Annotated in this window: 54 protein-coding genes and 3 tRNA genes (2 of these 57 running past the window's edge); 25 read left to right on the top strand and 32 right to left on the bottom strand. The window is 70.0% G+C overall.

The window, feature by feature from the left end; all coding sequences use genetic code 11:
• A protein-coding gene (gene pdhA, locus ABZ725_RS10395; RefSeq protein ID WP_358802289.1) for a pyruvate dehydrogenase (acetyl-transferring) E1 component subunit alpha crosses the window boundary here: on the bottom strand, positions 1-753 show its 5' portion. Its footprint begins 384 nt before the window's first position; the window shows 753 of its 1,137 coding nt (coding positions 1-753); it begins with the start codon at positions 751-753; the stop codon falls past the left edge of the window.
• Positions 754-1,069: 316 nt separating this feature from the next.
• Here pdhA and ABZ725_RS10390 point away from each other — a divergent pair, with 316 nt between their 5' ends.
• On the top strand, positions 1,070-1,549 hold the full coding sequence (locus ABZ725_RS10390) for an Lrp/AsnC family transcriptional regulator (RefSeq protein ID WP_358802746.1): 480 nt from the start codon (positions 1,070-1,072) through the stop codon (positions 1,547-1,549).
• A 23-nt stretch (positions 1,550-1,572) separates the two neighbouring features.
• Here the strand turns inward: ABZ725_RS10390 and ABZ725_RS10385 are convergent, their stop codons facing one another.
• Together ABZ725_RS10385 and ABZ725_RS10380 are read right to left on the bottom strand one after the other, a co-directional pair.
• Positions 1,573-2,175, bottom strand: a complete 603-nt coding sequence (locus ABZ725_RS10385; RefSeq protein ID WP_358802288.1) for a TetR/AcrR family transcriptional regulator — start codon at positions 2,173-2,175, stop codon at positions 1,573-1,575.
• Positions 2,172-3,686, bottom strand: a complete 1,515-nt coding sequence (locus tag ABZ725_RS10380) for a 3-hydroxyacyl-CoA dehydrogenase (RefSeq protein ID WP_358802287.1) — start codon at positions 3,684-3,686, stop codon at positions 2,172-2,174. The genes ABZ725_RS10385 and ABZ725_RS10380 overlap by 4 nt, the downstream gene beginning before the upstream one ends.
• Positions 3,687-3,845: 159 nt before the next feature.
• On the opposite strand from ABZ725_RS10380, the gene paaN reads away from it, so the two are divergent.
• The gene (paaN, locus tag ABZ725_RS10375; RefSeq protein WP_358802286.1) at positions 3,846-5,537 is read left to right on the top strand and encodes a phenylacetic acid degradation protein PaaN; all 1,692 of its coding nucleotides are present in this window, start codon (positions 3,846-3,848) and stop codon (positions 5,535-5,537) included.
• Positions 5,538-5,540: 3 nt separating this feature from the next.
• On the opposite strand, the gene ABZ725_RS10370 is transcribed toward paaN, so the two are convergent.
• The 3 genes from ABZ725_RS10370 to ABZ725_RS10360 are packed head-to-tail and all read right to left on the bottom strand — an operon-like array spanning position 5,541 to position 8,574.
• Complete coding sequence (locus ABZ725_RS10370) at positions 5,541-6,347, bottom strand: TrmH family RNA methyltransferase (protein WP_358802285.1); 807 nt, start codon at positions 6,345-6,347, stop codon at positions 5,541-5,543.
• On the bottom strand, positions 6,344-7,555 hold the full coding sequence (locus ABZ725_RS10365) for an HTTM domain-containing protein (protein ID WP_358802284.1): 1,212 nt from the start codon (positions 7,553-7,555) through the stop codon (positions 6,344-6,346). The genes ABZ725_RS10370 and ABZ725_RS10365 overlap by 4 nt, the downstream gene beginning before the upstream one ends.
• Complete coding sequence (locus ABZ725_RS10360; protein WP_358802283.1) at positions 7,552-8,574, bottom strand: DUF5819 family protein; 1,023 nt, start codon at positions 8,572-8,574, stop codon at positions 7,552-7,554. The genes ABZ725_RS10365 and ABZ725_RS10360 overlap by 4 nt, the downstream gene beginning before the upstream one ends.
• Positions 8,575-8,858: 284 nt before the next feature.
• Here ABZ725_RS10360 and paaA point away from each other — a divergent pair, with 284 nt between their 5' ends.
• The 6 genes from paaA (at position 8,859) to ABZ725_RS10330 (ending at position 13,862) form a co-directional block, all read left to right on the top strand.
• A complete protein-coding gene (paaA, locus tag ABZ725_RS10355; protein ID WP_358802282.1) occupies positions 8,859-9,872 on the top strand; it encodes a 1,2-phenylacetyl-CoA epoxidase subunit PaaA in 1,014 nt (337 codons plus the stop codon).
• Complete coding sequence (paaB, locus tag ABZ725_RS10350) at positions 9,869-10,156, top strand: 1,2-phenylacetyl-CoA epoxidase subunit PaaB (RefSeq protein ID WP_020130608.1); 288 nt, start codon at positions 9,869-9,871, stop codon at positions 10,154-10,156. The genes paaA and paaB overlap by 4 nt, the downstream gene beginning before the upstream one ends.
• Positions 10,157-10,164: 8 nt before the next feature.
• Entirely contained in the window at positions 10,165-10,908 is a 744-nt protein-coding gene (gene paaC / locus ABZ725_RS10345; RefSeq protein WP_358802281.1) for a 1,2-phenylacetyl-CoA epoxidase subunit PaaC, read from the top strand.
• Positions 10,902-11,477, top strand: a complete 576-nt coding sequence (gene paaD / locus ABZ725_RS10340; RefSeq protein ID WP_358802280.1) for a 1,2-phenylacetyl-CoA epoxidase subunit PaaD — start codon at positions 10,902-10,904, stop codon at positions 11,475-11,477. Before paaC ends, paaD begins: the two co-directional genes overlap by 7 nt.
• On the top strand, positions 11,477-12,538 hold the full coding sequence (locus ABZ725_RS10335; RefSeq protein ID WP_358802279.1) for a 2Fe-2S iron-sulfur cluster-binding protein: 1,062 nt from the start codon (positions 11,477-11,479) through the stop codon (positions 12,536-12,538). Before paaD ends, ABZ725_RS10335 begins: the two co-directional genes overlap by 1 nt.
• A gap of 166 nt (positions 12,539-12,704) precedes the next feature.
• The gene (locus ABZ725_RS10330) at positions 12,705-13,862 is read left to right on the top strand and encodes an acyl-CoA dehydrogenase family protein (protein WP_358802278.1); all 1,158 of its coding nucleotides are present in this window, start codon (positions 12,705-12,707) and stop codon (positions 13,860-13,862) included.
• 35 nt (positions 13,863-13,897) lie between these two features.
• On the opposite strand, the gene ABZ725_RS10325 is transcribed toward ABZ725_RS10330, so the two are convergent.
• The 5 genes from ABZ725_RS10325 to ABZ725_RS10305 form a co-directional block, all read right to left on the bottom strand.
• Positions 13,898-14,227: a rhodanese-like domain-containing protein gene (locus ABZ725_RS10325; protein WP_358802745.1), complete on the bottom strand. Its 330-nt coding sequence runs from the start codon at positions 14,225-14,227 to the stop codon at positions 13,898-13,900.
• Positions 14,228-14,312: 85 nt separating this feature from the next.
• The gene (locus tag ABZ725_RS10320; RefSeq protein ID WP_358802277.1) at positions 14,313-15,110 is read right to left on the bottom strand and encodes a hypothetical protein; all 798 of its coding nucleotides are present in this window, start codon (positions 15,108-15,110) and stop codon (positions 14,313-14,315) included.
• Positions 15,111-15,200: 90 nt separating this feature from the next.
• Positions 15,201-16,712, bottom strand: a complete 1,512-nt coding sequence (locus ABZ725_RS10315) for a DUF2252 domain-containing protein (protein WP_358802276.1) — start codon at positions 16,710-16,712, stop codon at positions 15,201-15,203.
• A 133-nt stretch (positions 16,713-16,845) separates the two neighbouring features.
• Positions 16,846-18,027, bottom strand: a complete 1,182-nt coding sequence (locus ABZ725_RS10310; protein ID WP_358802275.1) for a histidine kinase — start codon at positions 18,025-18,027, stop codon at positions 16,846-16,848.
• A gap of 212 nt (positions 18,028-18,239) precedes the next feature.
• A tRNA-Leu gene (locus tag ABZ725_RS10305) sits at positions 18,240-18,323 on the bottom strand.
• Between the two features lie 411 nt (positions 18,324-18,734).
• Between ABZ725_RS10305 and ABZ725_RS10300 the strand changes: the two genes are divergently transcribed.
• From ABZ725_RS10300 to pknB, 6 genes are all read left to right on the top strand, one after another.
• A complete protein-coding gene (locus ABZ725_RS10300; RefSeq protein ID WP_351905623.1) occupies positions 18,735-19,595 on the top strand; it encodes a DUF3662 and FHA domain-containing protein in 861 nt (286 codons plus the stop codon).
• Between the two features lie 10 nt (positions 19,596-19,605).
• On the top strand, positions 19,606-20,124 hold the full coding sequence (locus ABZ725_RS10295) for an FHA domain-containing protein (RefSeq protein WP_358802274.1): 519 nt from the start codon (positions 19,606-19,608) through the stop codon (positions 20,122-20,124).
• A 92-nt stretch (positions 20,125-20,216) separates the two neighbouring features.
• Entirely contained in the window at positions 20,217-21,800 is a 1,584-nt protein-coding gene (locus tag ABZ725_RS10290; protein ID WP_358802273.1) for a Stp1/IreP family PP2C-type Ser/Thr phosphatase, read from the top strand.
• Positions 21,801-21,827: 27 nt separating this feature from the next.
• Complete coding sequence (locus ABZ725_RS10285; protein WP_358802272.1) at positions 21,828-23,267, top strand: FtsW/RodA/SpoVE family cell cycle protein; 1,440 nt, start codon at positions 21,828-21,830, stop codon at positions 23,265-23,267.
• The gene (locus tag ABZ725_RS10280) at positions 23,264-24,733 is read left to right on the top strand and encodes a penicillin-binding transpeptidase domain-containing protein (RefSeq protein WP_358802271.1); all 1,470 of its coding nucleotides are present in this window, start codon (positions 23,264-23,266) and stop codon (positions 24,731-24,733) included. Before ABZ725_RS10285 ends, ABZ725_RS10280 begins: the two co-directional genes overlap by 4 nt.
• Positions 24,734-24,901: 168 nt before the next feature.
• Entirely contained in the window at positions 24,902-26,878 is a 1,977-nt protein-coding gene (pknB, locus tag ABZ725_RS10275; RefSeq protein ID WP_358802270.1) for a Stk1 family PASTA domain-containing Ser/Thr kinase, read from the top strand.
• Between the two features lie 102 nt (positions 26,879-26,980).
• On the opposite strand, the gene ABZ725_RS10270 is transcribed toward pknB, so the two are convergent.
• From ABZ725_RS10270 to ABZ725_RS10245, 6 genes are read right to left on the bottom strand one after another with little or no spacing between them, the layout of a single operon-like run.
• On the bottom strand, positions 26,981-27,742 hold the full coding sequence (locus ABZ725_RS10270; RefSeq protein WP_358802269.1) for a class E sortase: 762 nt from the start codon (positions 27,740-27,742) through the stop codon (positions 26,981-26,983).
• 30 nt (positions 27,743-27,772) lie between these two features.
• Entirely contained in the window at positions 27,773-28,831 is a 1,059-nt protein-coding gene (locus tag ABZ725_RS10265) for a class E sortase (RefSeq protein WP_358802268.1), read from the bottom strand.
• Complete coding sequence (locus ABZ725_RS10260; protein WP_358802267.1) at positions 28,828-29,466, bottom strand: aminodeoxychorismate/anthranilate synthase component II; 639 nt, start codon at positions 29,464-29,466, stop codon at positions 28,828-28,830. Before ABZ725_RS10260 ends, ABZ725_RS10265 begins: the two co-directional genes overlap by 4 nt.
• The gene (locus ABZ725_RS10255; protein WP_351907539.1) at positions 29,463-29,624 is read right to left on the bottom strand and encodes a hypothetical protein; all 162 of its coding nucleotides are present in this window, start codon (positions 29,622-29,624) and stop codon (positions 29,463-29,465) included. Before ABZ725_RS10255 ends, ABZ725_RS10260 begins: the two co-directional genes overlap by 4 nt.
• Before the next feature lie 53 nt (positions 29,625-29,677).
• Positions 29,678-30,379: a class E sortase gene (locus tag ABZ725_RS10250; protein ID WP_358802266.1), complete on the bottom strand. Its 702-nt coding sequence runs from the start codon at positions 30,377-30,379 to the stop codon at positions 29,678-29,680.
• 43 nt (positions 30,380-30,422) lie between these two features.
• Positions 30,423-31,307 carry a DUF881 domain-containing protein gene (locus ABZ725_RS10245; protein WP_351907543.1) on the bottom strand — a complete coding sequence of 295 codons (885 nt, stop codon included), beginning with the start codon at positions 31,305-31,307 and terminating at the stop codon, positions 30,423-30,425.
• A gap of 142 nt (positions 31,308-31,449) precedes the next feature.
• Here ABZ725_RS10245 and crgA point away from each other — a divergent pair, with 142 nt between their 5' ends.
• Positions 31,450-31,704: a cell division protein CrgA gene (crgA, locus tag ABZ725_RS10240; protein ID WP_054242100.1), complete on the top strand. Its 255-nt coding sequence runs from the start codon at positions 31,450-31,452 to the stop codon at positions 31,702-31,704.
• Positions 31,705-31,972: 268 nt separating this feature from the next.
• On the opposite strand, the gene ABZ725_RS10235 is transcribed toward crgA, so the two are convergent.
• Both ABZ725_RS10235 and ABZ725_RS10230 read right to left on the bottom strand, forming a co-directional pair.
• Positions 31,973-32,872 (bottom strand): rhomboid family intramembrane serine protease, encoded by a 900-nt coding sequence (locus ABZ725_RS10235; protein ID WP_358802265.1) that lies wholly within the window; start codon positions 32,870-32,872, stop codon positions 31,973-31,975.
• A gap of 158 nt (positions 32,873-33,030) precedes the next feature.
• The gene (locus ABZ725_RS10230) at positions 33,031-33,564 is read right to left on the bottom strand and encodes a peptidylprolyl isomerase (protein WP_358802264.1); all 534 of its coding nucleotides are present in this window, start codon (positions 33,562-33,564) and stop codon (positions 33,031-33,033) included.
• A 465-nt stretch (positions 33,565-34,029) separates the two neighbouring features.
• Here ABZ725_RS10230 and ABZ725_RS10225 point away from each other — a divergent pair, with 465 nt between their 5' ends.
• Positions 34,030-34,746: a DUF5324 family protein gene (locus ABZ725_RS10225; protein ID WP_358802263.1), complete on the top strand. Its 717-nt coding sequence runs from the start codon at positions 34,030-34,032 to the stop codon at positions 34,744-34,746.
• Positions 34,747-34,811: 65 nt separating this feature from the next.
• On the opposite strand, the gene ABZ725_RS10220 is transcribed toward ABZ725_RS10225, so the two are convergent.
• A tRNA-Ala gene (locus tag ABZ725_RS10220) sits at positions 34,812-34,884 on the bottom strand.
• Positions 34,885-35,065: 181 nt separating this feature from the next.
• Here ABZ725_RS10220 and ABZ725_RS10215 point away from each other — a divergent pair.
• Both ABZ725_RS10215 and ABZ725_RS10210 read left to right on the top strand, forming a co-directional pair.
• Positions 35,066-35,614: a DNA-binding protein gene (locus tag ABZ725_RS10215; protein ID WP_351907552.1), complete on the top strand. Its 549-nt coding sequence runs from the start codon at positions 35,066-35,068 to the stop codon at positions 35,612-35,614.
• A gap of 212 nt (positions 35,615-35,826) precedes the next feature.
• The gene (locus ABZ725_RS10210; protein WP_358802262.1) at positions 35,827-37,455 is read left to right on the top strand and encodes a protein kinase; all 1,629 of its coding nucleotides are present in this window, start codon (positions 35,827-35,829) and stop codon (positions 37,453-37,455) included.
• Here the strand turns inward: ABZ725_RS10210 and ABZ725_RS10205 are convergent.
• Together ABZ725_RS10205 and ABZ725_RS10200 are read right to left on the bottom strand one after the other, a co-directional pair.
• On the bottom strand, positions 37,419-38,768 hold the full coding sequence (locus ABZ725_RS10205) for a hypothetical protein (RefSeq protein WP_358802261.1): 1,350 nt from the start codon (positions 38,766-38,768) through the stop codon (positions 37,419-37,421). The genes ABZ725_RS10210 and ABZ725_RS10205 overlap by 37 nt on opposite strands.
• A 268-nt stretch (positions 38,769-39,036) precedes the next feature.
• The gene (locus ABZ725_RS10200; protein WP_003999697.1) at positions 39,037-39,165 is read right to left on the bottom strand and encodes a DLW-39 family protein; all 129 of its coding nucleotides are present in this window, start codon (positions 39,163-39,165) and stop codon (positions 39,037-39,039) included.
• Positions 39,166-39,526: 361 nt separating this feature from the next.
• On the opposite strand from ABZ725_RS10200, the gene ABZ725_RS10195 reads away from it, so the two are divergent.
• Positions 39,527-39,892, top strand: a complete 366-nt coding sequence (locus ABZ725_RS10195) for a DUF6344 domain-containing protein (RefSeq protein ID WP_358802260.1) — start codon at positions 39,527-39,529, stop codon at positions 39,890-39,892.
• Between the two features lie 118 nt (positions 39,893-40,010).
• On the opposite strand, the gene ABZ725_RS10190 is transcribed toward ABZ725_RS10195, so the two are convergent.
• The 10 genes from ABZ725_RS10190 to dnaA all read right to left on the bottom strand — a co-directional run bounded on the left by ABZ725_RS10190 (position 40,011) and on the right by dnaA (position 53,718).
• Complete coding sequence (locus ABZ725_RS10190) at positions 40,011-40,463, bottom strand: DUF6083 domain-containing protein (protein WP_358802259.1); 453 nt, start codon at positions 40,461-40,463, stop codon at positions 40,011-40,013.
• A 192-nt stretch (positions 40,464-40,655) separates the two neighbouring features.
• A tRNA-Ile gene (locus ABZ725_RS10185) sits at positions 40,656-40,732 on the bottom strand.
• A gap of 123 nt (positions 40,733-40,855) precedes the next feature.
• The gene (locus tag ABZ725_RS10180; RefSeq protein WP_358802258.1) at positions 40,856-41,692 is read right to left on the bottom strand and encodes a DUF3566 domain-containing protein; all 837 of its coding nucleotides are present in this window, start codon (positions 41,690-41,692) and stop codon (positions 40,856-40,858) included.
• Between the two features lie 19 nt (positions 41,693-41,711).
• Complete coding sequence (gene gyrA / locus ABZ725_RS10175) at positions 41,712-44,306, bottom strand: DNA gyrase subunit A (protein ID WP_351907562.1); 2,595 nt, start codon at positions 44,304-44,306, stop codon at positions 41,712-41,714.
• A 42-nt stretch (positions 44,307-44,348) separates the two neighbouring features.
• The gene (gene gyrB / locus ABZ725_RS10170) at positions 44,349-46,451 is read right to left on the bottom strand and encodes a DNA topoisomerase (ATP-hydrolyzing) subunit B (protein ID WP_351907564.1); all 2,103 of its coding nucleotides are present in this window, start codon (positions 46,449-46,451) and stop codon (positions 44,349-44,351) included.
• Positions 46,452-46,825: 374 nt separating this feature from the next.
• Entirely contained in the window at positions 46,826-47,374 is a 549-nt protein-coding gene (locus ABZ725_RS10165) for a DciA family protein (protein WP_358802257.1), read from the bottom strand.
• Entirely contained in the window at positions 47,371-48,492 is a 1,122-nt protein-coding gene (gene recF / locus ABZ725_RS10160; RefSeq protein ID WP_351907568.1) for a DNA replication/repair protein RecF, read from the bottom strand. The genes ABZ725_RS10165 and recF overlap by 4 nt, the downstream gene beginning before the upstream one ends.
• 52 nt (positions 48,493-48,544) lie before the next feature.
• Positions 48,545-49,420: a phosphogluconate dehydrogenase (NAD(+)-dependent, decarboxylating) gene (gene gnd / locus ABZ725_RS10155; protein ID WP_358802256.1), complete on the bottom strand. Its 876-nt coding sequence runs from the start codon at positions 49,418-49,420 to the stop codon at positions 48,545-48,547.
• Between the two features lie 177 nt (positions 49,421-49,597).
• Entirely contained in the window at positions 49,598-50,728 is a 1,131-nt protein-coding gene (gene dnaN / locus ABZ725_RS10150; protein ID WP_351907572.1) for a DNA polymerase III subunit beta, read from the bottom strand.
• Positions 50,729-51,723: 995 nt separating this feature from the next.
• Entirely contained in the window at positions 51,724-53,718 is a 1,995-nt protein-coding gene (gene dnaA, locus ABZ725_RS10145) for a chromosomal replication initiator protein DnaA (protein WP_358802255.1), read from the bottom strand.
• 376 nt (positions 53,719-54,094) lie between these two features.
• Here dnaA and rpmH point away from each other — a divergent pair, with 376 nt between their 5' ends.
• The 6 genes from rpmH to rsmG form a co-directional block, all read left to right on the top strand.
• Entirely contained in the window at positions 54,095-54,232 is a 138-nt protein-coding gene (gene rpmH, locus ABZ725_RS10140; protein WP_018846094.1) for a 50S ribosomal protein L34, read from the top strand.
• Positions 54,233-54,253: 21 nt separating this feature from the next.
• Positions 54,254-54,625 (top strand): ribonuclease P protein component, encoded by a 372-nt coding sequence (gene rnpA, locus ABZ725_RS10135; RefSeq protein ID WP_078615780.1) that lies wholly within the window; start codon positions 54,254-54,256, stop codon positions 54,623-54,625.
• A complete protein-coding gene (gene yidD, locus ABZ725_RS10130) occupies positions 54,622-54,975 on the top strand; it encodes a membrane protein insertion efficiency factor YidD (protein WP_351907577.1) in 354 nt (117 codons plus the stop codon). Before rnpA ends, yidD begins: the two co-directional genes overlap by 4 nt.
• Before the next feature lie 3 nt (positions 54,976-54,978).
• Positions 54,979-56,259 (top strand): membrane protein insertase YidC, encoded by a 1,281-nt coding sequence (gene yidC, locus ABZ725_RS10125; protein WP_358802254.1) that lies wholly within the window; start codon positions 54,979-54,981, stop codon positions 56,257-56,259.
• A gap of 15 nt (positions 56,260-56,274) precedes the next feature.
• A complete protein-coding gene (locus ABZ725_RS10120; protein ID WP_358802253.1) occupies positions 56,275-56,787 on the top strand; it encodes a R3H domain-containing nucleic acid-binding protein in 513 nt (170 codons plus the stop codon).
• 117 nt (positions 56,788-56,904) lie between these two features.
• Positions 56,905-57,225, top strand: partial view of a 16S rRNA (guanine(527)-N(7))-methyltransferase RsmG gene (gene rsmG, locus ABZ725_RS10115; RefSeq protein ID WP_358802252.1) — the 5' portion only. 396 nt of this gene lie beyond the right edge of the window; 321 of the gene's 717 nt are visible here — the first part of the coding sequence; its start codon is at positions 56,905-56,907; the stop codon falls past the right edge of the window.

Raw genomic sequence — 57,225 nt, 5'->3', positions numbered from 1 at the left:
GTCGGCCAGCACCTCGTGCACGGCGGCCGCGTCGTTGCCGTCGACCAGGCGGCCCGGCATGCCGTACCCGACGGCCTTGTGGGCCAGCGAGGGGGCGGCGGTCTGCTTGGCGAGCGGGACGGAGATCGCGAAGCCGTTGTTCTGCACGAAGAAGACGACCGGAGCCTGCCAGACGGCGGCGAAGTTCAGCGCCTCGTGGAAGTCGCCCTCGCTGGTGCCGCCGTCGCCGACCATGGCGAGCGCGACCACGTCGTCGCCCTTGAGGCGGGCGGCGTGCGCAAGGCCGACGGCATGCGGGAGCTGGGTGGCGAGCGGGGTGCACAGGGGCGCGACCCGGTGCTCGTAGGGGTCGTAGCCGGTGTGCCAGTCGCCGCGCAGCAGGGTGAGGGCCTCGACGGGGTCCACGCCGCGTGCGACGACGGCGAGGGTGTCGCGGTAACTGGGGAAGAGCCAGTCCCGCTCCTCCAGGGCGAGCGCGGCGGCGATCTCGCAGGCCTCCTGGCCGGTGCTGGAGGGGTAGACGGCGAGTCTGCCCTGCTTGGTGAGGGCGGTGGCCTGGACGTTGTAGCGGCGGCCGCGCACCAGCTGTGCGTAGAGCCGGCGCAGCAGCTCCGGGTCGGCCTGTGCGGCCGCGTCGGTGCCGAGGACGCGGTACGGCTCCGCGTCGGGCAGCAGCGGCGCGGGGTCGGTACGGGGCTGCCAGGCGGGCGGCGGCGTGGGGCGGTACGTGCCCCGCTGCTCCATGACCGTCATGACGGCACCTCCTCGTGGGAGCGGCTACGGGAGACGCGTCGGTTGTGACCCGTCTCACCTACCGATTGTTCGGTCGTCGGCACATTTTGGCTACAGGCCCCCTCAGGCTGTGGACAAACGGTTCTCCACAGCCTGAGATGGACGCAGTACGTCCATGACAGGAAGGTGGGGGGACATGGCACCTGAACAAATGGCCGAAGGGCCGGAGCACGGTGCCACGCTTCCCGAGACCAGCCCGCAGCCGAGCGGCCCGCAGCCGACCACGCCACAGCCGAGCGGCCCGCAGCGGCCGGGCGGTCCGGCGCAACCGGGCGGCGTGCCCCAGCCGCACAGTGCCCCGCTGTCGCCGCCGCGCCCGCTGGACGCCATCGATCAGGACATTCTGCAGATGCTCCAGGCGGACGGCCGCGCCTCGATACGGTCGGTCGCCGAACGGGTCCACGTCTCGCGCGCAAACGCTTACGCGCGGATCAACCGGCTGATCGAGGACGGCGTCATCCGCGGCTTCGGCGCCCGGGTCGACCACGAGCGCGCGGGCCAGGGCACGAGTGCCTACATCACGCTGAAGATCGTCCAGAACTCCTGGCGGACGGTGCGCGAGCAGCTCACGCAGCTGCCCGGCGCCTCCCACATCGCCCTCGTCGGGGGCGATTTCGACGTCCTGCTCCTGGTGCACACGCCCGACAACAGAGCGCTGCGCGAGGTCGTGCTGACCCGCCTCCAGGCGATCCCGGAGGTGCTCAGCACGCGCACGCTGCTGGTGTTCGAGGAGGAGGACCTGGAACCGCAGGGCTGAGCCCCGGGCTGAGCCCCCGAGCCCTAGGGGGCCGCTCGGGGAGCCGTTCGCAGCCCCTCGAAGACCAGCCGTACCACCGCGTCGGCCACCTCGATCTCGACCATGCCCCGGCCACCGGGCCGGTACCACTCGACGATCGAGTTGATCATCCCGAAGACCAGTCGCGTCGCGAGTCGCACCTCCACGTCGCCGCGTACCTCCCCGTCGGCGGCGGCCGCCTGCAGCAGCTCGGCGACCCGGTGGTCGAAGTCGCGGCGGCGCTCCAGCGCCCACCGCTCCGTGTCGGTGTTGCCGCGCACGCGCAGCAGCAGGGTGACGTAGGGCAGTTCGCCGATGAGCACCTCGACCATGCGCCGCACGACGTACTCCAGGCGCTGCGAGGCGTGCCCCACGCGCGCGTGCTCCTCGTCGAGGATCCCGAAGAGGCCGTCCAGGGCCCGGCTGACGGCCCGCCGCAGCAGTTCCTCCTTGCCGGCGACATGGTGGTAGATCGACGACTTGGAGATGCCTGCGGCCTTGGAGAGGTGCTCCATGGAGGTGCCGTCGTAGCCGCGCTCGTTGAAGACCTGCACGGCGACCGAGAGCAGGGTCTCCGGCGTGTAGGTGTCGCGCTTGGCGGTGGTCACGAGGCGCCCTCCCGCTTCTCGGTGGCATAGGAGTGCCGGTAGAGCGCGAGGGACGGCGCGTAGCGGCCGGAGGGGTCGCGGTCGTGCAGGTCGTCCAGGAGGGCGCAGGCCCAGGTGCGCCCGAGCCTGCGGCTCCACTCGAAGGGGCCCAGGGGGTAGTTCACGCCCAGGCGCATCGCGGTGTCGACGTCCTCCTCGGTGGCGACGCCCTTGGCCACGGCGTCGTGCGCGAGGTCGACGATCCGCGCGACCGTACGGGCGACGATCATGCCGGGCATGTCGCCGATGACGCTGACGTCCTTGCCGAGCGCCTGGAACAGGCCGATCGCCTCGGACATCGTCTGGGTGGAGGTGTCCTGGGAGGCGGACAGGGCGATGCGGGTGGCCTTGCGGTAGTCGAGGGCGAGGTCGAAGTAGACGACGTCCCGGAACTCCACGGAGGTCTGGCCGTCGGCCAGGGCGAGCTGCCCGCCGCCGGGCAGCACCAGGCGGGTGCCGTGGTCCTCTTCCTCCTCGCGGACCTGTACGCCCGCCTCACGGATCAGCGCGAGCAGCTCCGACGCGGGGCCCAGGTTGCCCTCGGCGACGACGTACGCGGGCGGCTGGGCCGGTTCCGCGGTGTGCGGCTCGGCCGGCTCGGCGTCCTCCCGGTAGTCGTACCAGCCCTGGCCGGACTTGCGGCCGAGGCGGCCCGACTCGACCAGGCGGCGCTGAGCGAGCGAGGGCGTGAACCGCACGTCCTGGAAGAAGGACCGCCACACGGAGTGCGTGACCGACTCGTTGACGTCCTGCCCGATCAGGTCGGTCAGCTCGAAGGCGCCCATCCGGAAGCCGCCCGACTCGCGCAGGATCGCGTCGATGGTGGCCGGGTCGGCGCCCTGTGCCTCGTAGACGGCGAACGCCTCGGCGTAGAAGGGCCGCGCGATGCGGTTGACGATGAAGCCGGGGGTGTCGGCGCAGGCGACCGGCGTCTTCCCCCAGGAGCGGGCGGTCTCGTACGCGCGCGTGGCCGAGGTGACGTCGGTGGCGTACCCGGAGACGACCTCCACCAGCGGCAGCAGTGGCGCCGGGTTGAAGAAGTGCAGGCCGACGAAGCGGCCCGGGTTGCGCAGGGCGCCCGCGACGGCGGTCACCGACAGGGACGAGGTGTTGGTGGCGAGCAGACAGTCCTCGCCGACCACGTCCTCCAGCTGCCGGAACAGCTCCTGCTTGGCCGCCAGGTCCTCGACGACGGCCTCGACGACCAGGGAGCAGTCCGCGAGGTCGGCGAGGCTCTCCGCGGCCTTCAGGCGGGCCCGGGCCTCGTCCCGGTCGGTGGCGGCGAGACGGTCCTTGTCGACGAGCCGGTCGAGCCGGGCGCCGATCGCGGCGGCCGCCTCACGGGCGCGACCGGGGACGGCGTCGTACAGCCGCACGGGGTGGCCCGCTACCAGCGCGACCTGGGCGATGCCCTGGCCCATGGTGCCGGTGCCGACGACGGCCACGGGGCTGCTGAGGTCGTTTGCTGTCATGTGCGCGATCCTCCCGCACGGGGTTTTCCACAGATGCGGCAGGCCCCCTTGTCCCGACCGATCGTTCGGTTACTCTAACTCTGACTGGTGGTGCCTGCCCAGGTTTCCACCAGGTCATGGGCTCGAAGAAGAGTTCTCACGACGAGGAGTTGGTCCCGCATGGCCGCCGAACTGTCCGTGCCCGCCCTGATCGCCCAGCACCGGCCCACCCTCGACCAGGCCCTGGAAGCGATCCGCACCCGCGCGTACTGGTCCCCGCACCCGGAACACCCCAAGGCCTACGGGGAGAACGGCAGCCTGGACGCGGCGGCGGGCAAGGCCGCCTTCGACGCCGTCCTGAACACCCGGCTCGACCTCGGCCAGCCCGGCACCGACGACTGGGTGGGCGGCGAGGTCTCGCCGTACGGCGTCGAGCTGGGCGTCACGTACCCGCACGCGGACGTGGACACCCTGCTGCCCGCGATGGCGGCCGGACAGCGCGCCTGGCGGGAGGCGGGCGCGGAGACCCGCGCGGTGGTCTGTGTGGAGATCCTCAAGCGGATCAGCGACCGGACGCACGAGTTCGCGCACGCGGTCATGCACACCTCCGGCCAGGCCTTCATGATGGCGTTCCAGGCGGGCGGCCCGCACGCGCAGGACCGCGGCCTGGAGGCGGTGACGTACGCGTACGCGGAGCAGGTCCGCACGCCCGGCACGGCGGAGTGGACCAAGCCCCAGGGCAAGCGCGACCCGCTCGCGCTGACCAAGAGCTTCACCCCGGTCCCGCGCGGCACCGCCCTGCTCATCGGCTGCAACACCTTCCCCACGTGGAACGGCTACCCGGGCCTGTTCGCCTCCCTCGCCACCGGCAACGCGGTCCTGGTCAAGCCCCACCCGCGCGCGGTGCTGCCGCTCGCGCTGACCGTGGGGGTCGCGCGCGAGGTGCTCGCCGCGGCCGGCTTCGACCCGAACCTGGTCGCGCTGGCCGCCGAGCGTCCCGGCGAGGGCATCGCCAAGACGCTGGCCACCCGCCCCGAGATCAGGATCGTCGACTACACCGGGTCGACCGCCTTCGGCGACTGGCTGGAGGCCAACGCCCGCCAGGCGCAGGTCTACACCGAGAAGGCCGGCGTCAACACGGTGATCGTGGACTCCACCGCGAACTACAAGGGCATGCTCGCCAACCTGGCGTTCTCGCTGTCCCTGTACAGCGGCCAGATGTGCACCACCCCGCAGAACCTGCTGATCCCCCGCGCGGGCATCCGCACCGACGAGGGCCTGAAGAGCTTCGACGAGGTCGTCGCCGACCTGGCCCGCTCGGTCGACGGCCTCCTCGGCGACGACACGCGCGCGAACGCGCTGCTCGGCGCGATCGTCAACCCGGACGTCAAGGCCCGTCTGGAGGCCGCGGCAGGCCTCGGCGAGGTCGCCCTCGCCTCCCGCGAGGTGAGCAACCCGGAGTTCCCGGACGCGATCGTGCGCACCCCCGTCATCGTCAAGCTGGACGGCGCCAAGCCGGACGACGAGGCCGCCTACATGAGCGAGTGCTTCGGCCCGGTCTCCTTCGCCGTCGCGGTCGACTCGGCGGCCGACGCGGTCGCCCTGCTGCGGCGCACGGTGCGCGAGAAGGGCGCGATGACGGTCGGCGCGTACACCACCGACGAGGAGGTCGAGCGGGCGATCGAGGAGGTCTGTCTGGAGGAGGCCGCCCAGCTGTCCCTCAACCTCACCGGCGGGGTCTACGTCAACCAGACGGCCGCGTTCTCCGACTTCCACGGCTCGGGCGGCAACCCGGCGGCCAACGCGGCCCTCACGGACGGCGCATTCGTCGCGAACCGCTTCCGGGTGGTGGAGGTCCGCCGGGAGGCGTAGGCGCTACGCGGGTGCGCCCCCGGTGGCGCTCCAGTGGTACAGCGTCATGGCCACACTGGTCGCGAGGTTGTAGCTGGAGACCTGGGGGCGCATCGGCAGGGCGAGAAGATGGTCGGCACGCGCGCGCAGCTCCGCGGAGAGCCCGCTGCGCTCCGAGCCGAACGCGAGGAGGGCGTCGTCCGGGAGCTTGACGCCCCGGATGTCGTCGCCCTCCGGGTCGAGGGCGAACACCGGGCCGGCCGGCAGCTCGTCGACCGTCAGCCGCTCCACGGCGGTCGCGAAGTGCAGCCCCGCCCCGCCGCGCACGACGGTCGGATGCCAGGGGTCGAGCGTGCCGGTGGTGACCACCCCGGTCGCCCCGAAACCCGCCGCCAGCCGGATCACCGCCCCCGCGTTGCCCAGGTTGCGCGGATCGTCGAGGACGACGACGGGAGTGGCGCGGGGCATGTGCCCGAGCCGCTCCAGGTTGGCCGCGCGGGAGGGCCGCACCGCCAGGGCGGCGACGCCGGTGGGATGCGGGCGCGGCACCAGGGACGCGTACGTCGCCTCCGGGACCTCCGTCAGAAGCCGGTCCAGCGACTCGCGTACGTCGGGGGCGAGTTCGTCGGCGAGGGCGAGCGTCGCCCGCCGGTCGACTGCGACCGCGACCAGGACCTCGGCCCCGAAGCGTACGGCGTGCTTGAGGGCGTGGAAGCCGTCGAGCAGGACGGCGGCGTCGGTGTACCGGCGCCACCGGCCGAGCGGATCGAGCCCGTCGAGCCCGTCGGGCGGATCGAGCCGCTCGGAACCGGCGGTCGCGCGATCGGTCATGCCGTGAACCCTACGCGGGTCGGCTCGGGCTCCTTCTGGCCCGACGGCTCCGCCGCGGCCGTACGCCCACCGCCGGAGAACAGCCGTCCACGCGCGCGCGACGCCCATCCGCCCAGCCGGTGCAGGAACGGAGTCGGCAGGAAGACGGCGTCCGTCGCGATCATGGCCAGCGAGAAGAACGGCAGTCCGAGGACCACGGCGATCACCGCGTGCTCGGCCATCATCAGGGCCAGCAGGACGTTCTTGAGCCGCCGGTTGAACAGGGTGAACGGGAAGGCGACCTGCACGATGACGGTCCCGTAGGTCGCGAGCAGCACCATCGTGCCGCTGGCGGCCAGCAGGTCGGCGAGCGCGGGCCAGGGCGAGAAGTAGTCCAGGTGCAGCGGGTAGTACACGGCGGTGCCGTCCTGCCAGCGCGAACCCTGGATCTTGTACCAGCCTGCCGTCGCGTAGATCAGACAGGCCTCGATCATGATCACGACCAGGGCGCCGTTGTGCAGGATGTTGCCGATCACCTCGAACAGGATCCGGGGCTCCGGCGACTTCCTGAGACGTCCGACGGCCCACCACAGGCCCTGCACGACCCACGCCGCCCACAGCAGCACGGGAATGGTCGCCTCGCTGTGGAAACGGCCCGCCACGGTCACCGTGACCAGCACGAACCCGGACGCGGCCCACAGCACGGGACCGACCCGGTCCGTTATCCGCTCCCCACGCGCGCGTGCCTCGCGCTCCCGCCGTGCCCGCCGCGCGTCCAGCGACCACACCTGGCCGCAGCGCATGAACACCAGGTAGATCGACATCAGGTGCAGGACGTTGTCGCCGCCGTCGCCCATGAAGACGCTGCGGTTCTGCAGCGAGAGCACGCCGACCATGAACAGCACCGACATCGTGCGGGTGCGCCAGCCGAGCAGCAGCGCCACACTGGCGAGCAGCCCGATCGCGTAGACGGCCTGGAACCAGCCCTGTCCGTCCGACCACATCAGGGCCGTGAACGCCCCGTTGGTGTCGATCAGCTGCCGGGCCAGCTCCCAGTCCCAGGGGCTGTCGGGGCCGTAGAGCTCCTGGCGGTGGGGGAACTCGCGCAGCAGGAACAGCAGCCAGGTGGCGCTGAAGCCGATCCGGACGACGGCGCTCTGGTACGGCGCGAGCGCCGACTCGGTGACACGGGCGATGGCGGTGGACACCGTCAGGGAGAACCGGTTCACCTCGCGCCTCCCTCGGTCTCGCCGGTCGGCACCGACCACCAGGACAGCTCGCGGTACACCGGGCTCATCGACACCTTCTCGGTGCTCCACTTCGGCGGGGTCACGTTGGTGGTCTGCGAGCGGATCTGGATCCGCTCGACGACACCGTCGTCGCCGGCCACGCCGCCCCGTTCCAGGCGCAGCACCACGATGTGGCGCAGATACGTCTCGGAGAGAGCGCCGCGAACGCCGACGGGGCGGTTCTCGTTGTTGTGCGTGGCGGTGAAGAAGTCCCAGGCGCGACGCAGCTCGTTCTGCTGCGTGTGGCTCGGCAGCAGGTTGCCGTCGATGGCCCGGCCGTCCTGCGCGGACAGGTCGTACCAGCCGGTGGTCCGCGACCCGCCGTCCACGGTGCGGACCTGCGCGCGGACCTGGACGGCGATGTTCTGCTGCAGCGGGTTCGGTGCGAACAGCTTCCAGTTCTGTTCGAACTCCGGGTACACCCATTCGTCGATCGCCCGGCCGTGCGCCTTCGTGACCGTGTTCTGCGGCGCGACGTGCAGGAACACCATCCCCACGTGCACACAGACGGCGACGGCGACGACGGCGAGCGCCAGCGCGGCACCGATCTGATAGCGCGGGGAGAGCGCGGCCACACCGGTCCGGGGCTCGGCGTGGTGGGGCTCGGCGTGGTGCGGCTCGGCCGCGAGGCCGGGGGCGGAGGCGGGGGTCGCGCTCGGACCGGCGGCAGGGTCCGCAGCCGAGGCAGCGGCGGCGGGCTCGGCACCGGGACCGTCGTCGTCGGCGGCCCGCGAACCGGGTTCGGAGCTCGGGAGCTCCGTGCTCGGGAGCTCCGTGCTCGGGAGCTCCGTGCTCGGGAGCTCCGTGCTCGGGAGCTCCGTCCGGGGCCGGGGAACGACGTCGCCGGGAAGGACGTCCTCCTCGGGCGGCGTCTGCGTCTCCGCCCCCGCGTCCGTCTCCGCCTCCTCAGACGTGTTGCGCCCCCGTGGAGCGCCAGAGCCTCCGTCGTACGCGTCCATTCCGCCCCGTTCCCCGATCCCGGTCGTGTTCCTGCTGCATCGCGCAATCGCGAACGGTACTCAGCCTCACCCGTTCGGCGCAGCCCTCCCCCCGCTTCGCCCGGGACGGGCCGGGGGCGGGGTGGTTGTCCACAGGGGACGCCCGCAGGTTATCCACAGCGGTTGACACCTTACGACGGCCGTCCCACCATGGAATCGGACAGACCGAACGATCGGTCGGGAGATGGCTCCGGGAGAGCCGTGGCCGAGGCATCCAGCCGAGGCCCGAGGTCAAGGGGGACCGCATGGCGACAGCAGCCGCGCACCAGACGGCCCGCACACAGGGGCACAGCGCGCAGGACAGCGCCGTCGAAGCCGACGCGGCGTACGAGCGCGCCTTCGACGCCACCGTGGCCGCCGACGAGCGCATCGAGCCACGCGACTGGATGCCCGACGCCTACCGCGCGACGCTGGTGCGCCAGATCGCCCAGCACGCCCACTCCGAGATCATCGGCATGCAGCCGGAGGCCAACTGGATCACCCGCGCGCCCTCCCTGCGCCGCAAGGCCATCCTCATGGCGAAGGTCCAGGACGAGGCGGGCCACGGGCTCTACCTCTACAGCGCGGCCGAAACCCTCGGCACCGGCCGCGACGAACTGCTCGACAAGCTCCACACCGGCCGCCAGAAGTACTCCTCGATCTTCAACTACCCCACCCTGACCTGGGCGGACGTCGGCGCGATCGGCTGGCTGGTGGACGGCGCCGCGATCACCAACCAGGTCCCCCTGTGCCGCTGCTCCTACGGCCCGTACGCGCGCGCGATGGTCCGCATCTGCAAGGAGGAGTCCTTCCACCAGCGCCAGGGGTACGAGCTCCTGCTGTCCCTCAGTCGCGGCACCCCGGAGCAGCACGCGATGGCGCAGGACGCGGTGGACCGCTGGTGGTGGCCCTCGCTCATGATGTTCGGCCCGCCCGACGACGAGTCCGCGCACTCCGCGCAGTCGATGGCCTGGAAGATCAAGCGCCACTCGAACGACGAACTGCGCCGGCGCTTCGTCGACATCTGCGTCCCCCAGGCGGAGTCCCTCGGCCTCACGCTCCCCGACCCGGAGCTGAAGTGGAACGAGGAGAGCGGGCACCACGACTTCGGCCCCATCGACTGGACCGAGTTCAAGCAGGTCCTCAAGGGCGACGGCCCCTGCAACGAAGAGCGGATCACCCAACGCAGGCGCGCACACGACGAGGGCGCGTGGGTCCGGGAGGCGGCCGCGGCCTACGCGGACAAGCGCAGCGGCGAGACAGGAGCGACACGAGCATGACGAACACCGACTGGCCCCTGTGGGAGGTCTTCGTGCGCTCGCGCCGCGGCCTCTCCCACACCCACGCCGGCAGCCTGCACGCGCCGGACGCGGAGTTCGCCCTGCGCAACGCACGCGACCTGTACACCCGCCGCGGCGAGGGCGTCTCGATCTGGGTCGTGCCGTCCTCGGCGGTCACGGCCTCCTCGCCCGACGAGAAGGACCCGTTCTTCGAACCGTCCGCCGACAAGCCGTACCGGCACCCGACGTTCTACGAGATCCCGGAGGGGGTGAAGCACCTGTGAACGCGCCTGTGCCCACGACCACCGCCACGACCGCCGTCGCGACGGCCGCCACGACGGCGGCCCTCGCCCTCGGCGACGACGCCCTGGTGCTCTCCCACCGCCTGGGGGAGTGGATGGGCCACGCGCCCGTGCTGGAGGAGGAGGTCGCCCTCGCCAACATCGCCCTCGACCTGCTGGGCCAGGCCCGGATCCTGCTGTCGATGGCCGGCGACGAGGACGAACTGGCCTACCTGCGCGAGGAACGCGCCTTCCGCAACGTCCAGTTGGTCGAACAGCCCAACGGCGACTTCGCCCACACCATCGCCCGCCAGCTGTACTTCTCCACCTACCAGCACCTCCTGTACGACCGGCTGGCGACCGCAGAGGGCCCGTTCGCGGGGCTCGCGGCGAAGGCCGTCAAGGAGGTCGCCTACCACCGCGACCACGCCGAACAGTGGACACTGCGGCTCGGCGACGGCACCGAGGTCAGCCACGAGCGGATGCAGCGGGCCTGCACCGCACTGTGGCGGTTCACCGCAGAGATGTTCCGCCCCGTGGACGGCCTCGACCTCGACCGGGCCGCCATGGAGGCGACCTGGCTGGAATCGGTGGGGCACGTACTGGGGCGGGCCGGCCTGGCCGTGCCCGAGGGGTCGCGCACCGGAGCCTGGCGGGCCGGCGCGGGCCGTGAGGGCCTGCACACCGAGTCCTTCGGCCGGATGCTCGCCGAGATGCAGCACCTGCACCGCAGCCACCCGGGGGCGTCATGGTGACCGCCACCGCCCTGGAGGCGGAGCTGCTGGAGATCGCCGGCGCGGTCCCCGACCCCGAGCTGCCGGTGCTCACCCTCCAGGAGCTGGGCGTCGTGCGCGCCGTGCGCGTGCTCGGGACACAGGCCGTGGAGGTGGAGCTGACCCCGACGTACACCGGCTGTCCGGCGGTGGAGGCGATGTCCGTGGACATCGAGCGCGCGCTGCACGCGCACGGAGTACGCGAGGTGACAGTACGCCGGGTGCTGTCCCCCGCCTGGTCGACCGACGACATCACGGACGAAGGACGCCGCAAGCTCCGGCAGTTCGGCATCGCACCGCCCCGGACGGTACGGGACACCGGCCCCGTCGCCCTGGGCCTCGGCCCGACCAGGACCCTCGGCCCGAACAGGCCTCTCGGCCCGACCCGGACCCTCGCACCGGAACCCGATCCGGACCCCGACCCGGTGCGCTGCCCGCACTGCGGCTCCGCCGACACCGAGCTGCTCAGCCGCTTCTCCTCCACCGCCTGCAAGGCGCTGCGGCGCTGCCTGGCCTGCCGTGAACCCTTCGACCACTTCAAGGAGTTGTGATGGCCCGCTTCCACCCGCTCCGGGTGGCCGCGGCGGACCGTCTCACCGACGACTCCGTCGCCCTCACCCTCACGGTCCCCGACGGACTGCGCGAGGAGTACCGGCACGCCCCCGGACAACACCTCGCCCTGCGCCGCGTGGCCGACGGGACCGAGGTCCGGCGGACGTACTCGATCTGCTCTCCCGCCCCCGACCCGGCCGGCGAGGGACCCCGCACGCTCCGGGTGGGCGTCCGACTGGTCGACGGCGGAGCCTTCTCGACCTACGCCCTGAAGGAGATCGACGTCGGCGACGAGCTGGAGGTGATGACCCCGGCGGGCCGGTTCACCCTCGACCCCGCGCCCGGCCTGTACGCGGCGATCGTCGGCGGCAGCGGCATCACCCCGGTGCTGTCGATCGTCTCCACGCTGCTGGCCCGCGAACCCGCCGCCCGGTTCTGCCTCATACGCAGCGACCGGACGGCCGCCTCGACGATGTTCCTGGAGGAGGTCGCCGACCTCAAGGACCGCCATCCCGAGCGGCTGCACCTGGTCACCGTGCTCTCCCGGGAGGAGCAGCAGGCCGGGCTGCCCTCAGGCCGGCTGGACCGGGAGCGGCTGACCGCTCTGCTGCCCTCGCTGCTCCCGGTGGAGAACGTGGCGGGATGGTTCCTGTGCGGCCCCTTCGGGCTTGTGCAGGGCGCGGAGCAGGCGCTGCGCGAGCTCGGGGTCACGCGCTCCCGGATCCACGAGGAGATCTTCCACGTGGACGACGCGCCCCCGCCGGCGCGCACGGCGGCCCCCGCCCACAGCACCGTGACCGCCCGGCTCGACGGCCGGGGCGGAAGCTGGGCCGTGCAGGACGGGGAGTCGGTCCTGGAGACGGTGCTGCGCAACCGGCCCGACGCGCCCTACGCCTGCAAGGGCGGGGTGTGCGGGACCTGCCGGGCCTTCCTGGTCTCCGGCGAGGTCCGCATGGACCGCAACTTCGCGCTGGAGCCGGAGGAGACGGACTCCGGATACGTACTGGCCTGCCAGTCGCACCCGCTGACGGAGACGGTGGAGGTGGACTTCGACAGGTGATTCGACCGGTGATTCGGCCGATGGTTCAACCGTGATTCGACGGGTGATTCGTCCGGTGAGGCATGCATCGGGCAGGCGGTGAGGAGTGACCGCCCGGTTCCCTTCTTCTAGAACCTGTTCTATCTTGACGCTCCGTCAGATCAGCTGACCGTCGGGAGGACAGGCCGTGGACTTCACCTTCACCGAGGAGCAGCAGGCCGCGGCCGAGGCGGCGCGGGGAGTGTTCGCCGGGGTAGCCCCCGACGACGTGCCGAGCCCCGCGCTCACCAGGGGCGCCGTGGCCGACGACTTCGACCGGGCGCTGTGGGCCAAGCTCGCCGCCGCGGACCTGCTGAGCCTGCTGCTCGACGAGGAGTTCGGCGGCGCCGGCCTCGACGCGGTCGGACTCTGTCTGGTGCTGCGCGAATCGGCGAAGGTGCTGGCCCGGGTGCCGTTGCTGGAGAACAGCGCGGCCGCGGCCGCCGTACAGGCCTACGGAAGCCCGGAGCTGAGGTCGGCGCTGCTCGCGCGGGCCGGGCGGGGCGAGACCGTCCTGACCGTCGCCGCCAACGGCCGCACGGGCCACGACCCGGCCGAACTCGCCGTGACCGCCCGCCAGGACGGCACGGACGCGACCGGCGCAGGCGACGGGGACTGGGTGCTGGACGGGGTACAGACCGCAGTCTCCTGGGCGTACAACGCCGACTTCGTCGTCGTCCCGGCGCGCACCGGGGACGACCGGAGCGTCCTCGCCGTCGTTCCCCGCGAGCACGAGGGAGTCGTGCTCGCCGAGCAGATCTCCACCACCGGCGAGCGGCTCGGCGAACTGCGTCTCGAATCGGCGAGGATCGCCGCCCCGAACGTCATCACCGCCGACGGCGCGTGGGAATGGCTGCGCGCCCTGCTCACCACGGGGACATGCGCGCTGGCGCTCGGTCTGGGCGAGCGCGTGCTGGGGATGACCAGCGACTACGCCGGCAAGCGGGAGCAGTTCGGACACCCGATCGCCAGTTTCCAGGCCGTGGCCGTGCAGGCCGCCGACCGCTATATCGACCTGCGTGCGATGGAGGTCACGCTGTGGCAGGCCGCGTGGCGGATCGCCTCCGGCGCCCCGGGCGCTCTGCCGGCCTCCGGTGACGTCGCCGTGGCCAAGATCTGGGCCTCCGAGGGCGTACGGCGGACGGTGCAGACCGCGCAGCATCTGCACGGAGGCTTCGGCGCCGACGTCGACTACCCGCTGCACCGATACCACGCCTGGGCCAAGCACCTCGAACTGTCGCTCGGCCCGGCCGCCGCGCACGAGGAGGCCCTGGGCGACCTACTGGCCGCCCATCACCTCGGCTGACCCGCACAGGCCCTGGACTCGGCCTCGGCTCCGCCCTACAGAACGAAGCCCGGCTTGCCCTCGGCCGTGACGACCGGGCGGCCCGCGGCGGCCCAGATCTGCATACCGCCGTCGACGTTCACGGCGTCGATGCCCTGCTGCACGAGGTACATCGTGACCTGGGCGGAACGACCGCCGGAGCGGCAGATCACATGGACCCGCCCGTCCTGCGGAGCCGCCTCGGTCAGCTCGCCGTAGCGCCCGACGAACTCGCTGATGGGGATGTGCAGGGCCCCTTCGGCATGACCCGCCTGCCACTCGTCGTCCTCACGGACGTCCAGCAGGAAGTCGCCGTCCTTGAGGTCTCCGACCTCGACCGTGGGCACACCAGCTCCGAAACTCATGCCCCGACGCTACCCGACACGGGGTGCGAGACGACGGGGCCGGCCACCGAAGCAGCCCGCTAGCCCGCTAGCCCACCAGCTCGGCCAGCTCCGCCTCGCGTGCGGCGACGTCGGCGAGAAGCTTGTCGGCGATCTCGTCCAGGAGACGGTCGGGGTCGTCCGGGGCCATCCGGAGCATCGAGCCGATCGCGCTGTCCTCCAGCTCCCGGGCGACCAGCGCGAGCATCTCCTTGCGCTCGGCGAGCCACTCGAGGCGGGCGTAGAGCTCCTCGCTGGGGCTCGGGGCGCGCTCCGCGGGCACCGGACCGGCCGCCCACTCCTCGGCCAGCTCGCGGAGCAGGCCCGCGTCGCCCCGCGCGTAGGCCGCGTTCACGCGGGTGATGAACTCCTCGCGCCGGGCCCGCTCGGCGTCCTCCTGCGCGAGGTCGGGGTGGGCCTTGCGGACCAGCTCGCGGTACAGCTTGCGAGCCTCGTCGCTGGGCCGCACCCGCTGCGGCGGCTGGACGGACTGGTCCGTGAGCATCGCGGCGGCCTCCGGGAACAGCCCCTCGCCGTCCATCCAGCCGTGGAACAGCTCCTCGACCCCGGGCATCGGCAGCGCCCGGGCCCGCGCCTCGGCGGCCTTGCGCACATCCTCGGGGTCACCGGTGCGGGCGGCCTTGGCCTCGGCGATCTGCGCGTCCAGTTCGTCGAGCCGGGCGTACATCGGACCGAGTTTCTGGTGGTGGAGCCGCGAGAAGTTCTCGACCTCGACGCGGAAGGTCTCCACCGCGATCTCGAACTCGATCAACGCCTGCTCGGCGGCCCGCACGGCCTGCTCCAGCCGCGCCTCGGGCCGGGGCTGCTCAGCTTCGGGGGTCGTCACCCGACCAGCCTAGGCCAACGATCCCCCGGCCATGTCGACCCACCGTCCGCAGGGGCCCCGGCTCCTCACGCGATACGCCTCGGATGCGCCTCACACCCCGGTCTCCGAGGCGATCCGTCCCGCTCGTACCGCGGCGACCAGGTTCGTGTGGTCCGCCTCGGTGCGGTCGGCGTAGGCGACGGCGAACGTGGCGATCGCGTCGTCGAGTTCCTCGTTCTTGCCGCAGTATCCGGCGACGAGGCGGGGGTCGGCGCTGTGGGAGTGGGCACGGGCCAGCAGGGCGCCGGTCATCCGGCCGTAGTCGTCGATCTGGTCGGCCGCGAGCGCCGCCGGGTCGACGCTGCCCTTGCGGTTGCGGAACTGCCGTACCTGGAAGGGGCGCCCGTCGACGGTCGTCCAGCCCAGCAGTATGTCGCTGACGACCTGCATGCGCTTCTGGCCGAGGACCACCCGGCGGCCCTCGTGGTCCACCTCCGGCGCCTCGAAACCGGCGGTCAGCAGGTGCGGTACGAGGGCCGAGGCGCGGGCCTCCTTCACCTGGAGGATCAGCGGCTCGCCTCGGTGGTCCAGCAGCAGCACCACATACGACCGCGCCCCGACACTGCCCGTGCCGACGATACGGAAGGCGACGTCGTGCACCGCGTGGCGGGCCAGCAGGGGGTGGCGGTCCTCGGACAGGGTGGTCAGGTACTGCTCCAGGGACGCGGCCACCACCGCGGCCTCCGCGTCCGGGACCCGGCGCAGCACCGGCGGCGCGTCGACGAAGCGGCGGCCGCCGTTCTCCGTCGGCTCGGTCGCCTTCGCCGCGAACCGTCCGCTGGTGTTGGCCCGCGCCTTCTCCGAGACCCGCTCCAGGGTGCCCAGCAGGTCGTGGGCGTCGGTGTGGGAGACCAGCTCCTCGTCGGCGATGGCGTTCCACGCGTCCAGCACCGGAAGTCTGGCCAGCAGCCGCATGGTGCGTCGGTAGGAGCCGGCCGCGCCGTGCGCCGCCTTACGGCAGGTGTCCTCGTCCGCGCCGGCCTCCCGGCCCGCGAGCACCAGGGAGGCGGCGAGGCGCTTGAGGTCCCACTCCCAGGGGCCGTCGACCGTCTCGTCGAAGTCGTTCAGGTCGATGACCAGACCGCCCCGGGCGTCGCCGTACAGGCCGAAGTTGGCCGCGTGGGCGTCGCCGCAGATCTGGGCGCGGATCCCGGTCATGGGCGTGCGGGCCAGGTCGTACGCCATGAGCCCGGCCGAGCCGCGCAGGAACGCGAACGGCGTGGCCGCCATCCGGCCGACCCTTATGGGCGTCAGCTCCGCGATGCGGCCCAGGTTGGACTCCTCGACCACCGTCACCGCGTCCGGCCGCGAGGCGTCCAGCTCGAGCTCGGCGTGCGCCGCGCGCGGCACCCGGCCCCGCAGGGCCTTGCCCGCCTCCTTGGGCGCCCCGAGCACAGACCCCGACTTGGCACCCGCGACCGCGCCCTCACCCGCGCCCTCACCCGCGACGGACCGCTCAGCAGACCGCTCGACGGGCCACTCCGCGAACCCGGGCACCCGGGGAAGCCTGCGCGCTCCACCCGTCTCGGCCCCTGTCCCTGCAACACCGGCCTCGGTCACCACGACCGCCTCCCCCGCACACGTCCGTCCGTCGGCTCGACGAGCCGATCATCAACTCGTGCCGACCGTACAGCCGACGACCGGGACCCGTCAGACCCTGTGGACGGCATGTTTCACGTGAAACACGCCACCGCCCTCACCACACGCACGGCAACTCCACAGTGATCGCGGTCGGCCCCCCGACCGGACTACTCACGCTCACCGCACCGTCCAACGCGGCGACCCGTCGCCGGATCCCCAGCAGGCCGGACCCTTCACCCTCGTCAGCGCCGCCGAGACCCTCGTCCCGCACCACCGCCCGCAGCCCGTTCCGCAGCCGCACCAGCTCGACGTCGGCCCGCGGTGAACCGCTGTGCTTGGCGACGTTGGTGAGCGCCTCCGCCACCGCGAAATAGGCAGCGGCCTCCACAGCCGCGGGCGCCCGGTGCCCACCGGTGCCCCCGTCATCGAGTCCTTCCACCCGAACCGTCACATCCACTGCGCTGCCGGCGGCCAGCGCCCGGACGGCGCCCGTGAGTCCGCGGTCGGTGAGGATCGGCGGGTGGATGCCCCGCACGACGTGCCGCAGTTCGGTCAGCGCCTGTTCGGCCTGGTCCTGCGCATCCGCCATGAGGGTGCGCGCGGCGTCCGGGTCACGGTCGAAGGCCCGCTGCGCGAGCCCGATCCGCATGGACAGGGCGACCAGCCGGGCCTGGGCGCCGTCGTGCAGGTCGCGTTCGATGCGACGCAGTTCGGCGCCGTGCGCGGCGATCGCATCGGCGCGGGTCTCGGTCAGCGCCCGGACCCGGGCGGCCAGACGCGCCTTCGGGGACGGCCTGAGCAGCGCCCCCGACCAGCGGGCCTCGAGATCGGCGAGCCGCACGACGAGCGGCAGGACGACCGCGTCCCGGCGCAGCAGCCCGCACCGCACCCCGTCGACGACCAGCGCCGTCGGCCACAGCGGCAGCGCGAGCAGTACCAGCCAGCCGTAGACGTAGTGGGCGACCATCCAACGCAGGTCGGCGAGGGTGCCGGGGTCGCGGACGGCCGTCCGGACGCGTTCGCGCAGCGATCCGGTGAGCGGCTCGTACGCCTCGGGGATCTCACGGCCCGTCCAGCCCGCGACCTGATGGCGCTTGGCCCCGGCGATCCGGCGGATCAGCAGCACCGCCTCGGGCAGCAGCCACGCGCCGACGACGGTGAGCGTGCCGATGGCCGCGATGAGCAGCACGGTGACGAACAGATACGTGCCGAAGGTCATCACCGCGGCGACGGCCAGCCGGTCCGTTGCCCGTCCCGCCTGGCGGATCATCGTCGTCGGCCGGATCGTTTGCACCATGCACCCAACGCTAGGTCGCGCCCCGTCCGAACGCGGTGTAGCCCGCTACACCACCGGTCACGGCACCGGTCACCGCACCCGCCGCCACCGGCCACGACCCTGAGATGTTCCTCACAAGCTGTGATCGCCATGGCCTGTACTCGGCGGCTGCCTGCCAGTGCGGAGAAACGCGAAAGCCCCTCAGGTCCTGGGACCTGAGGGGCTTCCAGCTGTGCGCGAGGGGGGAGTTGAACCCCCACGCCCTTGCGGGCACTGGAACCTGAATCCAGCGCGTCTGCCTATTCCGCCACCCGCGCATTGGGTGTGTCCTCCGGCTTGTTGGCCTTGCGGCCTTGCGCCTTCCGACACGCAGAACATTAGCACGCGGGTCAGGGTGCGTTCACATCCCTTGTTCGGGGGCAGGGAGCAGGTGGGAGGCCTTCGGCAACCTTCCTGGGTCTCGGCGGTGACCGGTTCACGTATCAACCTCGTACTAGAGGCGGCCGTCTCCCCAGGAGCCGGACAAGGACCACAGTCAGGTGCGGGACACTGGTCCACGGCCGCCTCTACGATCCTGGGCAGAAGCACATGCGCAAGAGGGCGTCGACATCCGTCGGCGGGGCCGACAGGGGGAACCAGCCGATTCACCGGCGCGTGGATACGATCAGTAAGCAGTACCAGGTAAGCAGCACGGCACGGGACGGCAGCCACTACGGAGGAGGTGCCCCATGGGAGTCCTGAAGAAATTCGAGCAGCGTCTCGAGGGTCTGGTCAACGGCACCTTCGCCAAGGTCTTCAAGTCCGAGGTCCAGCCCGTGGAGATCGCCGGTGCGCTCCAGCGCGAGTGCGACAACAACGCCACGATCTGGAACCGTGACCGCACGGTCGTCCCCAACGACTTCATCGTGGAGCTGAGCACGCCGGACTACGAGCGGCTCAGCCCCTACTCCGGCCAGCTCGGCGACGAGCTCGCGGGCATGGTGCGCGACTACGCCAAGCAGCAGCGCTACACCTTCATGGGACCGATCAAGGTCAACCTGGAGAAGGCGGACGACCTCGACACCGGCCTGTACCGGGTGCGCAGCCGTACGCTCGCCTCCACCGGCAGCCAGGCGCCGGAGCAGGCGCCAGCCGCCGGCGGCCGACAGCGTCCCGGCGGGGCGGCCGCGCCGCCCATGCCGGCCGCACCGCCGCCCGGCGGCGCCCCCGGCGCCCGTCCCGGCGGCTACGGCTACCCGCCCGCGGCCGGCGCCCAGCGCCCGGGCGCGGCCGGCGGCGGTCTGGCCGGGGCTCCGCAGCCCGGGTCACGCACCCGCCACTGGATCGAGATCAACGGCACCCGCCACCAGATCTCCCGCGCCACGCTCGTGCTGGGCCGCAGTACCGAGGCCGACGTGCGGATCGACGACCCCGGCGTCTCCCGCCGGCACTGCGAGATCCGAACCGGTTCGCCCTCGACGATCCAGGATCTCGGCTCCACCAACGGCATCGTGGTGGACGGGCAGCACACCACCCGCGCTACGCTCCGCGACGGCTCGCGGATCGTCGTGGGCAGCACCACCATCATTTACCGGCAAGCCGAAGGGTGAAGCGGGGGCAATGTCAGAGCTGACCCTCACGGTCATGCGGCTGGGTTTCCTGGCCGTACTGTGGCTGTTCGTGATCGTGGCCGTGCAGGTCATCCGCAGCGACCTGTTCGGTACGCGGGTCACCCAGCGCGGTTCGCGCCGGGAGGCCGGGCGCGCGCAGCAGCAGCAGGCGCAGCGCCAGGCGCCCCCGCAGCAGCGCCAGCAGCCCGCCGCCGCCGGCCGCACGCGCCGTAACGCACCTACCAAGCTGGTCGTGTCCGAGGGCACCCTCACCGGCACGACCGTCGCGCTCCAGGGCCAGACCATCACGCTGGGCCGGGCGCACGACAGCACGATCGTGCTGGACGACGACTACGCCTCCAGCCGCCATGCCAGGATCTACCCGGACCGCGACGGCCAGTGGATCGTCGAGGACCTGGGCTCCACCAACGGCACGTACCTCGACCGATCGCGGCTGACGACTCCCACACCGATCCCGCTGGGCGCGCCGATCCGTATCGGCAAGACCGTCATCGAGTTGCGGAAGTAGTGCTACATCATGACTGAGCGCGAGCGGAGCGAGCACGCGGCGGCGGCCGGCACCCAGGGCCCCCTTGTGCTCCCGACCGGAGGGTGGGCAGTGTGGCTCGACACGACCGGCTGTACCCGGGGCCGACGGGCGAGGTGCGCATGAGTCTGTCACTGCGCTTCGCCGCCGGATCGCACAAGGGCATGATCCGGGAGGGCAACGAGGACTCCGGTTACGCCGGTCCCCGCCTGCTCGCCATCGCCGACGGCATGGGCGGCGCCGCCGCCGGTGAGGTCGCCTCGTCCGAGGCCATCTCCACCATCGTCGCCCTCGACGACGACGTCCCCGGCTCCGACGTCCTCACCTCGCTCGGCACCGCCGTCCAGCGCGCCAACGACCAACTGCGCGCCCTGGTCGAGGAGGACCCCCAGCTCGAGGGCATGGGGACCACCCTGACCGCGCTGCTGTGGACCGGCCAGCGCCTCGGTCTGGTGCACGTCGGCGACTCGCGCGCCTACCTGCTGCGGGACGGCGTGCTGACCCAGATCACACAGGACCACACCTGGGTGCAGCGCCTCGTCGACGAGGGCCGCATCACCGAGGAAGAGGCCACCACCCACCCCCAGCGGTCCCTGCTGATGCGGGCGCTGGGAAGCGGCGAGCACGTCGAGCCGGACCTGTCGATCCGTGAGGTCCGGGCCGGCGACCGCTATCTGATCTGCTCCGACGGTCTGTCCGGAGTCGTCTCCCACCAGACGCTCGAGGACACCCTCGCCAGCTACCAGGGCCCCCAGGAGACCGTGCAGGAGCTGATCCAGCTCGCGCTGCGCGGCGGCGGCCCCGACAACATCACCGTGATCGTGGCCGACGTCCTCGACCTGGACACCGGCGACACCCTCGCCGGGCAGCTCTCCGACGTCCCGGTCGTGGTCGGCGCGGTCGCCGAGAACCAGCTCCAGCTGCACGACAACGGCATCATGCAGACCCCGGCCGGCCGGGCCTCGGGCCTCGGCCGCCGGCAGCAGGGGCACGGCGGGGGCGGCGAGTTCGGCCCGCCCGGCTCCGGCGGCGACATCACCGGCTTCATCCCCACCGACGGCTTCGGCGACTACACCGACGACGACTTCGTCAAGCCGCGCGGCGGCCGCAAGTGGCTGAAGAGATCCTTCTACAGCGTGCTCGCGCTCGCCGTCATCGGCGGCGGCCTGTACGGCGGCTGGCGCTGGACGCAGACGCAGTACTACGTCGGCACCAAGGGCGAGCACGTCGCGCTGTACCGGGGCATCAGCCAGGACCTGGCCTGGGTGTCGCTGTCGAAGGTGGAGAAGGACCACCCCGAGATCGAACTCAAGTACCTCCCGGAGTACCAGCAGAAGCTGGTCGAGGCGACGATCGCCGAGGGCAGCCTGTCCACTGCCCAGAAGAAGATCGACGAGCTGGCCGTCCAGGCCTCCGCCTGCAAGAAGCAGGCCGGCACCGGGACAGCGAGCACGACCGGCTCCACGACCGGCCCGAAGACCGGTGAGGGCGAGGCAGACGGCAGCACGGGAACCACGCCCGCGTCTCTCACGTCCAAGGCATCGCCGAGCCCCTCGGCATCCGCGTCCCCGTCCGTATCCGCGACCGCCACTCCCACCCCCGGCCCCAGCCTTTCGGAGGAAGAGCAGAAGGTCGTCTCGCGGTGCGGTGAGCAGTAGGCAAGCCGTGAGAGGCCCCGTCACACGATGAGCAGTACTACCAACTCGCCGACGCATCACACGTCCACGATCGGCTCGATCGGTACGCCGAGCCGGCGCAACACCGAGCTCGCGCTGCTGGTGTTCGCCGTCGCCATCCCGGTCTTCGCCTACGCCAACGTGGGCCTGGCCATCAAGGAGGAGGTGCCGTCCGGCCTCCTGAGCTACGGGCTGGGCCTCGGGCTCCTGGCCGGCGTCGCCCATCTCGTCGTCCGCAAGTTCGCGCCGTACGCGGACCCGCTGCTGCTGCCGCTGGCCACCCTGCTGAACGGGCTCGGGCTGGTCGCCATCTGGCGACTGGACCAGTCGAAGTATCTGCAGAACGCCGAGCAGGCCGGCACGGCCGCGCCACGGCAGCTGCTGTACACGGCGATGGGCATCGCCCTGTTCATCGTGGTGCTGATCTTCCTCAAGGACCACCGCGTCCTGCAGCGCTACACCTACATCTCCATGGTCGGCGCGATCTTCCTGCTGCTGCTCCCGCTCGTGCCCGGCCTCGGCCAGAACATCTACGGCGCCAAGATCTGGATCTCGGTCGCCGGCTTCTCCATCCAGCCCGGTGAGTTCGCCAAGATCGTGCTGGCGATCTTCTTCGCGGGCTATCTGATGGTGAAGCGCGACGCGCTCGCCCTGGCCAGCCGCCGTGTGCTCGGCCTGTATCTGCCGCGCGGCCGCGACCTCGGCCCGATCATCGTCGTCTGGATCATCTCGATCCTGATCCTGGTCTTCGAGACGGACCTCGGCACCTCGCTGCTGTTCTTCGGAATGTTCGTCATCATGCTGTACGTCGCCACCGAGCGGACCAGCTGGATCGTCTTCGGCATGCTGATGTCCGCGGTCGGCGCGGTCGGCGTGGCCCAGTTCGAGAGCCACGTCCAGCAGCGTGTGCAGGCCTGGCTCGACCCCATGGGCGAGTACAAGCTCTCCCAGGAGGGCGTCATCGGCCACTCCGAGCAGGCCATGCAGGCCCTGTGGGCGTTCGGCTCCGGCGGCACCCTCGGCACCGGCTGGGGCCAGGGCCACTCCGAGCTGATCAAGTTCGCCGCCAACTCCGACTTCATCCTCGCCACCTTCGGCGAGGAGCTGGGCCTGGCCGGCGTCATGGCGCTCCTGCTGCTGTACGGGCTGATCGTCGAGCGCGGTGTGCGCACCGCCCTCGCCGCCCGCGACCCGTTCGGCAAGCTCCTCGCGATCGGCCTCTCCGGCGCCTTCGCGCTGCAGGTCTTCGTGGTCGCCGGCGGTGTGATGGGCCTCATTCCGCTCACCGGTATGACGATGCCCTTCCTGGCGTACGGCGGTTCCTCCGTCATCGCCAACTGGGCCCTGATCGGCATCCTGATCAGAATCAGCGACACCGCGCGCCGCCCGGCACCCGCGCCCGCTTCCAACCCCGACGCCGAGATGACCCAGGTGGTCCGCCCGTCATGAACAAGCCCCTGCGCCGGATCGCGATCTTCTGCGGCCTCCTGGTCCTCACCCTGCTGCTGCGGGACAACTACCTGCAGTACGTCAAGGCGGACAGCCTCGCCAGCGACACCAAGAACCGCCGCGTCAACATCACGCGCTACTCGACGCCGCGCGGCAACATCATCGTCGACGGCAAGGCCATCACCGGCTCGGTGGAGACCACCGGCGACTACAAGTACAAGCGCACCTGGACCAACGGCGCGATGTGGGCGCCGGTCACCGGCTACTCCTCGCAGGCCTTCGGCGCCAACCAGCTGGAGAAGCTGGAGGACGGCATCCTCAGCGGCAACGACGACCGGCTCTTCTTCCGCAACACCCTGGACATGATCACGGGCAAGGACAAGGAGGGCGGCAGCGTCATCACCACCCTCAACGCCGCCGCGCAGAAGGCCGCTTACGAGGGCCTGGGCAGCAAGAAGGGCGCGGTCGCCGCGATCGAGCCGTCCACCGGCAAGATCCTGGCGCTGGTCTCCACGCCGTCGTACGACCCGTCGAAGTTCGCCGGATCCTCCGACGCGGACTCCGACGCGTGGAACGCGGTCCAGAAGAAGAACGACGCCGACGACCCGATGCTCAACCGCGCGCTGCGCGAGACCTACCCGCCGGGCTCCACGTTCAAGGTCGTCACCGCCGCCGCCGCGCTGGAGAACGGCGAGGTCTCCGGCATCGACGACAAGACCGACACCCCGGATCCGTTCAAGCTGCCGGAGTCCTCGAGCAAGCTCACCAACGAGCACGGCGACTGCGAGAACGCCACCCTGCGCTACGCGCTCATGGTGTCCTGCAACACCGTCTTCGCGAAGATGGCCGACAACGTCGGCAACGAGAAGATGATCGAGCAGGCGGAGAAGTTCGGCTTCAACGAGGCGGAGCTGGACACCCCGGTGCGCGCCGCGGAGAGCATCTACCCCAAGGACAACCGGCCGCAGAACGCCCAGGACGGCATCGGCCAGGCCTCCAACCGCGCCACCCCGCTGCAGATGGCCATGGTCGCCTCGGCGGTCGCCAACGACGGCAAGCTGATGAAGCCGTACATGGTCGACCAGCTGAAGGCCGCGAATCTGGACACCATCGAGACGACCGAGCCGCAGCAGCTGTCGCAGGCCGTCTCGTCCAAGACCGCGCAGGCCCTGCAGGAGATGATGGAGACGGTCGTCAACAACGACCAGGGCACCGGCGGCAAGGCGAAGATCAGCGGCGTCGTCGTCGGCGGCAAGACCGGTACCGCACAGCACGGCCTGAACAACAGCGAGAAGCCGTACGCCTGGTTCATCTCGTACGCGAAGCTGTCCGACGGCAGCGCGCCGGTGGCCGTCGCCGTCGTCGTCGAGGACGGCGCAGCCAACCGCGGCGACATCACCGGCGGCGGTCTCGCCGGCCCGATCGCAAGGGACGTGATGAAGGCAGTCATCGACAGCAAGAAGTGACCCCCATCACGTCGCCTACACATCGGTGCACGTTGCGATACCGGTCCTGTATCGGGTGACGGGCTTGGCCAGGTCACACAGCGCGGTCCGGGTACGGTAGCCCGGACGGCAGCCTCCGGCCGCACACGTGTGCCGGTCGGGACCGACGGAGAGGGCTGGTAGGTAGCTATGGAAGAGCCGCGTCGCCTCGGCGGCCGGTACGAGCTGGGCCACGTGCTCGGCCGTGGTGGCATGGCTGAGGTCTACCTCGCGCATGACACCCGCCTCGGCCGCACCGTGGCGGTGAAGACGCTGCGCGCGGACCTCGCGCGCGACCCTTCCTTCCAGGCCCGGTTCCGCCGGGAGGCCCAGTCTGCCGCCTCGCTCAACCACCCCGCGATCGTTGCGGTCTACGACACGGGCGAGGACTACATCGACGGGGTCTCGATCCCGTACATCGTCATGGAGTACGTCGACGGCTCCACGCTCCGCGAGCTGCTCCACTCCGGCCGCAAGCTGCTGCCGGAGCGGACGCTGGAGATGACCATCGGCATCCTCCAGGCCCTGGAGTACTCGCACAGAGCCGGCATCGTCCACCGCGACATCAAGCCGGCGAACGTCATGCTGACGCGCAACGGCCAGGTCAAGGTCATGGACTTCGGCATCGCCCGCGCCATGGGCGACTCCGGCATGACGATGACGCAGACGTCCGCCGTGATCGGCACCGCTCAGTACCTCTCGCCGGAACAGGCGAAGGGCGAGCAGGTCGACGCGCGCTCCGACCTGTACTCCACGGGCTGTCTGCTCTACGAACTGCTCACGGTACGACCGCCGTTCGTCGGGGACTCCCCGGTCGCGGTGGCCTACCAGCATGTCCGGGAGGAGCCGCAGCCCCCGAGCGTCTTCGACCCCGAGATCACCCCCGAGATGGACGCCATCGTCCTGAAGGCGCTGGTCAAGGACCCCAACTACCGCTACCAGTCGGCCGACGAGATGCGCCTCGACATCGAGGCCTGCCTCGACGGTCAGCCGGTCGCGGCCACGGCGGCGATGGGCTCGGTCGGCTACGCCGGCTACGGCGGTTTCGGGGACGACCAGGCGACCACGGCCATGCGCTCGGCGGACGCCGGCGCCACGTCGATGCTGCCGCCCATGAACCCGGACGACGGCGGCTTCGGCTACGACGACCGTCCCGACCGGCGGCGCCAGAAGAAGTCCAACGCCTCGACGATCCTGCTGGTCGTCGCCGCGGCGCTGGTGCTGGTGGGCGCGATCCTGATCGGCAAGTGGGTCTTCGACGGCGACGCCGCCGCGGACAAGGCTTTCCCGGTCCCGAACTTCGTGAACAAGTCGCAGGCCGAGGCCAAGACCATGGCCGCGAACGTCGACCTGAACGCGGTCTTCACCGAGAAGGCCTGCGAGAGCTCCTCCAAGGGCAACATCTGCTCGCAGGACCCGGCGTTCGGAAAGACCGTCAACAAGGGCGACACCGTCAACCTCGTGGTGTCCACGGGCGCGCCGAAGGTGGCGGTGCCGAGTGTCCTCGGCAAGACCCTGGACGAGGCCAAGACGCTGCTGGAGGGCGACCAGTACCAGTTGGTCGTCGAGACGAAGGAGGAGGTGTCCACCGAGGAGGCGGGCACCGTCCTGTCGCAGGACCCGGAGCTCGGCAAGGAGGTGGAGAAGGGCACCACCATCACCCTGACCATCGCCAAGGCCGAGGAGAAGGCCACCGTGCCCGACGTCTCCGGCAAGAGCTGTGACGACGCCAAGGCGCAGATGGCGCAGAACGACCTGACGGGCACCTGTGTCGAGGTCGACACCCAGGACCAGAACGCGGTCGGCAAGACCATCCAGACCGTCCCGTCGATCGGCTCCCAGGCCGACAAGGGCTCCACGGTCCAGATCCAGATCGGCAAGAGCAGCCAGACCCAGGTTCCGTCGAACCTCCAGGGCCTGAGCCTGAAGGACGCCAAGCAGGCACTGCAGAACGCGGGTCTGAACGTCGGCAACATCACCGGCTCCCAGGACGACGACGCCCAGGTCATCAGCTCGGACCCGGCCCCCGGCAGCACGGTCAACAAGGGCCAGACGGTCAACCTGATCGCCATCAAGAACGGCAACAACAACGGCGACGGCGACAACGACGGCAACCCCTTCAACTGACGTCGAGGAACAGCCGAAGAACAACCGAAGAGCAGGGGCCCCGCCGGTTACGACCGGCGGGGCCCCTGCTCTTCGTATGCGCCTGGAAGGAAGCCTGTCGGCTCAGCCGAGTTCCTTCGGCGGAGTCCGGTCCGCGTCGACCTTGTCCACGCGGACCAGCTCGCCCCAGACGACGTACCGGTACCGGGACGTGTACACCGGCGTGCAGGTCGTCAACGTGATGTAGTGGCCGGCCTTCTTCTTGCCGGACTCCTTCGGGATCCGGCCGAGGACCTCGACGTTGTACTTCGAGGTCTCGGGAAGGACCGCGTACACCTTGTAGACGTACCAGTTGTCCCTCGTCTCGAAGACGATCGGGTCGCCCTTCTCCAGCTTGTCGATGTTGTGGAACTTCGCGCCGTGGCCGTCGCGGTGGGCGGCGAGCGTGAAGTTGCCCTCCTTGCCGCTCGTCGGGAGGGCGGCCTTGACGGGGTCGGTGTAGTAGCCGGCGACGCCCTCGTTGAGGACCTTCGACGACGTGCCCTTCTCGACCAGCACCTCGCCGTTCTTCATCGCGGGCACATGGAGGAAGCCGATGCCGTCCTTGGTGTCGAGCGCGCCGGGACCGGTGTCCTGCTGGGCCCAGTTGTCGCGCACCTTGTCGCCCTGCCGGTCCGCGTGCCGGTCGGCGACGACGTTCGTCCACCAGAGCGAGTAGACGACGAACAGGCCGAGCACCAGGCCCGCGGTGATGAGGAGTTCGCCGAAGACGCTGACGGCGAAGGCGATCCGCCCGCCCGCGCGGCGCGGCGGCGGGGTTTCCGGCGCGTCCACGCGCGCGTGCTCTTCGTGCTCGGTGTCGCCGGTGGTCGCTGCCACGTTCATCTGCCTTTACTCGACTACTCGACTGCACGCCTACTCGACGAGCGCGTCCGGCTTGCCCTTGCTGCGCGGCCGTTCCTCGACCATCTTGCCCCAGACGATCAAGCGGTACTTGCTGGTGAACTCCGGCGTGCAGGTGGTGAGGGTGATGTACCTGCCCGGCCCGGTGAACCCGGAACCCGGCGGGACGGGGTCCAGGACGCTCGTGTTGCTGGGCGCGGTCGACGGCAGCGTGGACGTCATCTTGTAGACGAAGTACTCGTTCTGCGTCTCGACGACGATGTCGTCGCCCGCCTGGAGCCGGTTGATGTACCGGAACGGTTCGCCGTGCGTGTTGCGGTGGCCCGCGAGCCCGAAGTTGCCGGTCTTCGCGTCGGGCATCGCCGTCTGCAGCGGGCTCTCCCCGTAGTGACCGACCATGCCCTTGTCGAGCACCTTCTTGTTGCTGATGCCCTCCGCGATCGGCACGACCACATCCAGCTTGGGGATGTGCAGAAGGGCGAAACCCTGCCCCGGCGAGAAGACGCCGGGGGCGCCCTTTCCCTTCGCCCAGTCGTCCTGGAGGCTGTTCGCCTCCTTGTCCGCCTGCGCGTGGGCTCGCACGTTCGTCCACCACAGTTGGTAGGTGACGAACAGCAGCATCAGCACGCCCGTGGTGATGAACACCTCGCCGACCGCCCGGCTGGCGACGACGGCCGCGCTCGGCTTGCGGGCCCGCTCCCGTCGGCGGGCCTCGACGCGCGACAGGCGCCGCTCGCCCTGGGACGGCGCGTCGGCCCCGTTGTACGACTCGGAGTCGTCGCCCAGGCCGCCATGACGCCCACGACGGCCCTTGGCGGCCTTTCTGCGGGCCGCACGTCCACCGGCCGGTGTTCCAGGGAGCGGAGAGGCAGTTGAGGCCCCAGAGGCCGACATGGGCTCACCGCCGAACGGGGAGGCCGGCGGCGGAATCCGCAGCGCCACCGTCTCCTCGTCGATCGGCGGCTGGTACGACTCCCCCGCGTAAGGGGCGGCGCCGTACGCGTCACCGCCGAAGGACTCGTACGGCGCCGTGCCGTACGAGTCCTCGCGCTCGGGGCGCAGCGCGGTCACGCCGTGGCCCTGCCCACCACCGGGGCGAGCCCCGCCGACCTCGCCACCGCGCCCTGGTCGCCGCACTCCACCAGCCAGTTGGCCAGCATCAGGTGCCCGTGCTCGGTCAACACCGACTCCGGGTGGAACTGCACGCCCTCGACGGGCAGTTCACGGTGGCGCAGGCCCATGATGATCCCGTCGTGGGTGCGGGCGGTCACCTCGAGTTCGGCCGGGACCGTCGCCGGCTCGGCCGCCAGCGAGTGGTAGCGGGTCGCGGTGAACGGGGTCGGCAGGCCCGCGAAGACGCCCCGGCCCTCGTGCTCCACCAGCGAGGTCTTGCCGTGCAGCAGCTCCGGCGCCCGGTCGACGACACCGCCGTACGCCACCTGCATGGACTGCATGCCCAGGCAGACGCCGAAGACGGGGACACCGGTGGCCGCGCAGTGCCGGACCATCTCGATGCAGACGCCGGCCTCCTCGGGCGTACCGGGGCCGGGGGACAGCAGAACGCCGTCGAAGCCGTCCTGGGCGTGGGCCGTGGAGACCTCGTCGTTGCGCAGGACCTCGCACTCGGCGCCCAGCTGGTAGAGGTACTGAACCAGGTTGAAGACGAAGCTGTCGTAGTTGTCGACGACGAGAATGCGCGCGCTCACTGGTTGTCCACCGTCACATCGTTGAAGGGAAGCAGCGGTTCGGCCCACGGGAAGACGTACTGGAACAGCGCGTACACCACGGCCACGACCAGCATGATCGAGATCAGCGCCCTCACCCACGCGTTTCCCGGCAGATGCCGCCAGATCCAGCCGTACATGCCGTCCCTTCCGTTCGCACCACGGCACCTGACTCACGCCGTACGTCACCAGACTAACGGCGCAGAGCCTTCGGTTCGCCTGCCTCCACGGGCTGTGTGGAGTCCAGGTGCGCCCAGACGATCAGCCGATGACTGTGCCCCCATTCCGGATCGCACGTGGTCAACGTCAGGTACCGGCCCAAACGCGTGTACCCCGACTTACGTGGCACAGCGTCGATCACCTCGACATCCGAGGGCACGGTTTTGTAAGGGCCTTTGTCGATCCGATACGTGAACCAGGTCGTCCCGTCCGTCAGCACCACCGCGTCCCCGCGCCTGAGCTTCGGGAAGTCCTTGAAGGGGTCGCCGTAGGTACGGCGGTGACCTGCGACGGAGAAGTTCCCGGTCTGCCCGAGCCGGGCCGTCCCGGCGTAGTGCCCCAGCCCCTTCTTCAGGGTGCCGGTCGCCGTGCCCTCGAGGACCGGCTTGTTCCACGTGAAACCAAGACGCGGGATGTACATGACCGCGAACGGCTTACCGCTCCGATACGGCGCCGGCTGCGCGGTGGCGCTCGGGCTCGGGCTCGTGTTCGTACCGGGGCTCGGGGCGGGCCCTGCGGTCGGCTGAGCCCACTGGTCGTGGAGGGCGTCGATCTGGTCGTCCATGACACGGTCGGCCTGGACACCGGTCCAGAACAGTACGTAGACGACAAACAGGACGATGACGGCGCCTACGGTGATGCACAGCTCGCTGAACGTCCTGACGATCACCCGCACCGGCGGCTCCGATAAGGACTCGCTCGACGGCCCGCTTGAGGCCTTACTCCACAGGCTTGGCGTAGTGCAGATCCACTGTGCCCGAGTAACCCGGCAGAGTCACCGCCCCGTCCTCGGTGACTTTCCAGCCGAGGCCGTAGACATTCACGTAGACCATGTAGTTCTGGATCGCCGGGGCGTCCGCGAGCGCCTGCTGCAGCTTCTCCGGGTCGCCGACCGCCTGGATCTTGTACGGCGGTGAGTAGACGCGGCCCTGGAGGATCAGGGTGTTGCCGACGCAGCGGACGGCGCTGGTGGAGATCAGCCGCTGGTCCATGACCTTGATGCCCTGGGCGCCGCCCTGCCAGAGCGCGTTCACCACGGCCTGGAGGTCCTGCTGGTGGATGACCAGGTAGTCGGGCTGCGGTTCCGGGTAGCCGGGGAGCTTGGCGGTGGCGTTCGGCGGGGCGTCGTTGAGCGTGACGGTGATCGCCTTGCCCTTGAGCTGCTGGGTGCCCGCGCCCTTCTCCAGTCCCGCGAGCTTGTCGTCCTGGGCCTGGGTGCTGCCGTCGTCGGCCTCGGCCAGCGACTCCACGTCGTCGCGCAGGGTCCCGTTCGCCCCCTCCAGTTCGCCGTTCTTCTGGCTGCGTTCCTGGATGAGGTCGGACAGCTTCAGCAAGGAGGCGTCCGTGCGGATGTTGGTGCCCTTGGCGGTGTTGAAGCTGGTGAAGAAGAGGAGGCCGGCGAGGGCGAAGACGCCCACGGTGAGTACCCGCACCGGACGGAATCCGCCCCGGCGATCGGCGGAGGAAGCCGCGGAAGAAGCAGGGGAGGAAGCAGTGGGGGAAGCCGCGGAGGGGACGGGTGAGGGAACGGAAGGGGAAACGGGGGTGGGATCGGGGGGTGAACCCGTTGAACCCGTGCGGGGAGAGTCGGCAGAATTGCTCAACGTACCCTTATCTCCTTCGGCGCCGTAGAAGCACTACGCTAACGGACGCCCGGAGGAGCCCCTCAGTCCCCTGGCACGCAGCCCCCGAGCCCGACCCCAGCACTCTGCGCGGCCACGCAGCGCATCGACAGGAGAGACCCTCGTGCCGAAGTCACGTATCCGCAAGAAGGCCGACTACACGCCGCCGCCGGCGAAGCAGGCGACCGCCATCAAGCTGAACAGCCGTGCCTGGGTCGCGCCCGTGATGCTGGCCATGTTCCTCATCGGGCTGGCCTGGATCGTGGTCTTCTACGTGACCGACGGCTCGCTGCCCATCGACAAGCTGGACAACTGGAACATCGTCGTCGGCTTCGGGTTCATCGCGGCGGGCTTCGGCGTCTCCACGCAGTGGAAGTAACTCGTGGCATCAGCTCGTGGAAGTAGCTCTGCCCACGGCTGTTCCGTGAGTTATCCACAGCGGTTTTCCACATGGGGAAAAGAAAGACGATCTGTGGATAACTCATCGAGGGTTGACGCCGGTGTGACGTAACTACCGGCTGTCACCTTCACTCGAAAAACTGTTCGCCCCCTGTCCGACCTGCGCAAACGCGGGTCGATGACAGGGGGCACAGTTGTTCCCGCACGTTGTGCACAAGATTCGACACAGACTGTGGACAACAGCGCGCTCAGGTGAGCTGAGCGGTCCTCAGGAACGTCACGACCAGGACGGCGGCCAGCATCACGGCGCACGTCCCGAACTGCACGAGCGCCCGGCGCTCACGAGGCGCGTGGAGCATCCCGAAGCCGATGACGACGCCGGCGACCAGGCCGCCGATATGCGCCTGCCAGGCGATCCCGGCCCATCCGAACGTGATGACCAGGTTGATCACCAGCAGGGCGATCACCGGCCGCATGTCCAGGCGCTGTCGGCGCACCAGCACGACGAGCGCCCCGAAGAGCCCGAAGATCGCCCCGGAGGCGCCGAGCGAGGCCGCATTGGGCGCGGCGATCAGATACGTGAGCGCGCTGCCGGCGAGACCGGAGACCAGGTACAGCGCGAGGTAGCGAACCCGGCCGAGGGCCGCTTCGAGCGGGCCGCCGATCCACCACAGGCTGAGCATGTTGGACAGGATGTGGATGACGCTGCCGTGCAGGAACATCGAGGTCAGCAGCCGGTACCACTGCCCTTCGGCCACACCCTGGAGTTCGCCGTACCCCAGAGCCGGCATGATCGCCCGGCCGATCAGGTCGAACCGGTCGGTGAAACTGTCGCCGAGGACCTGCTGGAGCACGAACATCGCGACGTTGATCCCGAGAAGGATCTTGGTGACCAGATGGGGATCGGCCGCGATCGCGCCCCCCGCGATGGTGCGGGGCTGCGAGGCGCCGGGCGCGTGGCCCGTGCCGGAACCCTCGCGGACGCAGTTGGGGCACTGGAAACCGACGGAGGCGTTGACCATGCACTCGGGGCAGATCGGGCGCTCGCAGCGCGTGCAGCGAATGCCGGTCTCCCGGTCGGGGTGCCGGTAGCACACGGGCAGACCGCTCTGCGCGTCGTCCTGCCGGCTGCCAGGCGCCTGGTCCATGGGCTCCCCCAGTCAATACGTGCGAATCGCGTGAGCCGCCGTGTGCGAAGTGGACCGGAAGGATGGGACAGGAAGGGATCCGGTCGGAACGGATCGTAAAGGAACCGCCCTGCTCATCCTTACGGACGAGCAGGGCGCATGGTTCCCGAAGGCGCCGTTCAGCCCTTGCGGCTCTCCACGACGACCGACTCGATGACGACGTCCTTCAGCGGACGGTCGGTGCGCGGGTTGGTCTGGGCGGTCGCGATGGCGTCCACGACCTTCTGGCTGGCCGGGTCGGTGACCTCGCCGAAGATGGTGTGCTTGCGGGTCAGCCAGGCGGTCGGGGAGACGGTGACGAAGAACTGCGAGCCGTTGGTGGCCGGGCCGGCGTTGGCCATGGCCAGCAGGTAGGGCCTGTCGAACCGCAGGTCCGGGTGGAACTCGTCCTCGAACTGGTAGCCGGGACCGCCGGTGCCGTTGCCCAGCGGGTCGCCGCCCTGGATCATGAATCCGCTGATCACGCGGTGGAAGACCGTGCCGTCGTAGAGCCTGTCCGTGGACTTCACGCCGGTTTCCGGGTTGACCCACTCACGCTCACCGGTGGCGAGCTCGACGAAGTTCCTGACCGTCTTCGGGGCATGGTCCGGGAAGAGCCGGATCTCGATGTCGCCGTGGTTGGTCTTCAGGGTGGCGTACAGCTGCTCGGCCACGATCTGCCTTCCGTTGTCTTCCTGTGACCCCCCGATCCTCGCACGGTCCGCGGCCCGCGTGGTCGGACGGCCCGCCCCCGATCGGAACCGACGGTTCCGGCACGGAATCGCGCCCGAGTCGGCCTGGACGGGAGCGGGCGCGGCCGATCCGTGGCATCGTCGGCTTTGTCGCCCTGTCGACGCTCTGTTGCCAATGCCCCGACTGTTTGCATTGATCAGAATCTGCACCGATCCACACCGAAGATCCGAATCCATCGATCCATCGGTCCATCAGCCCATCGGTCGATCAGCCCATCAGCCCATCCAGCGATCCATCCATCCGCTGTCGCACATGATCAGCGTGCGATCAGCGCGCGACCGGCACCCGTATGCCCGTCCGCACATGCCGGGACGGCCGTCGGCAGGCATGATCCGTAAAAGGGTGGACAGTCGAAATACCGTACCGCCACCGAGGAGGAGGAACCCGTGACCCGCATCGACAGCGTGCGCGCCGCGACCGGCTCGGCGAAGGACAGCGTGCTGCACGCCGCGGAAGTGGTGGCGCCCTACGCCGACACGGCCAAGGAGCGGGCCGCGCTCTACGCGCAGGAAGCCCGTGTACGGCTCGCGCCCAAGGTGTCGCAGGCCGCCGACCAAGCCCGAGTCCAGGCCCGCGTCCAGTACGACGCCCATGTCGCCCCGCGCGTGGAACAGGCCAAGACACATGTCCCGCCGAAGGTCGACCTGGCCGCACAGGAGGCGGCCGCCCGTGCCCGACTGGCCGCACGGCAGGCCGCCGACTACTCCCGGCCGAGGATCGAACAGGCCGTGGCCGCGGCCGGGCCCGTGCGGGACGAGGCCACCGCCCGTGGCGTCGCCGCGCTGGCGGCCCTGCGCGGCCAGGTGACGCCGAAGGAGATCGAGAAGCTGGTGCGCAAGCACCGGCGCCGGGCCAAGGCGGGCAAGCTCGCCAAGGCGCTCGTGGTGCTGGGCGTCGTCGCCGGCGGCGCCTTCGCGGCCTGGAAGTGGTGGGACAAGCAGGCCAACCCGGACTGGCTGGTCGAGCCGCCGGCGGCCACGGAGGTGCCGGCCGCAGGCGGCCTGACCTCGGTGGACGGCAGCGGCGACACCACGGCCCTGGACCCCGAGGTACAGGCCAAGGAGGCCGAGGAGGAAGCCGCGAAGCGCGAGGACCGCGGCTGAGCGACCACCCACCAAAAAAAGACCCCTCCGACCTGCTTTCCCGCAGGTCGGAGGGGTCTTGTGCGTGGAGCCTAGGGGAGTCGAACCCCTGACATCTGCCATGCAAAGACAGCGCTCTACCAACTGAGCTAAGGCCCCGCAAGAGACGACCGGCCGGAGAAACCTCTTACCGGCGGGCGCCGCAGACCAGAGTACCGGGTCACCCGGGGTATCTCGCAAAAAGATTGGGGGTCCCCGCGGATGACCACTCTCCGTAAGATGCTCGGACGTGGTTCGCTACAGCGAACCGCGGTTTCTGGGGAAGCGATGGGGAGACGCAATGGACGCCGCACAGCAGGAAGCGACCGCGAGAGCGCGGGAACTGCAGCGGAACTGGTACGGGGAGCCGCTGGGGGCGCTCTTCCGTAAGCTCATCGACGATCTTGGCCTCAACCAGGCTCGTCTCGCGGGGGTACTGGGACTGTCGGCACCGATGCTGTCGCAGCTGATGAGCGGTCAGCGGGCGAAGATCGGCAACCCGGCCGTGGTGCAGCGGGTGCAGCTGCTCCAGGAGTTGGCGGCGCAGGTCGCGGACGGCAGCGTCAGCGCCGCCGAGGCGACCGAGCGCATGGACGAGATCAAGCGGTCGCAGGGGGGCTCGGTGCTCAGCAACACCACACAGACGACGAGCAGTTCAGGGGCGCCGACGGTCAAGCGGGTCGTCCGCGAGATCCAGTCCCTGCTGCGCTCGGTGGCCGCCGCCGGCGACATCATCGAGGCCGCCGACACTCTCGCCCCGACCCACCCGGAACTGGCAGAGTTCCTCCGGGTGTACGGCGCCGGCCGTACCTCCGACGCGGTCACGCACTACCAGTCCCACCAGAGCTGAGCCCTCCGCCCGGTCGCCGAAGGGGGTTCGGCAGCCGGGCGGTCGGCGGCTTCGGGGGGGGCAGGCCCCTTAGGGGGCGGTTCGGGGGCATACAGGGGTCGTATCGCTCATCGCGAGGGTGGCAACGGGGGAGAACCGAGAGAGACGAGACAGACGAGAGGGCGAGAGAGACAAAGGGAGAAGGGGACAAGGGGGAGGAGCTAAGCACCGCCATGGGTGAGGTCTTCGCCGCACGGTACGAACTGGCCGACCCGATCGGCCGCGGAGGGGTCGGTGCGGTCTGGCGCGCCTGGGACCACCGTCGCCGCCGCTATGTCGCCGCCAAGGTCCTCCAGCAGAGCGACGCGCACGCGCTGCTGCGGTTCGTCCGCGAGCAGGCGCTGCGGATCGACCATCCCCATGTCCTCGCGCCCGCCAGCTGGGCCGCCGACGACGACAAGGTCCTGTTCACCATGGACCTGGTCGCCGGCGGCTCCCTGGTCCACCTCGTCGGCGACTACGGCCCGCTGCCCCCGTTGTTCGTGTGCACACTGCTCGACCAGTTGCTCTCCGGGCTGACCGCGGTCCACGCGGAGGGCGTCGTGCACCGCGACATCAAACCCGCCAACATCCTGCTGGAGGCCACCGGAACGGGCCGGCCCCGGCTCCGGCTCTCCGACTTCGGCATCGCGATGCGGCTCGGCGAGCCCCGGCTGACCGACACCAACCTCGTGGTGGGGACGCCGGGTTACCTCGCACCCGAGCAGATGCTGGGCGCCGACCCGGACTTCCCGGCCGACCTGTTCGCCGTCGGCCTGGTCGCGCTGTATCTGCTGGAGGGCGCCAAGCCGGACGCCAAGGCGCTCGTCGAGTACTTCGCCGAACACGGAACTCCGAGCGCGCCCAAGAGCGTTCCGGAGCAGCTGTGGCAGGTCGTGGCCACCCTCCTGCAACCGGACCCGCAGGCCCGTTTCCGTACCGCCACGGGCGCGCGCAAGGCGCTCGCGGCAGCGGTCGAGCTGTTGCCCGAGCCCGGCCCGGACGACGAGACGATCGAGATCTTCGACCAACTGGGCGCACTGCCCAAGGGGTTCGGCCCCGAAGGCCCGACGACACCGACACCGCTCCGGGGCAGGGGTGCGGGTGCGGGTACGGGTTCAGACGCCGGTACGGGCACAGGCAGCGACGGGGGTGCGGCTACGGGTACCGGCGCGGGCGCGGGCTTCCTGCCGCCCCGCCCTCACACCGCTCCGGATCCGGCCCACCCGGGCACCGGCTCCCTGCCCGCCCGCCCGGAAAGGGCCCCTGATCCCGCCCCGCCGGGCAGCGGATCGTTTCCTTCCGGCCCAGGAGCGGCCGCCCATCCTGCCCACCCGGGCACCGACGCCCTGCCCTCCCGGGCCTACAACGGCGCCGGTGCCGGCACCGGCCAGTCGTGGCCCGGCACCGACTCCATACCGACCGACCCGCGCCGCCCCACGCATTCGGCGCCCGAGCCGGTCACCCCCACTGCTGCTCCCGCCCCGCTCGCCGTCCCCTCCATGTCGGACACCGGAAGCTTCCACCTGCCGCCTCCGCAACCGACGTCCACCTCCTTCTCCACCCCCACGCCCACCCCCACTCCACGTCCCCCCGCCTACGCGCCGACGCCCGTCTCCCCCGCGCCCTCGTACGGGCAACCGCGCGCCGATGCCTCCACCGCCACGTACACCGCGCAGGCGACCGCGCCGCAGAGCGGCCGGCGGGGGCATCGCGCCGTGCGCCGGGGGCGTCCCGGCCCGCCGGCCAAGGTCGCGGTGCCGTTGCTGCTCCTCGCGCTGGCCTGCTACGCCGTGGGGTTCTGGGCGTTGGCGCGGATCTGAGCCGCCGCCCTGCGCCGGGCGGTCAGCGTCCAGATCCCGAGCACGGTCAGCAGCAGGCTTCCGGTGCCGATGCCGCCCACCGCGACCGCCCGCATCGCGGGGTCGCCGTCCGACGCACCGCCGCCCGAGGCGGTGTCGCCGCCGGTCCCGCCCCCGCCCGCCGACGGCTCCGGATCTGGTGCGCCGACGTCGAAGAACCCGCGCGGCACCGACCGCTGCGCGTATCCCGGTCCGTCCTGGGTGCTTCCGCGGAGGCCGACGCGCAGGGTCAGCCCGTAGGGGCCGTCCCCGAAACGCTCGTCCACCTGCGCGGCAAGGTGCACCACGAGGTAGTACGAGCCGGCGAACCGCAAAGAGTTCGTCGGATCGGTGGGCGCGTACCGGTTGACGTATCTGACCGGCGGGACAGGAGGCAGAGCGGCCGACTTCTGGCTGCCGCCGTACCCGACGCTCGCGTTCGTCACCTCGGCCCGCACCGGGTTGTAGAGGGTCATGTCCAGGGCGTCGACCACATACCCGGAGTTCTTGTCGGCGCTGCCGAGGTCGACGGCGGCGGACATCTGGCGGCCCCAGTCGACGGGCACCTTGTAGAAGAGGGTCTGCCCGGGGACGATCTCGTCGCTCCAGACGCCCTGCTCCACAACCGTCGCTTTGGCAAATCCGGCCCCTCCCCGGACGGTCACCGGCTCGGCGACGGGCGGCGTGGGCGTCGCGGAGTCCCAGGCCTCGGGCACGCTCGTGGCGGCCGCCTTCTGCAGCGACGGCTCCGAGACGGCCGCGAGCTCCAGCTCCCAGGGCTCCGCGGCGGCGAGATCCGTCCTGTCGTCGTCGGAGTCCTCCGAGGAAGCCGCGCTGGTGCCGGTGCGCTCGACGACGACGTAGTACGTCCCGGCCTCCTGGCACAGCCCCTTGCCCGGCAGGAACTCGCGCGCACCCCAGGCCGTGATCGGCTGCGGGCTCTTGGACGCCCCGACGATCACCGAGTCCCGGGAGCAGGTGGCGCTGTCGGAGTCCTCCACGGAGACGCTGATCCCCTCGCCGACGGACAGCTCGGCGTCCGCGCGCGGGACGGCCGTCACGGCGACGTACGCGTTCGACGTGCCGTCGAGTTCGAGACGGTAGTAGGCCTTCTTCTTCCCCTCCAGGGAGCTCCGGTAGGTCGCGCCGGGCTCCAGGCGTACCGTGCCGCTCGTGCCCGTCGCCGCCGCGGCGGTGCGGACGTCGTCGGCGAAGGCGTACGACGGGACGTCCGGCGCGGCCACGGCGACCGGACCGGGCAGCACCGCGGAGGACGCGCAGAGCGCCGCTGTCACGACGGTGATCCGCGCGAGGGTCTGCCACCCGGCCGCCCCACGCCTTTCACGCCCCGTCCGCCCCGCACGCCGGCCCATCGAACCCGCCCCCTCGCCTTCGACCGAACGTGGGCCATCCTGCCCCGTCCGTGCGCGCGCCACCCGTGCATTCCGTACGAGCGTCCGAAAAGCCCGCCTCTAACCGCAGGCCCGGGGATCCGCAACACAAAACCCCGACCGCAAGCGGCGGCCGGGGTCTGCTCGGACTTCTCAGTCTTCGTATCGGTGCTCAAGAACCCGTGGGCACGGAGTCAGTCGCCTCCGTCCACAGATCCTGCTCGGCGCGATCCGCCTGGATCTGGCGGTACACAAGGAGCCCGCCGATGGCGGCCAGTGCGACCAGGAGAAGCTTCTTCACCGCGCGACCTCGTCTTTCCTTGACGTAGGGGACCTCTGGCGCCCGACTATACACACCGACCGATACCGATCGGTGACCTGCGTCCGGCCCTCAACTCCCGCCCCCGGCAGCGCAGTAGCAGGGGTTCACACCATGGATCACACCGCTCCGATCGGAGGGTGATCACATCTCCACGGAGGGTGATTTTCATCCCCTCTCACCCCGTCTGATCCATTCTCCTCCTGTTTTATGACGCCTTGCGCCCATTCGGGTGGTGTTCATCGGAACAACGCCACGCCGCGAGCGTCGGTCCACCACTTCGCGCCCTCCATACACATCATGAGGAAAGTACGCAAATCGCCCAACCCGAAAGTGAGGGGCCATGACCGAGAACCGGGTCATGAAGCTGTGGACCGCCATCGTCACCGCCTTCCTTGCGCTGTGCACGGCGCTCGGACTCATCACCACGACCGCCACGACGGCGGCGGCCCGGACCGAGCCGACGCGCACCAGCGAGAGTGTGCCCACCACGCACACTGTGGCCTGGCCGACGACCTCCTCCCCCTGGCTCTGGTCCCAGACCCGCTCCCTGCCCCCCACGATGAAACAGCGCATCCGCGCCGAGGCACACGGAAAGTCGCCCAGCTGCCGCCACCGCGGACTCCCGGACACGGAACCGGCCGAGAACGCCACGGCCTCCTGCGACCTCGCGGAACCGGCCGCGCCGGCCATCCCCCTGCAGCGCTGAGCGGCCCTTCCGACCCTCACGTGACGGCGAACTTGCGTACAGCCCGCACGAGCAGGCCCGGCAGCTCCTCAGGAGCCACCGGGCCTTCGCCGTGCGCGCACCCATGTCCGCCCGGACGTCAGCCGTCGCCGTCCGGCTCCTTCTCCGCCTCTTCCGCCTGCTCCGACTCTTCCGCCTGCTCCACGGCGCAGAGCATCCGATGGGCCGGTATCACCAGCTCACCGGGAAGCGGAGCGATGGCCCGCACCCGGACCGCCAGGACATCGACGATCACGGGCGTGTGGCGGCCGGGGAGCCTGGTGAGGCGCCAGCGGAACCGCGGGGGAACGTCCTTGGCCGGCAGTTCCGCGGTGGACAGGCTCACCCAGCGGTCGTAGACCGTCGGAAAGATCCGGATGCCACGACCGCACCGGACACAGGTCGGCGGCTCCAGGAAAGTGACGTCGTCGCCGTCGGGCTCGGGCCACGGCCGCGATGTGGCGCCGTCGGCCGACGCCATCTGGTCGGCGACCCGATTCCAGCAGCCGTCGCAGAACTCGGCCATGAGATCGATGCGCCCCCGACTGCGCACGGTGGGACCGGACTTCCCACAGCACTGGCACCAGCGACCGCCCCGATCAGCTGTCGTCCCCATACGTTCGAGTGTGGGCGGGATCGCGCAAATGACAGTAGGTCGCGATTTGGCCGTAATAGCAGGGCCCGAACCACCGTCCCCCATACATGCCGAAGACCCCCGGTCCAAGTGGACCGGGGGTCTTCCAGCTGGTGGGGCTAACAGGATTTGAACCTGTGGCCTCATCCTTATCAGGGATGCGCTCTAACCAACTGAGCTATAGCCCCGCCGCGCTCTGCGGTGTGTGTCCCGCGCGCTGACTCCTGAAGATTAGCGCACGACGCGGGCAGTCCCAAAATCGATAGTCGCGGGACCCTCGGCGAGGTTTGAAACCGCTATGACGACAAAGGTCACTCGTCCTCGGCCAGCGTCAGCTCGACGCCTCCGACGAAGCCCGCGGAGAGGTTGTAGATGAACGCGCCGAGGGTGGCCAGCGCCGTCGCGAGGACCACGTCGATGACCGCGATGATCGACGTGAACATCAGGACGTGGGGGAGCGACAGGAACGACTGGAGGTCGAAGCCGTTCGACTCGTTCGAGCCGGTCGCCTCCGAGATCGTGCCGCCGACCGTCGAGAAGACGCCCATCGCGTCCATGACCATCCACAGCACGGCCGCCGCGACGATCGTGCAGATGCCCAGCGCGATGGAGAGCAGGAAGCTGACCTTCATCACCGACCACGGGTCGGCCTTCGCCACCCGCAGCCGCGCCTTGCGGACGCGGGGCGTGGTGCGCGCGCCCGTCCGCGGCCGCCGAACCGCGCCGGCCTGGGCCGAGACGGCGGGCCCGGCCGCCGGCGCGCCCGCGCCCGCGGACGCGACCGCGGGCGCCTGCGTCGGGTATGCCTGCGGCGGGTGGTAGGGCCCCGCGGGCTGCTGCGGCTGACGCTCGCCGGGCAGCGGCGACGCCTCCTGCTCGGCCCGTGGGCCTCGGGTGTCCGTCACGGTTCCCCCCTGGGATCCCTTGGCACCTTGGGTGTCGGTCGAGGGTGCCGACGAGGGGGAGTCGGCCACGGGGGCCTTGATCGCCTTCAGCTGGGTCGTGTGCGTGTCCGCCGCACGTCCCTCGCCGCCCCCCGCGCCCCGCGCGTCGGTCGTACGCGCGTCCCCCGTCGACGCGGCGGAGCCACGGCCGCCGCCGTTCTTGTCCGTACCGGCAGACGTACCGGCGCCCGTGGCTCCACTCACGATGACTCACTCCTCGGTGCTACTCAGCCGAGGGCGACTCACCCTCGTCCGTGCCGGTGGTCGTGGCCTGCTCGGCGGTCTCGTCCACGGCGTCCTCACCGTCGACCTCCTCCGCCTCGCGCCCCGCCTCGGCGTTACGTGCGATGCCGACGACGGCATCGCGCTTGCCCAGGTTGATCAGTTGGACGCCCATGGTGTCACGGCCCGTCTCCCTGACCTCGTTGACTCGCGTACGAATCACACCGCCCGACAGCGAGATGGCGAGGATCTCGTCGGTCTCCTCGACCACCAACGCGCCGACGAGCGAGCCGCGGTCCTCCACGATCTTGGCGGCCTTGATACCGAGGCCGCCGCGACCCTGGACGCGGTACTCGTCGACGGCGGTCCGCTTCGCGTACCCGCCGTCCGTGGCAGTGAACACGAACGTACCGGGTCGAACAACATTCATCGAGAGCAGCTGGTCTCCCTCACGGAAGCTCATGCCCTTGACACCCGAGGTGGCACGGCCCATGGGCCGCAGGCTTTCGTCCGTGGCGGTGAACCTGATCGACTGTGCCTTCTTGCTGATCAGAAGCAGATCATCGTCCGCCGAGACGAGTTCGGCTCCGATCAGTTCGTCGTCGGAACCGTCCTCCGTCTCACGGAGATTGATCGCGATGACACCACCGGAACGCGGCGAATCGTAATCCTTCAGAGGCGTCTTCTTCACCAGACCGCCCTTGGTGGCCAGGATCAGATACGGCGCCGCCTCGTAGTCGCGGATCGCGAGGATCTCGGCGATCGCCTCGTCCGGCTGGAAGGCCAGCAGGTTCGCGACGTGCTGGCCACGCGCGTCACGACCGGCGTCGGGCAGCTCGTAGGCCTTCGCCCGGTACACGCGGCCCTTGTTGGTGAAGAACAGCAGCCAGTGGTGCGTGGTGGAGACGAAGAAGTGGTCGACGATGTCGTCCTCCTTCAGCTTCGCGCCGCGCACACCCTTGCCGCCGCGCTTCTGCGCACGGTAGTCGTCCGCCTTCGTGCGCTTGACGTAGCCGCCGCGCGTGACGGTGACGACGATGTCCTCCTCGGCGATCAGGTCCTCGATGGACATGTCACCGTCGTAGGGCACCAGCATCGTCTTGCGGTCGTCGCCGTACTTCTCGACGATCGCGGCCAGTTCCTCGCTCACGATGCCGCGCTGGCGGGCCGGGGACGCGAGGATCGCGTTGTACTCGGTGATCTTCGCCTGGAGTTCGTCGTGCTCCTGGATGATCTTCTGGCGCTCCAGCGCGGCCAGTCGGCGCAGCTGCATCTCGAGGATCGCGTTGGCCTGGATCTCGTCGATCTCCAGGAGGCCCATCAGGCCCGTGCGCGCGATGTCGACGGTGTCGCTGCGCCGGATCAGCGCGATGACCTCGTCGATGGCGTCCAGGGCCTTCAGGAGGCCACGCAGGATGTGGGCGCGCTCCTCCGCCTTGCGCAGACGGAACTTCGTGCGCCGGACGATGACCTCGATCTGGTGCGTCACCCAGTGCCGGATGAACGCGTCCAGGGACAGGGTGCGCGGGACGCCGTCGACCAGCGCGAGCATGTTCGCGCCGAAGTTCGACTGCAGGTCCGTGTGCTTGTAGAGGTTGTTCAGGACGACCTTGGCGACCGCGTCCCGCTTCAGGACGATGACCAGGCGCTGGCCGGTGCGCGACGACGTCTCGTCGCGGACGTCCGCGATGCCGCCGATCTTGCCGTCCTTCACCAGGTCGGCGATCTTCTGCGCGAGGTTGTCGGGGTTGACCTGGTAGGGCAGCTCCGTGACCACCAGGCACTGGCGGTTCTGGATCTCCTCGACCTCGACGACCGCCCGCATGGTGATCGAGCCGCGGCCCGTGCGGTAGGCCTCCTCGATGCCCTTGCGGCCCACCACCAGCGCGCCGGTCGGGAAGTCGGGGCCCTTGATGCGCTCGATGAGCGCGTCCAGCAGCTCCTCGTGCGAGGCCTCCGGGTTCTCCAGGTACCACTGGGCGCCGGACGCGACCTCGCGCAGGTTGTGCGAGGGGATGTTGGTCGCCATACCGACCGCGATACCGGCCGAACCGTTGATCAGCAGGTTCGGGAAACGGGCCGGCAGGACGGTCGGCTCCTGGGAGCGGCCGTCGTAGTTGTCCGTGAAGTCGACGGTCTCCTCGTCGATGTCGCGGACCATCTCCATGGACAGCGGCATCATCTTGCACTCGGTGTACCGCATGGCGGCCGCCGGGTCGTTGCCGGGAGAGCCGAAGTTGCCGTTGGAGTCCACCAGCGGCATCCGCATCGACCACGGCTGCGCGAGGCGGACCAGCGCGTCGTAGATCGAGGAGTCGCCGTGCGGGTGGTAGTTGCCCATGACGTCGCCGACGACGCGGGCGCACTTGTAGAAGCCCTTCTCGGGCCGGTAGCCGCCGTCGTACATGGCGTACAGGACACGCCGGTGGACGGGCTTGAGGCCGTCCCGGACGTCCGGCAGCGCACGCGAGACGATGACGGACATCGCGTAGTCGAGGTACGAGCGCTGCATCTCCGTCTCGAGCCCGACGGGCTCGATGCGCATCACGACGTCGCCGCCCTCTTCAGGGGTGACGGGAGTGTTCTCGTCGGTCATAGCTGGTGGGAATCCTTCCTGGTGCGGTCAGCTGAGACCGACTCAGATGTCGAGGAAGCGGACGTCCTTGGCGTTGCGCTGGATGAACGCGCGGCGGGCTTCGACGTCCTCACCCATGAGGACGGAGAACAGGTCGTCGGCCTGGGCGGCGTCGTCCAGGGTGACCTGGCCGAGGACGCGGTGCTCCTGGTCCATCGTGGTGATGCGCAGTTCCTCGGCGTTCATCTCGCCGAGGCCCTTGAAGCGCTGGATCGAGTCCTCGCGCACGCGCTTGCCGCGCTGGCGGCCCATCTCGAGCAGCGCGTCGCGCTCCCGGTCGGAGTACGCGTACTCGATGTCCTCCCGGCCCCACTTGATCTTGTAGAGCGGGGGACGGGAGAGGAACACGTGCCCGGCCTCGACCAGCGGCCGCATGAAGCGGAACAGGAAGGTCAGCAGCAGGGTGTTGATGTGCTGGCCGTCGACGTCGGCGTCCGCCATCAGGATGATCTTGTGATAGCGGAGCTTGGAGATGTCGAAGTCCTCGTGCACACCGGTGCCGAAGGCGGAGATCAGCGCCTGGATCTCCTGGTTCTGCAGGATCTTGTCGATCCGCGCCTTCTCGACGTTGAGGATCTTGCCTCGGATCGGGAGGATCGCCTGGTACTGCGGGTTGCGGCCGGACTTCGCCGAGCCGCCGGCGGAGTCACCCTCGACGATGAAGATCTCGCACTTGATGGGGTCGTTCGACTGGCAGTCGGAGAGCTTGCCCGGCAGGGACGCCGACTCCAGCAGGCCCTTACGGCGGGTCAGGTCGCGGGCCTTGCGGGCCGCCACGCGCGCGGTGGCCGCCTGGATGCCCTTGCGGACGATGTCCGCCGCCTCGACCGGGTTGCGGTCCAGCCAGTCGTTGAGGTGCTCGTAGACCGCCTTCTGGACGAAGGTCTTCGCCTCCGTGTTGCCCAGCTTGGTCTTGGTCTGGCCCTCGAACTGCGGCTCGCTCAGCTTGACGGAGATGATCGCGGTCAGACCCTCGCGGATGTCGTCGCCCGTGAGGTTGTCGTCCTTCTCGCGCAGCAGCTTCTTGTCGCGCGCGTACTTGTTGACCAGGTTCGTCAGCGCCGCGCGGAAGCCCTCTTCGTGCGTACCGCCCTCATGCGTGTGGATGATGTTGGCGAAGGAGTACACGCCCTCGCTGTAGCCGCTGTTCCACTGCATGGCGACTTCGAGGGAGAGGGCCTTGTCCTTGTCCTCCGCCTCGAGGTCGATCACCGTCGGGTGCACCACGTCGCCCTTGCGGGAGTTGAGGTACTTCACGAAGTCGACGATGCCGCCCTCGTAGTGGTACGTGACGGTCTTGACCTCGTCCTTCTCGTCCGCACCCGCCTCGTCCGCCCCGGCGGTGGCCTTCGCCGACTCACGCTCGTCGGTGAGCTTGATCGTCAGACCCTTGTTGAGGAACGCCATCTCCTGGAAGCGCCGCGAGAGCGTCTCGAAGGAGTACTCCGTGGTCTCGAAGATGTCGCCGTCGGCCCAGAAGGTGACCGACGTGCCGGTCTCCTCGATGGCCTCGTGCTTGGCGAGCGGCGCCGTGGGGACGCCCATCTTGTAGTCCTGCGTCCAGCGGTGGCCGTCCGTCCGCACCTCGACGGAGACCTTGCTCGACAGGGCGTTCACGACCGAGACGCCGACGCCGTGCAGACCACCGGAGACCGCGTAGCCGCCGCCGCCGAACTTGCCGCCCGCGTGCAGCACGGTCAGCACGACCTCGAGGGCCGGCTTGCCCTCGGAGGCGACGATGCCCACCGGGATGCCGCGGCCGTTGTCCGTGACCCGCACACCGCCGTCGGCCAGGATCGTCACGTCGATGGTGTCCGCGTGCCCGGCCAGCGCCTCGTCGACCGAGTTGTCGACGACCTCGTACACGAGGTGGTGCAGCCCCCGCTCACCGGTGGAACCGATGTACATACCGGGTCGCTTGCGGACGGCGTCCAGGCCCTCGAGGACGGTAATGGCGCTGGCGTCGTACGAGGCGGTGACCTCGCTGCTCGAGATGCTCGAGTTGCTCGAGGCGATGACCTCGTCGTTCGCGCCGGCGTCGGTGGACGGGATGTTCTCGTTGGGGTTGCCGGAATCGGCCACGAAGCGCCCTTTCTGGCACAGCACTAGCCAGGCTCATCGGCAGGTTGCCGGAGCGGCTGCGGCATGTTGCGTTGGTAAGCCTTGATCAGCGTTGCTCAGCTTTTCCCGGGCGGTCCCCACGTTCGGGGCGGGATTGGCTTCCAGTCTACCGGTAGCACTGACAGTGATGGGGGTTTGCCGGTACCTGAGTCCGCATGTGCCGCCCTCAACCGGTCTCTTCCGGGTCCCGATATGTGGATGGGGGCTCCAAGAGGCTCACGGAGGCACTCAGCGCTTCCGGGTGTCAACCCTTGGCTACTTGGGAGTCAGGTCGGAATTCGCACCCGCACGCGGGCACACGGAACGAAGGCCGGGCGGTCACGACAGACCCGTCCCGGCCTTCGGATACGTGACATACGTCACCCGTAGGTATCGCCGGGACCGGTGCTCCCAGGGGCCCTGAGGGGGCCGTAGCGGCGGGGCGGGCCGCCGGGGTTGAGCACCTTGATCATCCGCACGGTGCCATGTCCCAGGTCCTCGTTGAGCCGGGCCACCAGGGTGGGCGTGAGATGCCGCAGCTGGGTCGCCCAGGCCGTGGAGTCGCACTGCACGACCAGGACCCGCTCGTCCTCGTCGTACCTCTCCGGGACGCAGTGCTTGGCCAGGTTCTCGCCCACCATCTGCGGCCACCGGCCCATCACCCCGCCCACCGCCGCCGGCGCCTCCCACCCGCGCTCGGTGAGCAGCCGGTTGATCGCGGCGCCCAGCGCCATCGGGTCGCGGCCGTCCGCGCGCGCTCCGGAGCGCAGGCCGCCCCCGCGCCGGGCCTGCTTCTTCTGCTGCACCGCGTCCCCACGCGCGCGTGCCTGCTCGCGTGCCGCCCTGAGCGCCACGCGCGCGAGGTCGACGCCGGAGGGCTCGGCGCTCCGCTCGGCGCTCTGCTTCGGGGCGGGCTCGTCGCCGCTCATATCCGCTCCACCGTCCCCCCGGACACGGTGTACCGCGCCCCCGCGAGGACGTCCGGCACGTCGTCGTCGACCGCGGCCGTCACCAGCACCTGCTCGCCGGGCGCGACCAGCTCGGCCAGCCGCTCCCGCCGACGGGCGTCCAGCTCGGCGAAGACGTCGTCCAGGACCAGCACCGGCTCGTTGCCCTCGGCCCGCAGCAGGTCGTAGGAGGCCAGCCGCAGCGCCAGCGCGTACGACCAGGACTCGCCGTGCGAGGCGTACCCCTTGGCCGGCATCGAGCCGAGTTTGAGCACCACATCGTCCCGATGGGGGCCCACCAGCGTGACGCCCCGCTCGATCTCCTGCTTGCGGGCGTCCGCGAGCGCCGCCATGAGCTGCCCGTAGAGCTCCTCACGCGTGTGTGCCTCGCCGGGGGCCGACGACTTGTACTCCAGAGCCACCGGACCGCCACCGGGCGCCAGCTGTTCGTACGCCTTGTCGGCGAGCGGCTGGATCGCGGCCACCAGGTCGAGCCGCTGGGCGAGCAGCTCGGCGCCCACGCGCGCGAGGTGCTGATCCCAGACGTCGAGGGTCGACAGGTCCATGGAGCGGCCGCCGTGCCGCCGGGCGAGCGCGGCCGTCTTCAGGAGTGTGTTGCGCTGCTTGAGGACCCGCTCGTAGTCCGAGCGCACACCCGCCATGCGCGGGGAGCGGGCGGTGATCAGCTCGTCCAGGAAGCGGCGGCGCTCACCCGGGTCGCCCTTCACCAGGGCGAGGTCCTCGGGCGCGAACAGCACGGTCCGCACGATGCCGAGCACATCACGCGGCCTGACCTGCGAGGACCTGTTGATGCGGGCGCGGTTGGCCTTTCCGGGGTTCAGCTCCAGCTCGACCAGCTGCTGCCGCTCGCCCTGCTTGACCTGCGCCCGGACGATCGCACGGTCGGCGCCCATGCGGACCAGCGGAGCGTCCGAGGCGACCCGGTGGCTGCCCAGGGTGGCGAGGTAGCCGACGGCCTCCACGAGGTTCGTCTTGCCCTGCCCGTTGGGGCCCACGAAGGCGGTGACGCCCGGGTCGAGCGGAACTTCGACCCGGGCGTACGAGCGGAAGTCGGCCAGCGACAGATGCGTGACGTGCATGGTCGTTCGCCGACCTCCCCCAGGGTTGTGGATCGCGGTGCGACCCTGTGGACTACTTCGTCTCGACGGCGTGGCCGCCGAACTGGTTGCGCAGCGCCGCGATCATCTTCATCTGCGGCGAGTCGTCCTGACGGGACGCGAACCGCGCGAACAGCGAGGCCGTGATCGCGGGCAGCGGCACGGCGTTGTCGATCGCGGCCTCGACGGTCCACCGGCCCTCGCCGGAGTCCTGTGCGAAGCCGCGCAGCTTGTCGAGGTGCTCGTCCTCGTCGAGAGCGTTGACCGCGAGGTCCAGCAGCCAGGACCGGATGACCGTGCCCTCCTGCCAGGAGCGGAAGACCTCGCGCACATCCGTGACCGAGTCGACCTTCTCCAGGAGCTCCCAGCCCTCGGCGTAGGCCTGCATCATGGCGTACTCGATGCCGTTGTGGACCATCTTCGCGAAGTGGCCGGCGCCGACCTTGCCGGCGTGGACCGCGCCGAAGTCGCCCTCGGGCTTGAGCGCGTCGAAGACCGGCTGCACCTTGGCGACGTTCTCCGCGGCCCCGCCGTACATCAGCGCATAGCCGTTCTCCAGGCCCCAGACGCCGCCGGAGACGCCGCAGTCGACGAAGCCGATGCCCTTGGCGGCGAGCTCCTCGGCGTGCTTCTCGTCGTCCGTCCAGCGGGAGTTGCCGCCGTCCACGACCACGTCACCGGGCTCCAGGAGCTCGCCGAGCTCGTCGACGGTGGACTGGGTCGCGGCACCGGCCGGGACCATCACCCAGACCACGCGCGGGCCGTTGAGCTTGCCCACAAGCTCTTGGAGGCTGTGGACATCGGCGAGGTCCGGGTTGCGGTCGTATCCGACGACGGTGTGGCCTGCGCGGCGTATCCGCTCGCGCATGTTGCCGCCCATCTTGCCGAGGCCGACGAGACCGAGCTCCATCAGTTGTTCCTTAGGTCGCTGTGTGGCGTGTGGGGCACCTTCGTACCCATGTCCGAGCCTAAACCCGGACCGTCACGCACACCTGTGGGCATACGCGCTCATACGAACGCCCCCACCTGCGGCTTTCTCCACAGGCCGGGATGCTTTCTCCACGACCTGTGGACAACGCCCGGCGACTCAGCCGCTCAGGCGCACCGGCATGATCAGATACTTGTAGGCCTCGTCCGCCTCCGCGTCCAGCGCTGGCTTACCGCTGAGCAGCGCGGGCTTCGTGGACGTCGTGAAGGACAGCTGGGCGACCGGGGAGTCGATCGCGCTCAGGCCGTCCAGCAGGAAGGTCGGGTTGAAGGCGATCGAGATGTCGTCGCCCTCGAGCTGGGCGTCGACCCGCTCCACAGCCTGTGCGTCGTCGCTGGAGCCGGCCTCCAGAATGAGCACGCCCTGCTCGAAGCTGAGCCGCACCGGGGTGTTGCGCTCGGCGACCAGGGCGACGCGCTTGACGGCCTCCACGAAGGGGGCGGTCTCGATCACGGCCACGGAGTTGAACTCGGTCGGGAACAGCGTGCGGTACTTCGGAAGGTCGCCCTCCAGGAGGCGGGTCGTCGTACGACGGCCGGCGCCCTCGAAACCGATGAGCCCCTCGCCGGAACCCGAGCCGGAGAGCGCCAGGATGACGCTGTCGCCGCTCGTGAGCGCCTTGGCGGTGTCCAGGAGCGTCTTGGCGGGCACCAGGGCGACCGCGGACGCCTCGGGGTTCTCCGGCTTCCACAGGAACTCACGGACCGCGAAGCGGTAGCGGTCGGTGGAGGCCAGCGTGACCGTGTCGCCCTCGATCTCGATGCGCACACCGGTGAGCACCGGCAGCGTGTCGTCACGACCGGCGGCGATGGCGACCTGGGCGGCCGCGGAGGCGAAGACCTCGCCGGGGACGGTGCCCGTGGCGTTCGGCATCTGCGGCAGCGACGGGTACTCCTCCACCGGCAGGGTGTGGAGCGTGAAGCGCGAGGAGCCGCAGACCACCGTGGCCCGTACACCGTCTGTGGAGATCTCCACCGGGCGGTTGGGCAGGGCGCGGCAGATGTCGGCGAGCAGGCGGCCGGAGACGAGAACCGTGCCCTCCTCCTCGACCTCGGTCTCCACGGAGACCCGTGCGGAGACCTCGTAGTCGAAGCTGGACAGGCTCAGCTGGCCGTCCTCGGCCTTCAGCAGCAGGCCGGCGAGGACAGGCGCCGGCGGACGGGCCGGGAGGCTGCGCGCCGCCCAGGCCACGGCCTCCGCGAGTACGTCGCGTTCCACCCGGATCTTCACTCTTGCCGCCTCCTGCTGTTGCCGGCGCTTCTCGCCCTGCCTGGCCTTCGTCGTCTGTCTCGGTGTGGTCGGCCCCGAGGCGGGGCAGAACCACCGGGGACCAGTCTGACGCACCGCACTGACAGCTGGTGCCCCTCGGGGTCAAGTCGTGACGAGGGGCAGCCGGGCACCGAGGAGCGAGTTGTGCACAGGGCCCGCTTCGAAACGGATTCCCAGCTCTCTCTAGTTGCTAGTAGTAGTAGGGCCTGTGGAAACCGTGGATAACCCCGTTTTCGCAGCTCAGAGGCGGTATTTTATCCACCGGCCCTGTGGGTGGAGGCGGTGGACAACCGGGGTCTTCTGTGGAGAACAGAAAGTTCTGCACACTCCATGCACAGGCGGGGGCGAGTTCTCCCCAGCGGCGTCCCCAGGTTTACCCACGTTTCCCACAGGGCAACCCGGCAGCTTCGTGTGACGCCTTTCACTCGACGCGGTGACGAGGCGCGTTGTGTTGCCGAACAGTGGACAGACATGTGGAGAAGCCGGAGATCGCTGGGGACAACCGGCCGAAGCCTGTGGGTTGCCGGTGGACAACTTCGTGCACAGCCTGTGGATCATTTTTTTGTCCACAGCCTGTGGACAACCTTTTTCCACGAATCCACAACCAGTTGACCTGGCTGGATGGTCTCTCACCGGGCGAGCCTGTGGACACAGTCTGGACAACTTCCCGGTCCCCAGGGTGTGGACGGGAAAAAGTCACCGAATCTGTGGAGAGTGGCCGTAACCCGGCCGGTATTCGAACAGCGGGTGAGCGGCGGACGACGGTTGCCGGTCGACGCCGGCCGGTGCGGAGAGGCGCGCCAGGCCTCCGGAACGCCTCCAGGACGCCTCCAGGACGCTTTCGGAACGCCTCCAGGACGACGAAAAGCGCCCCCGGATGTCCTCCGGGGGCGCCCTCAGCGGGGTCCGCGACGCAGTCTGTCGGTGCAGTCTGTCGGTGCGGTCTGGCGGTGCCGTCAGCCGTTCTTGATGCGGTTGGTCAGCTCGGTCACCTGGTTGTAGATGGAGCGCCGCTCGGCCATGAGATTGCGGATCTTGCGGTCCGCGTGCATGACGGTCGTGTGGTCGCGGCCGCCGAACAGCGCGCCGATCTTCGGCAGTGACAGGTCCGTCAGCTCACGGCACAGGTACATGGCGATCTGGCGGGCCGTGACGAGCTGGCGGCCGCGCGAGCTGCCGCACAGGTCCTCGATCGTGAGGCCGAAGTAGTCGGCGGTGGCGCTCATGATGGCGGTCGAGGTGATCTCAGGCGTGGAGTCGTCGCCGCCGGGGATCAGGTCCTTGAGGACGATCTCCGTCAGGCCCAGGTCCACCGGCTGCCGGTTGAGCGACGCGAACGCCGTCACCCGGATCAGCGCGCCCTCCAACTCGCGGATGTTGCGCGAGATGCGGGACGCGATGAACTCCAGCACCTCCGGCGGGGCGTTGAGCTGCTCCTGCACCGCCTTCTTGCGCAGGATCGCGATCCGCGTCTCCAGCTCGGGCGGCTGGACGTCGGTGATCAGGCCCCACTCGAAACGGTTCCGCAGTCGGTCCTCCAGCGTGACCAACTGCTTCGGCGGCCGGTCGCTGGACAGCACGATCTGCTTGTTGGCGTTGTGGAGCGTGTTGAAGGTGTGGAAGAACTCCTCCTGCGTCGACTCCTTGTCCGCGAGGAACTGGATGTCGTCGACGAGCAGGATGTCCATCTCGCGGTACCGCTTGCGGAAGCTGTCGCCCTTGCCGTCGCGGATGGAGTTGATGAACTCGTTGGTGAACTCCTCCGAGCTCACGTACCGCACGCGCGTGCCCGGGTAGAGGCTTCGCGCGTAGTGCCCGATGGCGTGCAGCAGGTGCGTCTTGCCGAGGCCCGACTCCCCGTAGATGAAGAGGGGGTTGTAGGCCTTCGCGGGTGCCTCGGCGACGGCGACGGCGGCCGCGTGCGCGAACCGGTTGGAGGCGCCGATGACGAAGGTGTCGAAGAGGTACTTCGGGTTCAGGCGCGCCGTCGGCTCACCGGGGCCGGCCTTCGCCGAGGACTGCGCGGCCGACGGTCCGGGCGCACCCGGACCGTGCTGGCCGGGGCCGTGCTGACCCGGGCCGCCGCGGTGCGGATGACCGGGACCGGCCGACGGCTCGGGCCGCTCCCGGCGGCCGGCGTCGCGCTGGTCGTAGTCGGACCGCGACTGCTCGTACTCCGACCGCTTCTGCTCGTACGGCGACGGGTCGTAGGGCGGCCGCTCCATCGACTGGGGGCGGTAGTCCTGCGACGGCGGACCGTAGGAGTCCTGCGACGAGGAGCCGTACGGGTCCTGGGATGAGGGCGAGGCGTAGGGGTCGCGCTCCGGGAAGCCCAGCCGCTGCTGCTGCCAGCTGTACTCGTCCTGCTGGGGCCGCGGCCAGGCGCCGGGCTCGGGGCGCTGGTACTCCGACGGATACGCGGGCCGCGCGGTGGGCAGCTGGTCCGAGCGGGAGCCGGGGAGCTGGTCGCCGGGCGTCGGGGGCATCGGGTCGGCGCGGTGCCGACCGTAGCCCTCGTACTGGCTTTCGTACGAGTTGTCGTATCCGGCGGCGTAGCGGCTTTCCTTCCGGCCGTCCTGCCCGTCGTAGGAGCCGGCCGGGAGCTCGGGCTCCTCGTAGCGCGGCTGCTGCGGTGCGGGAGGGACCGGCGGGGCCGGTGGTGCCTGGGGGTCGCCGGCGGAGTCGTCGACGGTGATGGCGATGCGGATCGGACGGCCGCACTCGCGAGTCAGCGTCTCGCTGACGATCGGGGCGAGGCGGCCCTCCAGCACGCCCTTCGCAAATTCGTTCGGTACCGCGAGCAGGGCGGTGTCGGCGACCAGCGCGAGCGGCTGGCAGCGCCTGATCCAGTGCTCGTCCTTCACCTCGACGCCCTGGCCCCGACCCTCGCCGAGGAGTTGCTCCAGTACTCGTGGCCACACTGCGGCAAGATCGGCAGGTACATCAGCCACAGGGCACGCTCTCTCGTGGGTCCCACGAACGTGTGGTTGCGGGACGGTCGGGATTCATATGGGGCGGGGCAGGGACAAAGGAACGATTCGGAGTTCAGCCAAGGTAGTCAGGGCGACGGCTGCGGTTCAAGTTGTTGTCCCCAGGCTGTGGATAGTGTCTCCCCGTGACTGCCGGTTTGACCGGATGGCGTAGCCGCGCGTACCGTAACCAGGTCGAGTTGTCGATGGCTGCTGCCGCCTGCCTCCGATGGGCACAGATCGCTTCAGGTGATCGGGAAGCGGTGCACTCGGGCGTTCACCGCGAGCTACCTCGTGGGCGCACGGTGACAGCCAGGACGGCACCCCGCCGCCACCGATTGATTTCTGGAGCCCCCGAGTGAGCAAGCGCACCTTCCAGCCGAACAACCGTCGTCGTGCCAAGACCCACGGCTTCCGCCTGCGGATGCGCACCCGTGCCGGTCGCGCGATTCTCGCGAACCGCCGCAGCAAGGGCCGCGCCAACCTGTCCGCCTGAGCCTGATCAGGTCATGACGTCGTGCTGCCTACCGAGCATCGGCTGAGGCGGCGCGAGGACTTCGCGACCGCGGTACGACGAGGTCGTCGGGCCGGCCGCCCGACCCTCGTGGTCCATCTTCGAAGCGGTGCCACGGACCCGCACGCGCCTGGGGAGAGCGCTCCCCCGACGCGTGCGGGTTTCGTCGTGAGCAAGGCTGTGGGCGGAGCGGTGGTGCGTAACAAGGTGAAGCGCAGACTGCGTCACCTGATGCGCGACCGAGTCACCCTGTTTCCCCCCGGTAGCCTGGTAGTCGTACGGGCGCTGCCCGGGGCGGGCGACGCCGACCACGCACAGCTGGCCCAAGACCTGGATGCCGCCCTTCAACGGCTACTGGGAGGGGGCGCGCGATGAAGTACCCGCTACTGGCTCTGATCAAGCTCTACCAGTGGACGATCAGTCCGCTGCTCGGGCCGGTGTGCAAGTACTACCCGTCGTGCTCCCACTACGGCTATACGGCCATCGACCGGCACGGTGCGATCAAGGGAACGGCACTCACCGCGTGGCGCATTCTGCGCTGCAACCCGTGGTCGCTCGGCGGTGTGGACCATGTCCCACCGCGCAAGCGGCCGCGATGGCACGAAATGCTGCGCGACGCGTGGCGTGCACGCAGGGGCGGGACCTCCGCCGCCGAAACGGCCCCCGAGGAGAACTCTTCCTCGGGCCCGGCCGCAGAGACACCGTCCCATGCCCAAGGAGCATGATTAGTGGACACGATTGCCAGCCTCTTCAGCTTCATCACGACACCTGTCTCCTGGGTCATCGTCCAGTTCCACACGGTGTACGGCGCCATCTTCGGCCCCGACACCGGATGGGCCTGGGGCCTGTCCATCGTGTCCCTGGTGATCCTGATCCGTATCTGCCTGATCCCGCTCTTCGTGAAGCAGATCAAGTCGACTCGGGCCATGCAGACGCTCCAGCCTGAGATGAAGAAGATCCAGGAGCGCTACAAGAACGACAAACAGCGTCAGTCCGAAGAGATGATGAAGCTGTACAAGGAGACGGGCACCAACCCGCTCTCCTCGTGCCTTCCCATCCTGGCGCAGTCCCCCTTCTTCTTCGCCCTCTATCACGTGCTCAACGGCATCGCGACGGGCGACAAGATCGGCGTCATCAACGAGCAGCTGCTCGAGAGCGCGCGGAAGGCGCACATCTTCGGCGCTCCACTGGCCGCGAAGTTCACCGACGGCTCGGCGAAGGTGGAGGCGCTCGGCGCCTCGCTCACCGACGTCCGCGTGGTCACCGCGATCATGATCGTTCTGATGTCGGCGTCGCAGTTCTTCACCCAGCGCCAGCTGATGACGAAGAACGTCGACACCACGGTGAAGACGCCGTTCATGCAGCAGCAGAAGATGCTGATGTACGTCTTCCCCGTCATGTTCGCCGTCTTCGGCATCAACTTCCCCGTGGGTGTCCTCGTCTACTGGCTCACCACCAACGTGTGGACCATGGGGCAGCAGATGTACGTGATCCGCAACAACCCGACCCCGGGTTCGAAGGCCCAGGCCGCCTACCTGGATCGCCTGTACAAGCACGTCACGCACAACGGCAAGACGCGTCGCCGCAGCGAGAAGGCCATCGTCAAGGCCATCGTGGCCAAGGGCCGCGACCGCAACGACGCGGAGCGCAAGTTCATCAACGCTCTGACCAAGGTGGGCTTCGCGGCCCAGGCCGACGGCAATGTCGTCAAGAGCGAGGCCCAGGCGGCTGCCCAGGCCGAGGACGGCGCGTCTGCGAGCGCGGCCGCCGCCAAGCGTCAGCAGCCCAAGCGCCAGTCGAAGTCGCAGCGCCAGTCCGCGACCCCGAAGGCGGCCGGCGAGCCCACCTCGCTGATCAAGTCCGACGAGCCGGAGGACGCCAAGCCCTCGGGCGGCGCCGGTGCCGCCAAGCAGACCGGAGCAAAGCCCGGTTCCGGAGGCCGCAGCAAGGCCCAGTCCGGGCAGCGCAAGGGCGGCCCGCAGCGCCCCAAGTCCCCGTCCAAGAAGTAAGAAGGAGCCCATCCCGTGACGGAAGGCACCACCTCCGCCGCCGCCGAGGGTGCAGACACCCTCACCCGCCTGGAGCAAGAGGGCGAGATCGCGGCGGACTACCTCGAGGGTCTGCTGGACATCGCCGATCTCGACGGCGACATCGACATGGACGTCGAGGCCGACCGCGCCTCTGTGTCGATCATCAGCGACGCGGGCACCCGTGACCTGCTGAAGCTGGTCGGCCGGGACGGCGAGGTGCTGGAGGCGCTGCAGGAACTCACGCGCCTGGCCGTGCACCGGGAGACCGGCGACCGCAGCCGACTGATGCTCGACATCGCCGGTTACCGCGCCAACAAGCGCGCCGAGCTCACCGAGCTGGGCGCCAAGGCCGCGGCCGACGCGAAGAACAGCGGTGAGCCGGTCAAGATGCAGCCGATGACGCCCTTCGAGCGCAAGGTCGTTCACGACGCGGTCAAGGCCGCCGGCCTGCGCAGCGAGTCCGAGGGCGAGGAGCCGCAGCGCTTCGTCGTCGTGCTGCCCAACTGATTCGGTACGTACGTATCCCCGGCCCCGTCTGTTGCGCAGGCGGGGCCGATCTTTGTCAGCCTGGTAGTTCTGGTGTCGGCGCGGGAAGCGCTGATGCGGTACGGAAGGACGGTCCCCGTGACGGAGGCAGCGGAGCTCCCCCCCGCGCCCGAAGTGGCACGAGAGGTATTCGGTGATCGCTTCGGCGATGCGGTCCGATACGCCGAGCTCCTGGCCGAGGCAGGTGTGCAGCGTGGGCTGATCGGCCCACGCGAGGTGCCCCGCCTGTGGGAGAGGCACATCTTGAACTGCGCGGTGCTGTCTGAGGTCGTGCCCGAGGGCGTGACCGTGTGCGACGTCGGCTCGGGCGCCGGTCTGCCCGGCATTCCCCTGGCGCTTGTGCGGGAGGACCTGAAGATCACCCTGCTGGAGCCGCTGCTGCGACGGACCAACTTCCTC

The organism is Streptomyces sp. NPDC006872, from assembly GCF_040635845.1.
Classification (GTDB): Bacteria; Actinomycetota; Actinomycetes; order Streptomycetales; family Streptomycetaceae; genus Streptomyces.
This window is presented reverse-complemented; position numbering and strand designations above follow the sequence as displayed.

Coding starts and splice junctions, on each gene's coding strand:
- ABZ725_RS10270 (WP_358802269.1), bottom strand. CDS start 27,742: ATGAACGTGGCAGCGACCACCGGCGACACCGAGCACGAAGAGCACGCG.
- paaD (WP_358802280.1), top strand. CDS start 10,902: ATGGTGACCGCCACCGCCCTGGAGGCGGAGCTGCTGGAGATCGCCGGC.
- ABZ725_RS10285 (WP_358802272.1), top strand. CDS start 21,828: ATGAGCAGTACTACCAACTCGCCGACGCATCACACGTCCACGATCGGC.
- ABZ725_RS10360 (WP_358802283.1), bottom strand. CDS start 8,574: ATGGACGCGTACGACGGAGGCTCTGGCGCTCCACGGGGGCGCAACACG.
- recF (WP_351907568.1), bottom strand. CDS start 48,492: ATGCACGTCACGCATCTGTCGCTGGCCGACTTCCGCTCGTACGCCCGG.
- ABZ725_RS10310 (WP_358802275.1), bottom strand. CDS start 18,027: ATGGTGCAAACGATCCGGCCGACGACGATGATCCGCCAGGCGGGACGG.
- ABZ725_RS10165 (WP_358802257.1), bottom strand. CDS start 47,374: ATGAGCGGCGACGAGCCCGCCCCGAAGCAGAGCGCCGAGCGGAGCGCC.
- paaA (WP_358802282.1), top strand. CDS start 8,859: ATGGCGACAGCAGCCGCGCACCAGACGGCCCGCACACAGGGGCACAGC.
- ABZ725_RS10335 (WP_358802279.1), top strand. CDS start 11,477: ATGGCCCGCTTCCACCCGCTCCGGGTGGCCGCGGCGGACCGTCTCACC.
- ABZ725_RS10195 (WP_358802260.1), top strand. CDS start 39,527: ATGACCGAGAACCGGGTCATGAAGCTGTGGACCGCCATCGTCACCGCC.
- ABZ725_RS10255 (WP_351907539.1), bottom strand. CDS start 29,624: ATGTACGGCTGGATCTGGCGGCATCTGCCGGGAAACGCGTGGGTGAGG.
- ABZ725_RS10300 (WP_351905623.1), top strand. CDS start 18,735: ATGGGAGTCCTGAAGAAATTCGAGCAGCGTCTCGAGGGTCTGGTCAAC.
- ABZ725_RS10215 (WP_351907552.1), top strand. CDS start 35,066: ATGGACGCCGCACAGCAGGAAGCGACCGCGAGAGCGCGGGAACTGCAG.
- gnd (WP_358802256.1), bottom strand. CDS start 49,420: ATGGAGCTCGGTCTCGTCGGCCTCGGCAAGATGGGCGGCAACATGCGC.
- ABZ725_RS10280 (WP_358802271.1), top strand. CDS start 23,264: ATGAACAAGCCCCTGCGCCGGATCGCGATCTTCTGCGGCCTCCTGGTC.
- ABZ725_RS10370 (WP_358802285.1), bottom strand. CDS start 6,347: ATGACCGATCGCGCGACCGCCGGTTCCGAGCGGCTCGATCCGCCCGAC.
- paaN (WP_358802286.1), top strand. CDS start 3,846: ATGGCCGCCGAACTGTCCGTGCCCGCCCTGATCGCCCAGCACCGGCCC.
- pknB (WP_358802270.1), top strand. CDS start 24,902: ATGGAAGAGCCGCGTCGCCTCGGCGGCCGGTACGAGCTGGGCCACGTG.
- yidD (WP_351907577.1), top strand. CDS start 54,622: ATGAAGTACCCGCTACTGGCTCTGATCAAGCTCTACCAGTGGACGATC.
- paaB (WP_020130608.1), top strand. CDS start 9,869: ATGACGAACACCGACTGGCCCCTGTGGGAGGTCTTCGTGCGCTCGCGC.
- ABZ725_RS10235 (WP_358802265.1), bottom strand. CDS start 32,872: ATGGACCAGGCGCCTGGCAGCCGGCAGGACGACGCGCAGAGCGGTCTG.
- gyrA (WP_351907562.1), bottom strand. CDS start 44,306: ATGACCGACGAGAACACTCCCGTCACCCCTGAAGAGGGCGGCGACGTC.
- ABZ725_RS10210 (WP_358802262.1), top strand. CDS start 35,827: ATGGGTGAGGTCTTCGCCGCACGGTACGAACTGGCCGACCCGATCGGC.
- ABZ725_RS10295 (WP_358802274.1), top strand. CDS start 19,606: ATGTCAGAGCTGACCCTCACGGTCATGCGGCTGGGTTTCCTGGCCGTA.
- ABZ725_RS10380 (WP_358802287.1), bottom strand. CDS start 3,686: ATGACAGCAAACGACCTCAGCAGCCCCGTGGCCGTCGTCGGCACCGGC.